Below are 54,334 nucleotides of genomic sequence, written 5' to 3'. Positions count from 1 at the left end.
CGTCCTGCCAGCGCTCCACCGCCACGAAGAAAGCCTCATGCAAGGCTTCCTCGGCCAGGTCGAAATCCCCCAGCAGGCGGATCAGGGTAGCGAGGATGCGCCGCGACTGCTCGCGATAGACCTGCTCCACCAGCGCCGTCACCGCCGCTCCGGCCTGGCCCGGCATCAGTCGGGCATGCCCTGGGTGACCAGGGTCACCAGGCGCTCCAGGCTCTGTCCCCAGCCCTCATGGAAGCCCATGGCTTCATGGGCCTGGCGATCGGCCTCGCTCCAGTGCATGGCGCGAGCGGTGTAGAGGGTCTGGTCGCCCCGCTCCTCGAAGGCCACCTCGGCGGTCATGAACGCCTTGCCCGAGGGAATCCAGCCCGGCAGGAACGCATCGGTGAACACCAGCCGCGACGGTGCGTCGATCTCCAGGAACACCCCCATGGTCGGATACTCGCTGCCATCGGGAGCGCGCATCAGGGTCCGAAACTGACCGCCGACCCACAGGTCCATCTCGCATTCGGGAGTGGTCATGCCGTGGGGCCCCCACCATTGCGCCAGCAACGCCGGTTCGGTCCAGGCACGGAACAGCTTGCTGCGCGGGGCATCGATCAAGCGGCTGATCGACAGTTCATGTTCGGCGGGCACGCGGCCCGCAGTCTGCAAAGTCATCGCGACGCTCCTCTGGCTGGTTGCCATCAGGGATTGAGTTCACGTACCGGGCGCACTTCCACGCTGCCGACCCGGGCCGCCGGAATCTGCCCGGCGACCTGGATCGCTTCGTTGAGATCCCGGGCCTCCACCAGGTAGAACCCGGCCAACTGCTCCTTGGTTTCGGCGAACGGGCCATCGGTAATCGACAGCTTGCCACCGCGCATGCGCACCGTGGTGGCGGTCTGCACCGATTGCAGGGCCTCGGCGGCGAGCATCCGCCCGCTGTCGCGCACCGCCTCGGCATAGGCCAGGCATTCGGCATCCTGCGGGCTATCGGGCAGGCTGTGCAGCAGTCGTTCGTCGCTGTACACCAGGCATAGGTATTTCATGGGCACCTCCATGATCGGGCTGATCAACTATGGTCGCTGTTCGTGGCTTTGGCGAACCCGCCGACGCTCAGGGCTCGAGGTCGAACAAGGTGGTGCCGGTCTGCATATCGAAGGGCGCCGACCAATGCTCGTGCACCACCTGCCACTGGCCGCCCAGGCACTGGTAAGCCGCGCTGACCCGCATCCAGCAGGCCTTGCTCACACCGTCGGCATCGGTGCCGCCACAATGGGCCAGCCAGTGGGCGAACGCCAGTTTGTCGCTGGCCCGCACCTGCAATTGATGGAACTCGAAGATCCCGGGGCCGGGGCACATCTGCATGCAAGCCTGCCAGTGCGCACGGTAGGCCTCCTTGCCTTTGAATTGCAGGGCGCCGACCGCATCGAAGGAGACGATGTCATCGGCGTAGAAGCTGACGATCTGCTCGATATCCCTGGCCATTACCGCCTGCCGCCAATGGTCGATCAGGCTGCGTACGCGGGCTTCACTGGATGGATTGGACATGGCGAAATTCCTCGGAAGGTGAATGGGTATCACCGAGCTAACTGCTCGATTCATCCCTAGTCGCCTGGGCTTTCGCACAATCGACACTGCAGGTGAAAAAAAACCGCGACATAGCGTAATGCCGATCAGTCAAGGAAATGGCAGGAGCGAGCCGGGTCCGCGATGGACGCCAGAACGTTGCGTTTATCCAGTCAATACGCGCTACCGTTGACGAGCATCGCGAGCAAGCTTCGCTCCTACAGAGCCCGCACCATCTCATGCCAGGCCATGCCGCCGTGGTCCGAAGCCGATGCCTTGAGGTAGATGAAACCGAAACGCTCGTAGAGCGGTACATGGCGCTCCTTGCACATCAGGTGGATACGCGCCTTGCCAGCGCCAGCCATGCGCGCGATGAACGCCTCCAGCAACTGCCGGGACAGGCCCAGGCCCTGGAAGTCCGGATGCACCACCACCGACATGATCACCACCTCGGGGCCCGCCGGATCGTGTCCGACCAGTTCCTTGAAGGCCTCGTCGGCCATCTGCACCTGGTAAGTGGCGCCGGAGTTGATGAAACCGGCCACCACACCCTCGACCTCGGCGACGATGAAACCCTCGGGCCAGGTGGCGATACGCGTGGCGATCTTGTCCCGGGTCGCGGCTTCGTCGCCTTCGTAGGCCAGGGTCTCGATGGCGAAGCAGCGGCCCAGGTCGGCAGGCAGGACGGTGCGGATCAAAGGGGTCGGAGCGGTCATGGGACATCAGCCTGAAGTCAGTTGAGGGGGGCCGATTCTAGCAAGGACCCGGCGTTGTGTATGACCGGCATAGCGTTCGCTGGCCGCCCCGTAAAGCTTTCATATAAGCCCTGGCCAGGCTCGCGCCGAGGGACTATCTATCAGCTCCCCGACGCTTCGCGAACGGCCCCGGGTCGCCTCGCCGCGTCTTGCCAAGGACCTAGACCATGAGCTCTGCCCAGATCGGTTTTTTCATCTTGCTCGCCATCGCCATCTTCGGCGGTATCACCTTCTACCTCGACTTCTTGCATGAACGCCGTCGCGACAAGCGCGGATCAGACGCTAGCCATGCCCGGGCTCAGAGCCCCACCAGGCGATAACCCACCTGCAACTCGGTGAGCAGATGCTGGGGCTGGGCCGGATCGGCCTCCAGCTTCTGCCGCAGATGGGCCATGTGCACCCGCAGGTAATGGGCCCGGTCCACATAGTCCAGGCCCCAGACCTCCAGCAGCAGCTGGCGATGGGTGAGGACCCGGCTCTGGCCACGGATCAAGGCGCAGAGCAAGCGGTACTCGATCGGCGTCAGGTGCACCGGCTGCCCTTCGCGGCGCACTTCATGGGTCGCCAGGTCCACCTCGATGGCGCCGAAGTTCACCTTGCTGGTGGCCGCGGCCGCCCCGCTCTGGCCATGGCGGCGCAGCTGCGCGCGAATCCGCGCCAGCAACTCCGGTACGCCGAACGGCTTGACCAGGTAGTCGTCGGCCCCGGCGTCCAGGGCGGCGACCTTCTCCGCCTCCCGATCCCGCGCCGAAAGCACCAGGATCGGCACCGCCAGCCAGCCCCGCAGCTCGCTGATCAGTTGCTTGCCATCGCCATCGGGCAGGCCCAGGTCGACGATCACCAGGTCCGGCTGGCGGCTGGCCGCATGGATCAGCGCGCGCTTGACACTGTCGGCCTCGAACACCTGGAAACCTTCGTCCTCCAGGGCGATGCCGATGAATCGGCGGATATTGGCTTCGTCCTCGACGATCAGGATGCGTGGGCTGCTGTTCATAGGGTTTCCATCGAAGGCGGGTGCCCCGCCGGCAAGGTGATGACAAAACTCAGCCCGGCGTCGGCGTGAGGCTGGGCCTCGATCCGTCCGCCATGGGCCTCGACGATACGCTTGGCCAGGGCCAGGCCCAGGCCGATCCCGGCCACGGCCGATTCCTGCTGGCCACGGCTGAAGGCTTCGAACAGGCTGGCCGGGGAACTGCCCTTGGGGCAACCGGGGCCGCTGTCGCTGACCTGCAGGACGATCTGCTGGTCGACCTGGCGCGCGCTGACCTGCACCAGGGTCCCGGCCGGGGTGTACTTGGCGGCGTTGTCCAGCAGGTTGACCAGCACCCGCTCCAGCAACAGCGCGTCCACCTCCACCAGCGGCAGCTGCGGCGCCATGGCGACCCGCACCTGATGCCCGGCCAGGGGCTCGCGCAACTGGCGCAGGGCACTGCCGACGATCTCTTCCAGGGAGTTCCACTGGCGGTTCAGGCGCACCCCACGCTCCTGCATGCGGGCCATGTCCAGCAGGTTCTCGATCAGCCGCTGCATGGAGCCGGCCTGGTCATGGATACCCCGCAGCAACTGCGCCAGGACGCCGTCGGGGGCATGGGGCAAGGCGGCATCGGCGGCGCCGATGATGGTGGTCAGGGGGGTGCGCAAGTCATGGGAGATCGCCGCCAGCAGGGTGTTGCGCATGCGCTCGCCCTCCATCTGCACCACGGTACTCTGGGCCACCTCGACGTAATGCACTCGTTCCAGGGCGATCGCCAGCTGGCTCATGCAGGCTTGCAACAAGCGTTGTTCTTCCGGCTCACGCAGGCGTTCGGGGTCCGCCAGTTCCAGCACCAGCACGCCACGCACGCGCATCGGCGCCTTGAGCGGCAGGTAGCGCCCGCGGGCCGCCGCCAGGGTAGCGGTGCCGCTACCGGCCGGCTGGCCATGATCGTAGGCCCACTGGGCAATGCTTTCGTCCAGTTCCAGGCCATTGGCGCTCAAGGCCCGCATGCGATCGCCGGCATCCGGCAGCGCCAGCCCGACCCGGGCCGCGAACACCCCGCTAAAGGTGCGCAGGGCCACGGCGCAGATCTGCTCCTCGGTGAGCGCCGCCGACAGCTCCCGGGCCAACCCGGCCAGGGAGGTGGCCCGGCGCTCGCCCTCGGCGGCGGTACGCGCCTGGTGGCGCAGGCGCGCGGTGAGCTGGCCGGTGATCAGGGCGATGCCGAGCATCAGGGCGAAGGTGAAGAAGTATTGGGTGTCGTTGACCGTGAACGACCACACCGGCTGGACGAAGAAGAAGTCGAAGCACAACACCGCCAGCATCGCCGCCCAGACCCCGGGCCCGCGCCCCAGGCGCAGGGCCACCAGGACCACGGTAAGCAGGAACAGCATCACCACGTTGGCCGGGTCGAAGACCTTCAACAACAGCGCAGCCACTGCCGTGGCGGCAAAGCACGCCAGGCTGGCCCACAGGTAGGCCGGTGCACGACTGGGCGCCAGGCCGGCCTCGGGCTTGGGCACCACGCTGCGCTGGCGGTCCGCTGGCCCGTTGGCAATCACGATCTGGTCGATTTCCGGATGCTGGCGACTGATGCGATCGCTCACCGACTGGTGCCAGACCTGCCACACCCGGCGCGGGTAATGGCCCAGCACCAGGCGATTGGCGTTGTGCTCGCGGGCACAGGCCACCAGGGCCTCGGCCACGTCCATGCCGGGCAGGGTCGCGGTCTCGGCACCGAACTCGGCGGCCAGCGCCAGGGTCTTCATGGCAGCCGCATACCGACTGGCGCCGATGCCCCGGCGCTGGGCCGGCGCCACGTGCACCACCATCCAGTCGGCCTCGAGTTTCTGCGCCAGGCGCGCCGCCTCGCGCACCAGGCGCTCGTCCGCCGGGTCCCCGGCGATCCCTACCAGCAACCGCTCCCGGGCTGGCCACAGGGCGTTGATCGAGCGCTCGCGGCGGTAGTCGCGCATCTGCGCGTCGACCCGGTCGGCGGTGCGCCGCAGGGTCAGTTCGCGCAGGGCCAGCAGGTTGCCCTTGCGAAAGAAATTGCGCGAGGCCCGCTCGGCCTGGGGCGCCAGGTACACCTTGCCGTCCTTGAGCCGGCGCAGCAGATCGTCCGGCGGCAGGTCGATCACCAGCACTTCGTGGGCTTCGTCGAACAGATGGTCGGGCACCGTCTCGCGCACGCGGATGCCGATGATCCCGCTGACGATGTCGTTGAGGCTTTCCAGGTGCTGGACATTGAGGGTGGTCCAGACGTCGATGCCGGCCCGCAGCAGTTCTTCGACGTCTTGCCAGCGCTTGGGATGCCGGGAACCCTGGACATTGCTGTGAGCCAGCTCGTCCACCAGCAGTACCGCCGGCTGGCGGGCCAGGGCAGCGTCCAGGTCGAATTCGGACAAGGCATGTTCACGGTGCATCAACTGGTGCCGGGGCAGCACCTCGATGCCTTGCAGCAGCTCGGCGGTGTCGCGCCGGCCATGGGTCTCGACGATCCCGGCCACCACGTCGCGGCCCTGGGCCAGTTCCTGGCGCGCCGCGGTGAGCATGGCGCAAGTCTTGCCGACCCCGGCATTGGAGCCGAAGTAGATCCGCAGCTTGCCGCACCGGGCGGCCTGCTCGTCCTGCTGCAGTTTTTCCAGCAACGCATCGGGATCGGGGCGCCCGTCGCGGGGGGTGCTACCAGTGTCGAGAACAGCCATGTGCATCCTTGAATGAACAAGGCGGCGCTCCGTAGAGCGCCGCCTTGCAAGTCCTGTCAGACCAGGCCGAGCCCGGCCAGTAGCATGTCGATCAGCTTGATCCCGGCAAAGGGTACCAGCACCCCGCCCAGGCCGTAGATCAGCAGGTTGCGGTTGAGCAACGCCGCCGCCCCGATGGAGCGGTACTTCACGCCCTTGAGCGCCAGGGGGATGAGGAACACGATGATCAGGGCATTGAAGATCACCGCGCTCAAGATCGCCGAGTTCGGGCTGTTCAAGTGCATCACGTTCAACGCGGCCAACTGCGGGTAAGTGGCGACGAACGCGGCCGGTACGATAGCAAAATACTTGGCCACATCGTTGGCCACGCTGAAGGTGGTCAGCGCGCCACGGGTCATGAGCATCTGCTTGCCCACCTCCACCACCTCGATCAGCTTGGTCGGGTTGCTGTCCAGATCGACCATGTTGCCGGCTTCCTTCGCCGCCTGGGTGCCGCTGTTCATCGCCACGGCGACATCGGCCTGGGCCAGGGCCGGGGCGTCGTTGGTGCCGTCGCCGGTCATGGCCACCAGCTTGCCCTTGGCCTGGTAGTCGCGGATCAGTTGCAGCTTGTCCTCGGGCCGGGCCTCGGCGAGAAAATCGTCGACCCCGGCCTCCACGGCAATGGCGGCGGCGGTCAGGCGGTTGTCGCCGGTGATCATCACGGTCTTGATGCCCATGCGCCGCAGCTCGGCGAAGCGTTCCTTGATCCCGCCCTTGACCACGTCCTTGAGCTCCACCACGCCCAGGGCCTGGGCTCCGTCGCTGACCACCAGCGGCGTGCTGCCACGGCGCGAGACTTCATCGACCTTGGCTTGCAGGGCCGGCGCAAAGCTGCCGCCCAGGGCCTCGATGTGGCGGCGGATGGCATCGGCGGCACCCTTGCGGATGCAGCGGCCCTGGGGCAGGTCGACGCCGCTCATGCGGGTCTGGGCGGTAAAGGGCACGGCACTCGCGCCCAGGGCCGCCAGGTCGCGTCCCCCGATGTCGAACTGTTGCCGGGCCAGGACCACGATGCTCCGCCCTTCGGGGGTCTCATCGGCCAGGGACGCCAGTTGCGCGGCGTCCGCCAGTTCGCTGTCGCGGATCCCCGGGGCCGGCAGGAAGGCGCTGGCCTGGCGATTGCCCAGGGTGATGGTACCGGTCTTGTCCAACAGCAGCACGTCCACGTCACCCGCCGCTTCCACCGCGCGACCGGAGGTGGCTATGACGTTGGCCGACATCATCCGGCTCATGCCCGCCACGCCGATGGCCGACAGCAGGCCGCCAATGGTGGTGGGAATCAGGCAGACCAGCAGCGCCACCAGCACCGTGGCGCTGACCACGCTGCCGGTGCCGCTCATGGCCACGGCGAACAGCGAGTACGGGCTCAGGGTGACGATCACCAACAGGAACAGCAGGGTCAGGCCCACCAGGAGGATGGTCAGGGCCACCTCGTTGGGGGTCTTCTGCCGCCGCGCCGATTCCACCATGGAGATCATGCGGTCCAGGAAGGATTCGCCGGGGTTGACGCTGATGCGCACCACCAACCAATCGGACAGCACCTTGGTGCCGCCGGTGACCGAGGAGAAATCGCCGCCGGCCTCGCGGATCACCGGTGCCGATTCACCGGTGATGGCGCTCTCGTCCACCGTGGCCACGCCTTCGATGACCTCGCCGTCCAGGGGCACCAGGTCGCCGGCCTCGATCAGCACCACCATGTCCTTGCGCAATTCGCTGGCGGCCATGGGCAGCCAGGCCGCGCCGTGCCGTGGCTGTTGCAGCAACTTGGCCAGGGTCTGGCGCTTCATGCCCTTGAGGCTCGCCGCCTGGGCCCGGCTGCGGCCCTCGGCCAGGGCCTCGGCGAAGTTGGCGAACAACACGGTGAACCACAACCACAGGGCAATGCTCAGGATGAAGCCGCTGGGGGCCTCGCCCTGCCCGCCCAGGGACTGCAGCCACAGCAAGGTGGTGAGCAGGCTGCCCAGGTAGACCACGAACATCACCGGGTTCTTCCACTGCGCCTGGGGCAGCAACTTCTTCACGGCATCCTGGCACGCCGTGAGCAGCAACCCACGGTCGAACAAAGCAATACGAGCGTTCTTACTCATGGTCTCTTACTCACTGGCTGCGAGGGGCGAGGCAGGCATGGGCGCCAGGGCGTCCAGCGCGAGGTTCAGTTGCAGCACATTGACCCGGGGCTCGCCCAGCAGGCCGAAGGTGCGGCCTTCGCTGTGTGCTTGCAGCAGGGCTTGCAGCTCGCCCGGGGGCAGGTGCCGCGCGCGCGCCACTCGCTCCAGCTGCAGCCGGGCGTTGGCCAGGGAAATGTGCGGGTCCAGGCCGGACGCCGAAGCCGTCACCGCGTCCACCGGCACCAGGCTGTCGGCGCCCAGGCCATTGAGCTGGCGGTAGAGGCGGGCCCGCTCGGCGACGCTGTCCAGCAGCTTCTGGCTGGTGGGGCCCAGGTTGCTGGCACCACTGGCCCCGGCGTTGTAGGGCTGCGGCACGCTCTTGCTCGGGTCCAGCGGGTCGCTGCCCAGGGTCATGCTCGGCCGGCCCTGGAAATACTCCGGCCGCTGGAAGGCCTGGCCGATCAGGCTGGAGCCCACCACCATGCCGTTGCGCTGCAGCAGGCTGCCCTGGGCCTGGAACGGGAACAACAGGTTGGCCAGCAGCGTGGTCGCCAGCGGATAGGCCAGGCCGGTCAGCGCCAGGCACAGCAACGCCGCCACCAGCACCGGGCGCAGCAGGCCCTTGAACAGCACCACAGTGGTGCCCTGGGTTTGCATTTGCGTAGTCATCACAACCCCTTACTTGTAGGTCTGGCCGGCCAGCAACTGCAGTTGCTCCACCAGCGGGCCGAGCGCGAGCGCCGGCAGGAAGGTCAGGCCACCGACCACCAGCACCACGAACACCACCAGGAACATGAACAACGGGGTCGCGGTGGGAATGGTGCCGGCGCCGGCCGGGATGTTCTTTTTCGCCGCCAGGGAGCCGGCCACGGCCAGCATCGGCAGCATGGTGAAGAAGCGCCCCATGAGCATCGCCAGGCCGATGGTGGTGTTGAAGAACGGCGTGTTGGCATTCAGCCCGGCGAACGCCGAACCGTTGTTCGCGGTGCCCGAGGCGTAGGCGTAGAGCACCTCGCTGAAACCATGGGGCCCCAGGTTGTTGAGGCTGTTGAGGGTGTCTGGCCAGAGCGCCGCCAGGGCGGTGAACCCGAGGATGCAGATGGGGTGCGCCAGCACCGAGAGCATCACCAGCTTGATCTCTCGGGCCTCGATCTTCTTGCCGAGGAACTCCGGGCTGCGGCCGATCATCATGCCCACCAGGAATACCGTCAGCAGGGCGTACTGGATCAGGTTGATGAAGCCCACGCCGTCGCCACCGAACACGCAGTTGAGCATCATCTGCGCCAGGGGCACGAAACCGCCCATGGGGGTCAGCGAGTCATGCATGGCGTTCACCGAGCCGGTAGTAGCACCGGTGGTGGTGGTGACGAACAGCGCAGTGTCGGCGATGCCGAAGCGCAGCTCCTTGCCTTCCATGTTGCCGCCGCTCTGGGTCGCCGACAGTTGCTGGTCGGCGCCGGCCAGGGTCAGCAGCGGGTTGCCGCTCTGCTCGGCAGTGAACACGATGGCCAAAAAGCCCGCGAACATCACCAGGAAGGTGCCGAAGAACACCCAGCCCTGGCGCCGGCGCAGCAGCATGCTGCCGAAGGTGTAGGTCAGCGCCGAGGGAATCAGCAGCATGCTGAGGATATGCAGGACGTTGGTCAGCGGCGTCGGGTTCTCGAACGGGTGCGCGGCGTTCATGCTGAAGAAACCGCCGCCGTTGGTGCCGATGTGCTTGATCGACTCGAAGCTGGCCACGGCGCCGACGATCAACTGCTGGCGGCCGCCTTCCAGGGTGGTGGCCAGGGCCTCGGAATCCAGGGTCTGGGGCATGCCCTGCCAGACGTAGACCAGGGCCATCAGCAGGCACAGGGGCAGCATCACCCGGTACAGCACGCGGATGAAATCCACCCAGTAGTTGCCGATGTCCGCCGAGCTGGAGCGGCTCAAGCCGCGGATGAAGCCGGCGGCGGCCACCACTCCGGCGGTGGCGCCGACGAACATCAGGAAGGTGATGGCCGCCATCTGGCTGAAGTTCGACAGGCTGCTCTCGCCGGAGTACGCCTGCCAGTTGGTATTGGTGATGAACGAGGCGGCGGTGTTGAACGCCAGGTCCGGACTCTGCGCCGCCAGCCCCAGCGGGTTCAGGGGCGTCAGCCCTTGCAGGCGCAGCACCAGGTAGCCCAGCAGCATCATCGCCGCGTTGGACAGCAGCAAGGCCGAACCGTAGCGGGCCCAGCCCATGGCCTCGCCAGGATCGATCCCCAGCAGGCGGTAAGTGGCGCGCTCCGGCAAGGCATGGCCACGGCCACTGAAGACCCGGGCCAGCCACTTGCCCATGAGCACGGCGAGCCCGGTCATCAGACCGAGGATCACCGCGTATTCCAGCACAGTACTCAACATGTCGATGCTCCGCTCAAATCTTGCCCATGGCGACGATGCCCAGGGCCGTCAGTACAAAGAACCCCAGGGACAGGCCCACGAAGATCAGGTCGTACATGGCTGGTTTCCTTTCTCGAAAGCGCCCGGCCGGGCGCATGCCAATGCATGGCGAATGCTGGGAACGTGCATCAGAACTTCTCGGCGCGGATCAGCGCGTACCCCAGGTAGGCAAACAGCAGCACAGCGCAAAAGCCGCTGGCGCCGTAGATCAATGGCAGTGTCAGCAAGACAGTTCCCCTCGATGGCGTGTGGGACAGCGCCCGGCCTCATCAGCGGCTCGCGGCGCTACCGTTGGCGGTGCCCGGTCATGGGCGCCGGCAGGGAGGCGGGAACAGCTGGTCGACCGCCCTCTTCTGCGCCACGCAGGTTAGGCGAGGGCGTATCAAGGTCAGGCACTGATTGCGGGGGGCGGTATCAAGACCGCATAAAGATTGCCGCCCCGTGCAGGCGAGGCAGGGGCGCCGACGCGCCCCCGAGAGTTCAGGCGGTCTTCAGGGGCAGCCAGATTTCCAGGCTGCCATGCCCGGTATTGGGGTTGAAATCGGCGCTATAGCGTTCGAAACAGGGGGCATCGGCGGCTTGCTGGCCCGATTGCGGTAGCCAGGTCTGCCAGATGTAGTCGAAGGTGCAGGGCAACTGCTGCAATGATCCGTGGTGCTCGAACACTGCGTACTGCTGGGGTTGCAACTCGATCCAGCGATAGTGCTCGGGCAAGTCGTCGAGCTTGCTGATCTCGACCCCGGCGATGTACTCGAAGCCGCCCTGTGCATCAGGGTTGCAGCACACGCCGTAGGTGACGTCATCCACCTGCCCCGGCACCTTGCCGATATGGGGAATGAAACGCTGCCACAGCTGGCCGATCACTTGAGTGTCGGCGGGGGTGAAGTGCTGGCTGAAACCGGCGACCAGCAGGAAATGCCATCTTTCGAAGCGCGGTTGCGGGCCGCTGCCCTGGTTTTGCTCATCCATGAATGCCACTCCTGCCACTGAAAAAAAGGGTTCGCGGGCAAGTATAGAAGCCTGTGGCCAAGGCCTGGATCAGAGCGCCGGAAGGTCGAGCGGTCGGGCACCGACGATGAACTCCTGGTAACCGGATAGGATCACGTAAACCGCGAAATAGCAGAAGATCGCCGCAGATGCCAGGTAGGAATAGCGCAACAGCTTGTCGCCCAGCAATTTGCCACCCTGGGTCGCCGCCAGGCACAGGCCCATTGTCCAGGCCAGCCCGGCGCAGAAGAAACCGGCCAGGAACAGCGCCGAATCAGCGGTGCTGCCACCCCCGGAGCGAGCGATCAAAGTGCCTCCCACGGCGGCGAACCAGAGGATCGCGCTGGGCGAGGACATGGCCAGGAAGATCCCCCGCAAGAACTCCTTGCGCGGCGAGCCCCGCTCCACCTCGCCACGGGTGTCGAGCAGCGCGTCGTGATGGATCGCGGCGTAGATCATCTTCGCCGCGAAGTACACCAGCAGCGCCGAACCGCCAAGCCACAGCACCCAGCGCACCGTCTCGTACTGCAGCAAGACGGTCATTCCGGCCAGGGCCAGCAGCGCATAGACCAGGTCACCGACACAGGTACCCAGGCCCAGGCAAAAGCCCTGGAAGTAACCACGTTGCATGGCCAGGGTGATCATCGCGATATTGGCCACGCCGATATCCAGGCACAACGAAAGGCTGAGCAAGAAGCCGCTGGTGAATTCCATCATCCATCCCATGTACTGCTGTTGTTCGAAGGCTCGCCGGGGAGCTGGTGCCCGGGAAAACCGGCCTGGCCCGCCCCTTTCCCGGCCAGGGGCCAGCAAGAAGCGTGCACGTTATAGCGGCAAAGCCTGCGCCCTCGCAAATGCCCGCCAGCCCGAAAAAATAGTTTTCCGCGCCTCTGGACAAGCCGCCGCCAGCGCCCTTATCGTCTGCCCCGCAGGCCACCGCAGTGGCCAACGTCGCTCGGACGGTTCCGGGCGCTTACGTCTTCTCGAGGCAACCATGGCCGAACAAGTTTCGCCGCGCCGCTTTGCGCGTATCGATCGACTCCCCCCCTACGTTTTCAATATCACTGCCGAGCTGAAGATGGCTGCGCGTCGGCGCGGCGAAGACATCATCGACTTGAGCATGGGTAACCCCGACGGCGCGACTCCGCCGCATATCGTCGAGAAGCTGGTGCAGGTCGCCCAGCGCGAAGACACCCATGGCTATTCCACCTCCAAGGGCATCCCACGGCTGCGCCGGGCGATTTCCCGCTGGTACCAGGAGCGCTACCAGGTCGACATCGACCCGGAAAGCGAAGCCATCGTCACCATCGGCTCCAAGGAAGGCCTGGCGCACCTGATGCTCGCCACCCTGGACCACGGCGACACGGTGCTGGTGCCCAACCCCAGCTATCCGATCCATATCTACGGCGCGGTGATCGCCGGTGCCCAGGTGCGCTCGGTGCCGCTGGTGCCCGGCGTGGACTTCTTCGCCGAGCTGGAACAGGCCATCCGTGGCTCGATCCCCAAGCCGAAGATGATGATCCTCGGCTTCCCGTCCAACCCCACCTCGCAGTGCGTGGAGCTGGACTTCTTCGAGCGGGTGATCGCCCTGGCCAAGCAGTACGACGTGCTGGTGATCCACGACCTGGCCTACGCCGATATCGTCTACGACGGCTGGAAAGCCCCGTCGATCATGCAGGTACCAGGAGCCAAGGACATCGCGGTGGAGTTCTTCACCCTGTCCAAGAGCTACAACATGGCCGGCTGGCGCATCGGCTTCATGGTCGGCAACCCGGAGCTGGTCAGTGCCCTGGCGCGGATCAAGAGCTACCACGACTACGGCACCTTCACCCCGCTGCAGGTGGCCGCCATCGCCGCCCTGGAAGGCGACCAGCAGTGCGTGCGCGATATCGCCGAGCAGTACCGGCAGCGGCGCAACGTGCTGGTCAAGGGCCTGCATGAACTGGGCTGGATGGTGGAGAACCCCAAGGCCTCGATGTACGTCTGGGCCAAGATCCCCGAAGCCTATGCCCACCTGGGCTCGCTGGAGTTCGCCAAGAAGCTGCTGGCCGAGGCCAAGGTCTGCGTCTCGCCGGGCGTAGGGTTCGGCGAGTACGGTGACGATCACGTGCGCTTTGCCCTGATCGAGAACCAGGACCGTATCCGCCAGGCCGTGCGTGGCATCCGCGGCATGTTCCGCGCCGACGGCCTGGTGCACAAAGGCGCGTGATCCGGCCGCAGTGGCGCGGCTTCCGTAGGAGCGAAGCTTGCTCGCGATGAACACGCGGTGAGCCAGCCGGACCGCGGCGTCTCTATCGCGGGCAATCGAGCGTCGACCGGCCGCTCCCACAATCGAACAGGCACAAAAAAACCGCAGCGCTGCGGTTTTTTTGTGGGTGGCGTAGCCCAGGAAGTCAGACCACCAGCGACAGCAACAGGATGAAGATCAGGCCCACCACCGACAGGATGGTCTCCATGGCCGTCCAGGTCTTGAAGGTCTCGGCCACGGTCATGTTGAAGTACTGCTTGACCAGCCAGAAGCCGGCATCGTTGACGTGGGACAGGATCAGCGACCCGGCGCCGGTGGCCAGTACCAGCAGCTCGCGGTTGACCCCGGGAATCATCCCCACCACCGGGACCACGATCCCGGCGCCCGTGATGGTGGCCACGGTGGCCGAACCGGTGGCGATGCGGATCACCGCCGCCACCAGCCAGGCCAGCAGGATCGGCGAGATCTGCGCATTGACCGCCATGTGGCCGATCACATCCCCCACGCCACTGGTCACCAGCATCTGCTTGAAGCCGCCGCCGGCACCGATGATCAGGATGATCGCCGCGGTCGGCGCCAGGCTGGCGTCCAGGAGCTTGAGCATGCGCTTGGAGTCGATGTTCTGCTTGTAGCCGAAGGTGTACAGCGACAGCAGCAACGCCAGGAGCAAAGCGGTGATCGGGTGGCCGATCATGTCCATCCAGATGCGGAAGAAGTGCCCGTCGGCCAGGGCCACGTCGGCGAAGGTCTTGAGCAGCATCAGGAACACCGGCAGCAGCACGGTCACCAGGGTCACGCTGAAGCTGGGCAGCTCGCTGCTCTGGGGTTCGCGGGCCAGCTGGTCCACCAGCTCCTGGGAGGGATTGCCGGGGATGTACTTGGCAATGAAGGTGCCGTAGATCGGGCCGGCGATGATCGCCGTGGGCAGCGCCACGATCAGGCCGTAGAGGATGGTCTTGCCGATATCGGCGCCGAACACGCCGATGGCCAGCAGCGGCCCCGGGTGCGGCGGCACCAGGCCGTGGACCGCGGACAGGCCGGCCAGCAGCGGGATACCGATCTTGATCAGCGAGACCCCGGTACGCCGAGCGACGATGAACACCAGCGGGATCAGCAGCACGAAGCCGATCTCGAAGAACAGCGGGATGCCCACCAGGAAGGCGGCGAACATCATCGCCCACTGCACCCGCTCCTTGCCGAACGAGCGGATCAGGGTCTGGGCGATCTGATCGGCGCCGCCGGACTCGGCCATCATCTTGCCGAGCATGGTGCCCAGCGCCAGGATGATGCCGACGAAGCCGAGCACGCCACCGAAGCCGTCCTGGAAGGCCTTGATGATCTTGTCCACCGGCATGCCCGAGGTCAGGCCCAGGAAGCCGGCCGCGATGATCAGGGCGATGAAGGGATGCAGCTTGAAGCGGGTGATCAAGACGATCAGCCCGATGATGGTGACCACTGCATCAACCAGCAGATAGGTCTCTTGGGACATGCCAAACATGAGTTTGCCTCCGGTTTGTTGTTTTTATTAAAGCGTTAAAAACAAGGGCCGAGTGGATAGCGCTACCTTTTTCGAGGCGACACTTAGCGTGAAGTTTCGAGGCCGTTTGCCAGCCACCATTGGTGGGCCAGCTCGGCCAGGCGCAGGACGCTCAGGTTGCTGGCATCCAGGACCAGGGTGAGCGGTTCCCCGACCGGGGACTCGAGGGTGGCGAACTGGCTGTCGATCAGGGTCGATGGCATGAAATGCCCTGGCCGGTGCGCCACGCGGTCGGCGGCGACTTGCGGAGTCAGTTCGAGGAAGACGAAGCCCAGGCCAGGGGTCGCGGCGCGCAGGCGCTGGCGATATTTGTGCTTGAGGGCCGAGCAGGTCAGCACCGGCTGCTGGCCGGCGGCCAGGGCGCGACGCAACTCCTCGCACAAGCTGTCGAGCCAGCCGGCGCGATCGTCGTCGTCGAGGGGGATTCCGGCACTCATCTTGGCGATGTTCGCGGCAGGGTGGAACGTATCGCCTTCAATGGCCGTGGCACCGCTGCGCTGGCACAGGGCCTGGCTGACGCTGGATTTGCCACAGCCGGCAACGCCCATGATGACCAGGGCGGTAATAGGTTGACTCATATAAGACCTCAGCGCGCAGACAGCGCTACCTTCGCTAGTTCTAGTACAAAAACAGTGTCTGCCGACGCCTTCTTGTCATTTTTGTGGGTTGCCGCGTATATAGTCCGCCAAAACCAAAGAGCGAGGCGTCAGGCACACCTCGCTCACGCATTGCAGCTGTTTTAGGACAGCGCTACCTTAGTGACTTGAATTTTGTTTGGCAAGCCGTCTGATGACCACCCAGAAGAACGATAAAAATTCCCGTACCACGGGCCGCCCAACCCTCAACGAAGTCGCACGCCTGGCTGGCGTCAGCCCGATCACCGCTTCCAGGGCGCTGCGCGGCGTCAGCAGCGTGGCCACCGAACTGGTGGAAAAAGTGCAGAAGGCGGCACTGGAGCTCAACTACGTGGTCAACTCCGCCGCCCGCGCCCTGGCCTCGGCCCAGAGCCAGTCGGTAGTGGTACTGGTGCCGTCGCTGTCGAACCTGCTGTTCATCGAAACCCTGGAAGCCATCCACCAGGTCCTGCGGCCAAAGGGCTTCGAAGTGCTGATCGGCAACTACCACTATTCGCGCGATGAAGAAGAGAACCTGCTGCGCAACTACATGACCTACCAGCCCCGGGGTTTGCTGCTGACCGGTTTCGACCGCACCGAAAGCGCCCGGCGGATGATCGAGGCCAACAACATTCCCTGCGTCTACATGATGGACCTGGACACAGCCTCCGGGATCAACTGCGTGGGCTTCTCGCAGCTCAGCGCCGGGGAGACCGCCGCCCAGCACCTGATCTCCCGCGGGCGCCGGCACCTGGCCTACATCGGCGCACAACTGGACCAGCGCACCCTGCTGCGCGGCGAAGGCTTCCGCCGGGCCCTGCAGGCTGCCGGGTTGTACAACCCGGACCTGGAACTGCTGACCCCACGCCCCTCCTCCGTGGGCCTGGGTGGCGAGCTGTTCCTGCAACTGATGCAGAGCCAACCCCAGGTGGACGCGATCTTCTTCGGCAACGACGACCTGGCCCAGGGCGCCCTGCTGGAAGCCATGCGCTGCGGCATCAAGGTTCCCGAACAGGTGGCGGTGCTGGGCTTCAACGACCTGCCGTCCTCGGAATACATGGTGCCGCGCCTGAGCAGCATCAGCACCCCACGGGAAGCCATTGGCCGGCGCGCCGCCGAGCAGATGCTGACCCTCCTGGCCGGCAACAGCGTGGCCGAACCGGTGGTGGACATGGGCTTCGAGCTCAGGGTCCGCGAAAGTACCTGAGGCGCCTCAAGCGCGCACGCTCAAGACACCCAGCAACAGGCCGAAACCCACCAGCACCGCGCCGAACAGTTGATCGATCCGGCGCTTGCAGGCCAGCAGCCGGCCAGCGATGGCCGGCGCCGAGAAAAACAGCGCCACCGCCACGAACCACAGCACATGGGCCAGGACGATGATCGCGCCGTAGCCCAACTGCACCGGCAAGCGGGTTCCCGGCTCGATCACCTGCATGAACAGGCTGAGGACGAAGATCATCGTCTTCGGGTTCAGCGCATTGGTCAGCAGGCCACTGCCCAGGGCCGCCCAACCGGACATGGCCTGGCCCTGCATTGGCGCCCCCTGCCCAGTCGACGCCGGGCTGCGCAGCAGCTTGTATCCCAGGTAGATGAGGTACAGCGCCCCGGCGACCTTCAGCACCGTGAACCACAGCAGCGACTGCTGCAGCAGCATTCCCACCCCCAGCAAGCTGTAGCCGATATGCAGCATGACCCCGAGCCCGATGCCCAAGGCAGTGAGCACGCCGTGGCGCCGCGAAAGCATCAGGCTATTGCGGGTGACCAGGGCAAAATCGGCTCCGGGGCTGAGCACCGCGAGCATGGTAATGGTGAGTACGACTAACAGTTCGGTCACGATAGCTACGCCTTGGTTATAGAATCAGGCGCTACTGTATGGGGACCGCCACGGAAACAGCCAACGATGAAAACTGACATTCACGGTGATAAAAACTCACAATCATTACGTCGCCGCCTGCCGCCCCTGGGAGCCCTGCGCTGCTTCGAGGCCGCGGCGCGCCTGGAGAGCTTCACTCGCGCCGGTGCCGCCCTGCACCTGACCCATGGCGCCATCAGCCGCGCCGTACGAGCCCTGGAAGATGACCTGGGCACGCCGCTGTTCGAGCGGCGCAGCCACCGGGTATTCCTCACCCCTGCTGGCCATGAACTGTTGCACAGCGTGAGCCAGGCCCTGGACCTGATCGAAGGCACCACCAGCCGCTTGCGCGCATCCGAACCCAAGGCGCCGCTGGTGCTGTCCTGCGAGCCAACCTTGTTGATGCGCTGGCTGATCCCGCGACTGCCGCAGTTCCAGGCCCAGTACCCTGAGGTGTCGATCCAGTTGCTGGCCGGCGGCGGGCCTTTCTCTTTCGATGCCGGGATCGACCTGGCGATTCGCCGCAACGATTTCACCTGGAGCAACCCAACCCAGGCCCACTGGCTATTCGACGAGAGCATCGGCCCAGTCTGCCGCCCCGAACGCCAGGCCGATTGGGCGCCCCTGGACCAGGGGCTGGCGCGCCTGAGCGAACACGCACCACGACTGCACAGCGCCACCCGCCCCGAAGCCTGGCAGCAGTGGTTGCAGCTACAGCGACAACCAGGCCAGGCGACGCCCCAGGAACAGGTCTTCGAGCATTTCTATTTCAGCCTGCAAGCAGCGGTGGCAGGCCTGGGAGTGGCCATGGCGCCCTGGCAACTGGTGCGCGACGACCTGGCCAGCGGGCTGCTATGCGCGCCTTTCGGCTTCATCGCCGATGACAGTGCCTATTACCTGCTGGCGCCACAGCCCATCGACGAAGACTCGGCGGCCGGGCAGTTGCTGCGCTGGCTGCGCCAGCAAGCCCTACCCACTGCCTAAGCCCCTGGCATCAGCGGCTGATCCAGGGCCGGGTCCTGGCCGCTGAGCAACTGCACCAGGGCCAGGGCACCCTTCTGCAACGGCTGGTTCTTGAGCCATACCGCATGCACCGGCAAGGTCAGGCCGTTGTCGATGTTCTTGAAACGCAGGCGCTGCAGACGCCCGGCCGCGAACAGCGGGCGCAACACCGACAGCGGGAAGTTGCCCCAGCCGATCCCCGCTTCCACCATGTGCAGGGCCATGGCCAGGCTGTCGGTACGCCAGCGGGATTCGCCCACCAGGGGCCGGGTATCGCTGATGGGCAAGTCGCGGCTGGCCACCACCACCTGGCGCACCTGGATCAGATCCTCCAGGTACAGGCTGCCGTCGCTGGCCTGGAACAGCGGATGGCGGGCGGAAATACAAGCCGTCATGCGCTCGCTGCCCACGTACTGGAAATACTCCAGGGCGTTGACGCTCAAGCCGGCGAATGCCACCGCGACACTGGCCCGCCCGCTGTGCAGCAACTGCAGCACATCGTCCTGGGGCGCACTGAGCACTTCCACCTCCAGCAACGGGTAACGTTCGGCAATCAGCTTGATCGCCGCCAGCACTCGCTGCTTGTCGATATCGTCCACCACCGCTACCGCCAGCTTGCTTTCCAGGCCCAGGGACAACTCGACGGCATGCACCTGCAACTGTCGCAACTGGTCGGCGATCAAGCGCGCATGGGGCGCCAGGGACAAGGCCAGGGGAGTGGGTACTGGCTCGCGATGGCTGCGATCGAACAAGGCATAACCCAGCTCGGCCTCGAGGTTGGCGATCCCCATGCTCACCGCCGAGGGCACCTTGCCCAGGGACCGGGCAGCCGCGGAAAAAGACCCGCGCTCGAGCACGGCAAGAAACAACTGGATGCTGTCGCTGGAAAAATTCATGGCACCAACCTATCAGAAATACTGAAAGCTTCCGACTTTTTCTGTCACTCCAACTGAAGCTATCGTTCAGACCCTTGCCAGCCCGGCCCTGGCCACTCCATTCAAGACAAAGGAACCCCCATGCAAGGCGTGAAACGCAAACTGGTCTACGTCTCCCTGTTCGAAGTGTTCGGCATGACCTTCTCGGCCCTGGGCCTGGCCCTGCTGTCCGGCACCTCGCCCACCAGCACCGGCCCGCTGGCCGTGATCATCACCAGCATCGCGGTGACCTGGAACTTCATCTACACCAGCCTGTTCGAGCGCTGGGAAAGCCGCCAGGCCTCGCGCACCCGGACCGTCAAGCGGCGCATCGCCCATGCCGTGGGCTTCCAATTGACGCTGATCGTGTTCCTTATCCCGCTAATCGCCTGGTGGATGAACATCAGCCTGGTACAGGCCTTCCTGCTGGACCTGGCGCTGATCCTGTTCATCCCGTGCTACACCTTCGCCTTCAACTGGCTGTTCGACCGAGTCTTCGGCCTGCCCGCCTCGGCGCTGCCCGACCCGGCCTGAAAGCCGCCAGCGCTGCGCCGGGTAAATTGCCCGTCGCGCAGCCCGCGCGACGCTGATAGATTCCCATGACCTGCCAGAACCAAGTACAAGGAAGCGTCATGGGAACCCCCTGCAGAATTCTCGGTAAAGCCTCGTCCATCAACGTCAGGAAAGTCTTGTGGACCTGCGAGGAACTTGGCTTGCCCTATCAACAGGAAGACTGGGGCAGCGGCTTTCGCTCCACCCATACCCCTGAGTTCCTGGCCCTCAACCCCAATGCCCAGGTGCCCGTGCTGATCGACGACGCCGGCGTCCTGTGGGAGTCCAACAGCATCTGTCGCTACCTGGCCAATCTGCATCCAGGCAGCGGCCTGTTGCCGATCGCTCCACGGGCCAAAGCCCTGGTTGAGCAGTGGATGGACTGGCAGGCCACGGAGCTCAATCCGTCCTGGAGCTATGCATTCATGGGCCTGGTGCGCCAGCATCCCGATTGCCAGGACAGCCGGCGCCTGGGGGCCAGCCTGCTGGCCTGGAATGCCAAGATGCAGATCCTCGAACAGCAATTGGCCCGCACCCAGGCCTATGCAGCCGGCGATGAGTTCAGCCTGGCGGATATCGTCCTCGGGCTCTCGGTCAATCGCTGGCGAATGACCCCCATGGAGCACCCGGACTTGCCCGCCGTGGCGGCCTACTACGAACGCCTGAGCCAACGCCCGGGCTTCCTCCTGCATGGACGCAACGGCACGCCTTGATCCGGCTCACTCAATCGCTGGAAGTACGACATGGACAGGCTCAACGTACTGCTGGCCGGGATCGCAAATCATCGCAAACGTCCTCCAGCCAGACTTCGGCATCGCCATCACCTATTGAGCCTGTCCCCGCCCCTGGCAAGCCGGTTTGCCAGGAAGCGGCAAGAACTGTCCGCTTTCTGCCTCCACAGGCCTAATACCGGCCTCAACCCATTGATTTGCAAGGGCCTGATGATAGGCATGGAACTTGCTAAACCCTTGGCCTGGTTCCCTTACACAGGTTCTCGATCATGTTCGTTAACGCCCAGACCTCCGTTTCAGTGCAGCCTACCGCGCGCACCGACATGGACCCGACCACGGCCGCCGCCAGTGCGTTGTACAGCGGCATGCTGCAACAAGCGCAACAATCGGTGACCGTCCCGGCAACCCAGTCCAACCAGCAACAGGCCAATAACGTCGACGACAACGTCAACGCCGCTTTCGCCAAGACCCGCGTCCTGCTGCAACAAGCCACGCCGCCAGCCGCCAATACGCCACAGGCCAACAACGCGACCCAGAGCGATGCCCTGTCCGACTTCAAGGACTACATGAGCAAAAGCCCCGAGCAGCGCCTGCGCGACAGCATCCTCAAGGAGCTGGGACTGACCGAGGAAGACCTGAAGAACCTGCCGCCGGAGCGCCAGATGGCGATCAACCAGGAAATCACCCAGCGCATGCAAGACAAGGTGAAACTGGCCAAGGAAGAACAGCAGCAGTCCAAGGACAGCGTGAAGCCGCTGGAAGAGAAGTTCCTCGCTTCTCTGTAAAGACTGGCGGTGTAAAGCCGGATAATGAACAAGGGTTCCCATCGGGAACCCTTTTTCGTACCTGGCCGGCTACTGCAATTGCAGGGATGAATTGAATTGGCTGATGGCATCCACCACATGCCGCGAGCCTTGCTGGATCTCCAGGATCACCTCCCCCGCCTCGTTCGCCAGCTCGACGCCCAGCCCGGTGCGGCTCAGGCTCGATTGCATGCTGGTAACCGCGCTCTTGGACAGGTCGTGGTTCTTGCGCACCACCTCGACGATCTCCACCGTCGCCTGGCTGGTACGAGCCGCCAGGCTGCGCACCTCGTCCGCCACCACCGCGAAACCTCGCCCATGCTCTCCAGCCCGGGCAGCCTCGATGGCGGCATTGAGCGCCAGCAGGTTGGTCTGGTCGGCGATCCCGCGGATGGTCTGGACGATGGTGCCGATGATCTCCGACTGTTTGCTCACCGCGTCGATGCTGAGCGCCGCTTCGTTCAGGTCGCGGGAAATCTGCTGGATGATGCCCACCGTCTGCTGCACCACCTCCGAGCCCTTCTGCGCGCAGGCGTCGTTCTGCACCGAGGTGCTATGGGCCGATTCAGCGGCGGACTGCAAGGTGGTCATCTGCTGGGTGATGTCGCTGGCGAACTTGACCACCTTGTACAGCCGCCCCTTGGCATCGAACAGCGGGTTGTAGGAGGCCTCGAGGAACACCGTCTGGCCATACTTGTTCTCCCGCTCGAAGCGATGGGAGTGGTACTCGCCACGGTTCAGCGAGGCCCAGAACTGCTTGTACTCGGCCGACTCGTATTCGGCCCGGTGGCAGAACATGCTGTGGTGCTGGCCGACGATCTCGGCGAGGGAGTACTGCATGGTCTTGAGGAAGTTGTCGTTGGCCGTGATGATCCGGCCGTCCGGGCTGAACTCGATGATTGCCATGGAGCGTCCGATGGCGTTGAGCAGGCTCTGGTTCTCATGCTCCAGGTGAATCCGGTCGGAAATGTCCGAGGCGACCTTGATCACGCTCCTGACCTGGCGATTGGCGTCGAACACCGGCATGTAGCTGGCTTCGAGCCAGATCTCCTCGCCTTTCTTGTTCAGCCGCACGAAGGTGTCGCTGATCGGCTCGCCCCGGGCCAGGTCACGCCAGAGCTTGTTGTAGTCCTCGCTGCGGTAGAACTCTTCTTCGCAGAAAATCCGGTGATGCTTGCCGCGTATTTCCTCGATGGAATAACCCATGATCTGGCAGAAGTTGTCATTGGCGTCGAGGATGACTCCGTCGGGGGAAAACTCGATCATCGCCATGGAACGACTGATGGCCGCCAACTTGCCGTTGGCTTCACTCAGGGCGCAGTTGAAACGCTCGATTTCCAGCAGGTCAGCCTTGTGATGTAGGTTAAACATGGTTGTATCACCTTCAACGCGGTCTTTTGATTGACGGAAGTTCCTAGTCTTTCAACTGATCCACCACAACGTTCATAAAACATGGCAAGCGCTCCCTGCATATGTGCAAGGAAGTGTCAGGTGATAAATGATGTTTAATCGGAGAGTCCATGTTGCAACACTCTTATCAAGCCATCCTTTTCTCGATGACCCATTGCCGGGCCGAACCTAACAGGACATCAGGCTCCCTCCGAGCGAACCCTACTGAGCCGGCGGCGCATCTGGCCAAGCACTCTTGCGGTGACTGACAACTCCGGCGCAGCGTTCTGGAAAGAGTCGAACAAACATCGTCTACATGGACATGAACATCGCGAAGCAGATATTCAAAGGCCGACGGATACGAATTTTCACGCTTGAGCATAGACAGCCGGCGACTCTATGCAAGTCCACTAGTCAGGCTGTTCGCGCAACTTTCCAGGCATTGCAGTTGATTAGCGATCATGTAACAGACAAGACAAGAACATTGCCTGTTTACTGCTCTTGAAGAGCCTGCCGTCAACGCTCGTCGAGAATGTCGAGGAAGGCTCGCACCAACGCATTGGGCTCGCTGCCAGTGGCCGGCACCAGGGCGAACTCACGTTCCAGGGCAATGGTCAAGGGCAGTACCCGCAGCCCCTGGCGCTGCTCGGGCAAGGTGCTGCGGGGCACCAGGGTCACCCCCAGCCGCTCGCGCACCAGGCTGAAGGCGCTGTTCCACTCGCGCACCTCGACCCGTACATCCGCCAGCGTCATCCCAGCAGCTGCAGCCAGGCTGCGGGCGTTCACCGAACAACCACCGGTGGCCAGGATGAAAGGCTGCTCCAGAAGGCTCACCAAGTCGATGCTCGACTCAGGCCAGGGATGATCCTCAGGCAATACCGCCACCCAGGAATCGCGGCCCAGCAACCACGAACGACGTTCAGGTCCCGGGTTGAGCACCACGCCCAGGTCCACCAGTTGCGCGTCGAGCAAGGCATGCACTTCGTCGTCGCTGACCTCCAGCTGCACTACCTCGATCCCCGGGTAGAGCTGGTTGAAGCGTTGCAGCAATGACGGCATGAAGGTCGCCATCACCACCGGAAACCCTGCCAGGCGCAGGCTGCCCCTGGGAATGCCACGGGCGGTGTCCACCAACTGGCGAATCTGCGCCAGGGCGCCGAGCATCACTCGTGCCTGTTCCAGCACTTGCAGACCGATCGCCGTGGGCAGGACCCGGCGGTGGTCACGGACGAACAAGCGAACGCCGAGCATCTCCTCCATCTGCGCCAGGGCCTGGCTGGCGCCGGATTGCGTCATGCCCACTTGCCCGGCGGCGCGGGTGATGGTGCCGTACTCGGCAATGGCCACCAACAACCGCCAGTGCATCAAGTTCATCATGACAGTAGCTATCCTTATGGAGTATTTCTGAAAGAGTAATTTTACCCATGTTGCCGGTGTACTCCACACTGGCTCTACCTTCACCTCAAAGGGAATTGCCCATGAAACTCTACTACGCTCCCCAAGCCTGCTCGCTGGCCTCCCATATCATCCTGCGGGAACTGCAATTGCCGTTCGAACTGGTCCGCGTCGACGTCCACACCAAACGCACCGCGGACGGCCAGGACTTCTACAGCATCAACCCCAAGGGCTATGTGGTGGCCCTGCAACTGGACAACGGCGAGCTGCTGACCGAGGGGCCGGCGGTCCTGCAATACCTCGCCGATCTCAAGCCCGAGGCCGGCCTCGCCGCGCCCAACGGCACCTGGCAGCGGGTCCGCCTGCAAGAGACCCTGAATTTCATCACCACCGAAGTCCATGGCATCCTCAACTGGCTGTTCAACCCTGATTTCGGGGACAAGGCCCGGGAAATATTCCGCCAGAAATTGGCCAAGCGCCTGGCCGTCGTAGAAAAGCAACTGGAACGCCAGGATTACCTGCAAGGCGCCCAGTTCGGAGTCGCCGATGCCTACCTGTTCACCGTGCTGCGCTGGACTGCGCTGTTCGATATCGACTTGGCGGCCTGGCCGGCCCTGGTGAAATTCCAGGCCCGCGTGGAGCAGCGCCCGGCCGTGCGCGCGGCGCTGGAAGTCGAACTGGACTGAACCGACCGCTGACACCAGACCGGTATCGGCCTGGTGCCGCTTCCCGGATCGATCAAGGGGGTGCGAGCCGCCTGCGATCGACCCGGGATTTCCTTATAATCCGCGCTCCTCAACCTCCCGCCATGCCCATGCCCAGCTACCGCATCAGCCAGCTTGCCGAGACCTCGCGGCCCTTGCTGAACAAGTTCTATCGCCAGCACCGATCATCCATGCGCGCCTCGACGGACGGTCAGTTGTGGGTGTTGCGCGATGGCGAGATTCTCGCGGGAATGAGCCTGAGTCCAGTGGCCCAGGGATACTGGTTGACGGGGCTGTTCGTCGCCCCGCCTCACCGCGGCCAGGGTTTGGCCGGGCGTTTGCTGGACGGCGCGCTAGGCTCGCTCCAAGGCCCGGTCTGGCTGTTCTGCCACCCGGACCTCGCCCCCTGGTACCAACGCCTGGGATTTGTCGCCGCCCCTCGACTGCCGCAACCCCTGGCCGAACGGCTGGTCCGTTACCAGCGCAGCAAACCGCTGCTGGCCATGGCCCGGCCTTGAACCCCGCAGTCAGTCGTCGGCCTGGGGATCGAGGTCGGGAAACAGCACCTCGGTGAACCCGAACTTGCGAAAATCGCTGATACGCGACGGGTACAAGCGGCCGATCACGTGGTCGCACTCATGCTGCACCACCCGGGCATGGAACCCCGAGGCCACGCGGACGATGGGCTCACCCTTGGGATCGAAGCCTTCATAGCGGATATGCCGATGACGCTGCACCACGCCACGCATGCCAGGTACCGACAGGCAACCCTCCCAGCCCTCTTCCAGCTCCGGGTTCAGGGGGGTGATCAAAGGATTGATGAGGATGGTCTGCGGCACCGCCTCGGCGTCCGGGTAACGCTCGCTGTGCTCGAAACCGAAGATCACCAACTGCAGGTCGACGCCGATCTGCGGCGCTGCCAGCCCCACGCCACCGACGCTTTCCATGGTCTGGAACATATCGTCGATCAGTTCCCAGAGTGACGGGCTGTCGAACATCTCGGGCGGTACCGGGGGGGCGACGCGCAGCAGGCGCTCATCGCCCATCTTGAGGATTTCACGGATCATGTTCAGGCTTCGTCAGTGCTCGGCTGGAGCGAGTGATCGCGGCCCAGTCCCGAAACGTGTTGTTTGTCGCCGGGCCCGTCAAAGTCCTTTGCACCAGGATCCTTGCCTTCGGCCGACATGTGTTCGATCACCGCATTCATTTCCGCGCCCAGCAACAACACCGCCGAAGAGATGTAGAAGTACAGCAGCAGGACGATGATCGCGCCGATACTGCCATACATCGCGTTGTAGTTAGCGAAGGTTTTCACATAGTAGGCGAACCCCAGGGAAGCAATGATCCACACCACCACAGCCAGTACCGAACCTGGAGTGATGAAGCGGAACTTCTGCTTCACATCGGGCATCACGTAGTACATCAAGGCCACCGCTACCATCATCAGCAGCACGATCACCGGCCAGCGCAGGATGGTCCACAGGGTGACGATGAAATCCTCCAGGCCCACCTGCCCCGCCAGCCAGGCCATCACCTGCGGCCCCAGGACCATCAGCGCCGCAGCCGCCAGGAGCATGCCGGCGATGCCCACGGTGTAGAAGATCGACAGCGGGAAACGCTTCCAGATCGGCCGCCCCTCCACCACGTCGTAGGCGGCATTCATCGCGCTCATCATCAGCCGCACACCCGCCGAGGCGGTCCACAGGGCGATGACGATACCCACCGACAACAAGCCGCCCTTGGACTGCTGCAATTGGTCGATCACCGGGTTCACCTGCTCCAGGGCTTCCCGGGGCAACACCAGCTCGGCCTGCAAGCGCAGCCAGGAGAAGAAGTCCGGCAGGTGCAGGAAACCGATCAGGGCGATGAGGAAGAGGATGAAGGGAAACAGCGAGAACAGCATCTGGTAGGCCAGGGCCGAGGCATAGGTGGACATCTCGTCCGCGATGAATTCGTTGACCGTGCGGATCAGCACCCGATGCAAGGGCAGGCCTTTGAGGTCCGGAAAAATCATAGCGTCTCCTTTCGCCGCAAAAAGGTTGAAGTCGCTGGCGACTCAGGGGGCGTTTTCTACAACAAATTAGCCTAGTTGGCGAACCACAACCATGACCGACGCTGGTTCTTCAGGGCTGCGGACATGAAAACGGCCATCCGAGGATGGCCGCCGGGACAACGCTCGCGCACATATAGTCAGGCTTTGTCGACGGTGCTCTTCACCGCATCCTTGGCCTTGCCGAGGGCCTGCTGGGCCTCGCCCTTCTTCTCCTGCAACTTGCCTTCGGCCTGCAAGCGGGTGTTGTCGGTGGCTTTGCCTACCCCTTGCTTGACGTTGCCGATGGCTTCGTTGACCAGACCCTTTGCCTTATCCGCTGTGCTACCCATGGTATTTCTCCGTGAGACGATGGTGGTTCGAACAAAAAGGGAAATGCGTTGCTACCCTGGGTTGACCTACGGCCGTTGCGCAGAGTTTCAATTATTTTGCTCCAGCCTTCGATCGCCGATCCGCGGTTGCGCTTTATGTTTGCCAGGCAACCCTGGAGAATGCGCGGCCGTTCAGGCCAAGCCCTGAAGATCCCATTTGCGTAGGAAGCTTATGAAATTCGATAAAAAGCAGGCCATCGCCCGTAGAAACCAGGAATTGGGCCGCGCGGTGCTGGACGTCGACAATTGCCAGTTCGCGGAACTCAACCGCAACCGCAATATCTGGTGGTTCGACATCCTGCTCGCCCGCCTGGCGGTCGGCCAGCAAGAATGGCTGCACCTGCTGCTGTACACCCCGAGCACCGACCAGTTGATCCACCTGAAGGTGCCGACCAGCTTCCTGCGCAAGAAGCGCGAAGGCCTGGAGGTGCGCAACGAAGGCAAGCGCAAGGCGGCACTGAGCCTGGAGCTGAGCGCCGACAAGGACTCCTTCCTCAAGGATGTACGCCCGGCCGGCACCGGCGTGGGTTTTGCCCAGTTCCAGCAGTAATTGGCCAGCATGAAAAAGCCCCGCACTGGCGGGGCTTTTTCATGGGCGCTACGGCTTACTTCTTCACGCCGAGCTTCTTCAGTTCTTCGTCACGCAGTTCGCGGCGCAGGATCTTGCCGACGTTGGTGGTCGGCAGGGCATCGCGGAACTCCACGGCCTTGGGCACCTTGTAGCCGGTGACATTGGCGCGCATGTGGGTCATTACCTGCTCCTTGGTCAGGGTGACCCCCGGCTTGGCGACAATGAAGATCTTGATGGTCTCGCCGGACTTCTCGTCCGGCACGCCGATCGCCGCACACTGCAGGACGCCCGGCAACGAGGCCAGCACATCTTCCAGTTCGTTGGGATACACGTTGAAACCCGAGACCAGGATCATGTCCTTCTTGCGGTCGACGATACGGATGTAGCCGTCGGGCTGGATCAAGGCGATGTCACCGGTCTTCAGCCAGCCTTCGCTGTTGAGGACTTCGTCGGTGGCATCCTGGCGCTGCCAGTAGCCCTTCATCACTTGCGGGCCCTTCACGCACAGCTCGCCGACTTCACCCAGGGGCAGTTCCTCGCCAGCATCGTTGACCACGCGGCACAGGGTCGACGGCACCGGGATGCCGATGGTGCCGATCTGGATGTTCTGGATCGGGTTGACCGTGGCCACCGGGCTGGTTTCGGTCATCCCGTAGCCTTCGCAGATCGGGCAGTTGGTCACCGACTTCCAGCGCTCGGCCGCGGCCAATTGCAGGGCCATGCCGCCGGATAGGGTGACCTTCAGCGCGGAGAAATCCAGCTTGCGGAACGCCTCGCTGTTGCACAGGGCGACGAACAAGGTGTTGAGGCCGACGAAACCGCTGAACTTCCACTTCGACAGTTCCTTGACCATCGCCGGCAGGTCGCGCGGGTTGGTGATCAGGATGTTGTGGTTGCCCATCAGCATGATGGCCATGCAATGGAAGGTGAACGCATAGATGTGGTACAGCGGCAGTGGCGTGATGAGGATCTCGCAACCTTCGTTGAGGTTCGAGCCCATCAGGGCCTTGCACTGCAGCATGTTGGCCACCAGGTTGCGGTGGGTCAGCATCGCGCCCTTGGCCACGCCGGTGGTACCACCGGTGTACTGCAATACCGCCACGTCGGAGCTGGCCGGGTTGGCCTCGCGAACCGGCTGGCCGTGGCCCTTGCGCAGCACGTCGTTGAACTTGATGGCCTGGGGCAGGTGGTAGGCCGGCACCATCTTCTTCACGTACTTGACGACGCTGTTGATCACCAGGCGCTTGAGCGGCGGCAGCAGGTCGGCCACCTCGGTGATGATCACGTGCTTGACCCCGGTCTTGGGCACCACGCTCTCTGCCAGGTGGGCCATGTTGGCCAGGCAGACCAGGGCCTTGGCCCCGGAGTCATTGAACTGGTGTTCCATTTCCCGTGCGGTATACAGCGGGTTGGTGTTGACCACCACCAGGCCAGCGCGGATCGCACCGAATACCGCGATCGGGTACTGCAGCAGGTTGGGCAGTTGCAAGGCGATTCGATCGCCAGGCTGCAAATCGGTATGCTGTTGCAGGTACGCGGCAAAAGCCCCGGACAGCTCGTACAGCTCACCGTAGGTGATTGTCCTGCCGAGGTTGCTAAAGGCCGGTTTGTCAGCGAAACGTTGGCAGGATTGCTTCAACACCGCCTGAATATTCGGATACTCGTCTGGATTGATATCGGCAGCAATTCCAGCTGGGTACTTATCCTTCCAAAAGTCTTCGATCATGGAAGCCCACTCCTCAGCAACGCGAATTCATCACCGCATTCGATGCGATTTTTATTGGGTGTGTGTTTTTATTGGTGTCTTTTTTGTGGTGAGTCTGGCTTTTTACTAGGCCGAGAAGTCACAAAGCGCGCCGAGAGTAGCAGCTTTGGAAAAGGCCGCCTAGAGCCAAAGAAGCCCTGAATAGTCACAAAAATGACTCAAGACCATTAAATGGTCATTTTTAGAGTAAAAATCCTACAATCACCGATTCCGCTCTGGCCCGCGGCTTTGCGCCCGACCACAGCAGCGCGGGCAAGCCCTGCACCCACCGGCTTGCCCGCGCAAGGTCAACGGACGGGACTCAGGCGATATCGCGCAGCTCGCGGCGCAGGATCTTGCCCACCGGGGTCATCGGCAGCGACTCGCGCAGGACGATGTGCTTGGGCACCTTGTAGCCGGTGAAATTCTCCTTGCAGTAGGCCTTGAGCTCTTCGAGGCTGACCCCCGTTTCCCGGGGCACGACGAATAGCTTCACGGCCTCGCCGGAGCGTTCGTCCGGCACCCCGATCACCGCGCAGTTGGCTACCTTCGGGTGGGCCATGAGTACATCCTCGATTTCGTTCGGGTACACGTTGAAGCCCGAGACGATGATCATGTCCTTCTTGCGGTCGACGATACGCACGAAACCATCCGGATCGATCACCGCGATGTCCCCTGAGCGGAACCAGCCCTCGGCGTCCAGCACCTCTGCCGTGGCCTCGGGGTTCTGCCAGTAGCCCTTCATGATCTGCGGCCCCTTGATGCACAGCTCGCCACGCTCGCCCAGCGGCAACTCGACGCCCTGGTCATCGATGACCTTGACCAGGGTGCCCGGTACCGGAAGGCCGACGGTACCCAGCCGTGAGCTGTCGCCATAGGGATTGGTGCAGGCCACCGGCGACGTCTCGGTCAAGCCATAGCCTTCGGTAATGCGGCAGCCGGTGAGTTTCTGCCAGCGCTCGGCCGTGGCCTTGACCAGCGCCGTGCCACCGGAGTTGGTCAGCTTGAGATTGGAGAAATCCAGGTGCTTGAATTCCGGGTGATCCATAAGCGCCACGAACAATGTGTTGAGGCCCAGGAATGCCGAGAACCGCCAGTTCTTCAGCTCCTTGACGAAGCCACCGATATCCCGCGGGTTGGTGATCAGCACGTTGTGGTTGCCGGTGACCATCATGCACATGCAGTTAGCGGTGAAGGCATAGATGTGGTACAGCGGCAGCGGCGCCACCATCACCTCCTGGCCCTCACGCCACTGGGTGTTGCCATCGGGGCCGTGCTGGCCGAGACAGGCACGGGCTTGCTGCATGTTGGCCACCAGGTTGCCATGGGTCAGCATCGCGCCCTTGGCCAGGCCGGTGGTGCCGCCGGTGTATTGCAGCACGGCGATATCGTCGAGCCCTATCGCCAGCGGCTTGATGCCCTGGCCGCGTCCCAGGCGCAGGGCGCTCTTGAAGGAGATGGCCTGGGGCAGGTGGTAGGCCGGCACCATCTTTTTGACCTTGTCCACCACGGTATTGACCAGCCAGCCCTTGGCGATGGGCATCAGGTCGCCCATCCGGGCCTCGATCAAGTACTGCAGGTCGGTGTCGCCCAGCACTTCCTGGACCTTCTGCCCGAACATGTTCAGGTACACCAGGGCCCGGGCTCCGGAGTCCTTGAACTGGTGGCGCATCTCGCGCGCGGTGTACAGCGGGTTGGTGTTGACCACCACCAGGCCGGCGCGCAGGGCGCCGAACACGGCGATCGGGTATTGCAGGACGTTGGGCATCTGCACCGCGATGCGATCCCCGGGCGCCAGGTCGGTCTGGCTCTGCAGGTAGGCGGCGAACGCCGCGCTGTGGCGCTCCAGTTCGGCGTAGGTCAGGGTCACTCCCATGTTGCTGAAGGCCGGGCGGTCGGCAAATTTCTTGCAGGAACGCTCAAACACCTCGATCACCGACTTGTAGGCCCCCTGGTCGATGTCGTTGGGGACGCCGGCCGGGCGCTTATCATTCCAGAAATCAGGTTGCATTATTCTTGTCCTCTTATTTTGCCTGAACGATCCTGGCCGCCTCTGCAACGCTGCCAGGGCGGGGCTCTTCGGACGTTAGCAGCTATGGCGATTCAGGCAAATATGGGCAAGTGTGTCATTAATTGTGTGAATCTTGCTTCCAACAGGTGCCCGAATCGGACGCGCCAGCAACGATGGGCTATATAGTGCAGCGTCTTCGAGCAAAGGAATCGCCATGACCCACGACATGTTCTGGTTGACCACCAGTGACCACCACCGGCTGTTCGTCAACCAGTGGATGCCCACCAGCCCGCCCAGGGCGATTGTCCTGCTGTCCCATGGCATGGCCGAGCACAGTGGTCGCTATGCCCGCCTGGCCCAGGCCCTGTGCGACGCAGGTTATGGCGTGTGCGCCCCGGACCAGCGTGGCCACGGCCGTACCGCCGAGCAGGGGGTACTCGGCCATTACGCGGATCACGGCGGCTGGAGCAAGGTGGTGGGCGACCTGGCCAGTCTCAACCAGCACATCGGCCAACAATACCCCGGCACGCCCATCGTGTTGCTGGGACACAGCATGGGCAGCTACATCGCCCAGGCCTACCTGCTGCACCACAGCGCCAGCCTGCATGGGGCGATCCTCAGCGGCTCGAATTTCCAGCCGGTGGCCCTGTACCGCGCCGCCAGCCTCATTGCTCGTTTCGAGCGCTGGCGCCAGGGCGGCCAGGGCCGCAGCGCCCTGATCGAATGGCTGTCCTTCGGCTCGTTCAACAAAGCCTTCAAGCCCAACCGCACGGCCTTCGACTGGCTCAGCCGGGACCCGGCGGAAGTCGACAAGTACGTCAACGACCCCCTGTGCGGCTATCGCTGCACCAACCAGCTGTGGATCGACCTGCTCGGCGGACTGCAGCAAATCAGCAAGATAGCCAACCTGGCACAGATCGATCCGGGCCTGCCGCTGCTGGTCATGGGCGGCGAATGTGATCCGGTGAGCGATGGCAAGCGTCTCAAGGATCTGGCCGGCGCCTTGCGCGAGGCCGGCAGCCAGTGCCTGCAACTGAATATCTACCCGCAGGCGCGCCATGAACTGTTCAACGAAAGCAATCGCGACCAAGTGACCGAGGACGTACTGGCCTGGCTGGAACAGGCATTGCAACACCGCAGGCCGGCACGTTCGGAATAGGTCGCCGGCCAGTACGCTCAATTATCTGCCATAGGATTTGCACAACATGACCCAGGTTACCAACACCCCATACGACGCCCTGGAAGTCGGCCAGACCGCCCAGTACAGCAAGACCGTCGAGGAGCGTGATATCCAGCTGTTCGCCGCCATGTCCGGCGACCACAACCCGGTGCACCTGGACCCCGAGTTCGCCGCCGCCACCATGTTCAAGGAGCGCATCGCCCATGGCATGTTCAGCGGCGCGTTGATCAGTGCGGCAGTGGCCTGCGAGCTGCCTGGCCCGGGCACTATCTACATCGGCCAGCAGATGAGCTTCCAGAAGCCAGTGAAGATCGGCGACACCCTGACCGTGCGCCTGGAAATCCTGGAAAAGCTGCCCAAATTCCGCGTGCGCATCGCCACCCGCGTGTTCAACCAACGTGATGAGCTGGTGGTCGACGGCGAAGCCGAGATCCTCGCGCCGCGCAAGCAACAGACCGTGACCCTGCCAACCCTGCCAGCCATCGCCATCGGCTGACCCCGGGCCGATACGCCGGCCCCGTTACTTGCGCCCCTCTTCGACCTGAACGCTGGCGGTCATGCCGGCGCTCAGGTTGATGCCTTGCGGCACCTTGTCGAGCTTGATCCGCACCGGAATCCGCTGGGCCAGGCGCACCCAGTTGAAGGTCGGCTCCACCTCGGCCAGCAGTTGCCCGTCAGGCGTGGCGTTGCGGTCGGTGATCCCTCGACTGATGCTTTCGACATGCCCCTGCAAGGCCTCCCCGGCGCTCATCAGCCAGACCTTGACCGGATCACCGACCTTGATCCGCGGCAGCTTGGTTTCCTCGAAGTAGGCCTGGACATAAAAGGTCGAGTCATCCACCAAAGCCATCACCGACTGCCCGGCGTTGACGTAGTTGCCTTCGGCCAGGCGCAGGTTGGTGATGTGCCCATCCCGTGGCGCGCGAACCTGGCTGCGGGCCAGGTTCAGTTCGGCGACCTTGGCTTCGGCCTGGGCCTGGCGCAGTTCGCCACGGGCAACCCCGGCGTTGATCTGGGCATTCTCCCGCAGCTCGGCGCTGATGGCCTGGGGTCCCAGGGCCGCACGCCGACTGGCCTCGTGCTCGCGCAGATTGAGTTGCTGCTGGCGGGTCTGTACCACGGCCTGGGCCTTTTCCAGGGCCGCCTCGAAACGCTCGCGATCGATGCTCAGCAACAGCTCGCCGGCCTTGACCTGCTGGTTGTCCGCCACCTTGAGCTCGCGCACCCAGCCGGAGACGTCGGGGGCGACGATCACCACATCGGCGCGGATTCGCGCGTCGCGGGTCCAGGGGGTGAGCATGTAGTACTGCCACAGGTGATAACCGGCGAAGACCGCCAACGCCACCAGGCACAGGGTAAACAGGACACGTACCGGTGTACGCATGGACAACTCCTTATAAAGGTCCGAGGACGAACGTGACCGCCGCCAGCACACAGACATACAACGCACAATCGAACAACGCTTCGTGCCAGATCCAGCGCCCCACCCCGCAGGCCCGTAGCAACAGGCGCAGCGCACCGGTGAGCGCCAGCGCCAGCACCACGTAGGTCAGGAACGGACTGAGCAGCACCCCGCCCAGCGACCACTCACGCAGCCCCATGACTTTCCTCCTGCTGCCGGCACCAACTGCGCCAGCTGTTTTGCAATTGCAGCACCGCGCCCTTGGCCAGCTTCAGTGCATCGCTGGGTGGCTGCTGTTCCAGGGCTGCGAGCAAGGCGGCACTGGGCGCCACCAGGGCGTCCTGGCGGCTACCCGCCGGGCCTTGCTCCAGGGTGCGCTGCAGATCTTCGAAATACCTGTGCTGGGCGACGCCTGCCGGCACTTGGGCCACCGCCAGGCTCAGGCGCAAGTGCATCAGCTCATCACCGATATCCAGGCCCAGCAGGCCGTCATCCCAGCGACTGCGGGCCGGCTCGGGCAACTCCGGGTAATGCCGGGCCAGCTGCAACAGGCGGTCGGCCATGCGTCCGCCAAACCAGCTTTCGGCCCCCCGCAGGTTGCGCCGGGTCAGGCGCACCAGGTCACTCAGGGTCGCCGCCAGCAGGCGCCGGCCATGCCAGGCCGGATTTCGCAGGATCAGCAGACGGAAGGCCAGCACCGCCGCCCCGACCCCCAGCACCATGGCCTGGGCGCTGTTGAGGAAGTTGGCCACGTCGAAGGTCATGTGGTTCATCGGCGAGATCAATACGATGAAGTGCAGGCAGAACGAGGTGGCGGTGGCGCCGATCTGCGGCTTGGCCATGCCCAGGGCCCCGAGGAACAACGGCACGCCCATGGCCATCGCCAGCATCGGGAAACCGCTCCACTGGGGCAGTAGGATCTGCCCGACGAAGAAGGCCGCAGGCAGCGCCAGGAAGATCCCGCGCATGAAGCTCATGCCGATCTGCGCACCGTTCTCGCGGCTGGCGAACAAGCCGCAGACCACACAGGTCAGCAACATCGCCCCGGAAGCCGCGGGCCAGGCGGTAGCCAGCCAAAAACTGGCCACCGTGAGGAAGGCCAGGGCACTACGAGCGCCGAAGACCAGGGCCAACGACAGGTCACGGTGGGGCGTCAGGTTCGCCGGCTGCTCCACCGGCCCTCGTCCCCGTTGCACCGCATCCAGGGCCTGGCTCGCGGCCAGGGCAGTGTCGAGCAACAGGGCGAAACGCGCCAGGCAGAAGCCCTGGGCCGGGCTCAGGTGCTGATCATGGGAAGCATCCAGCAGGCGCGGACGCAACACCTGCAAATCGGCCTTGTCCGTCGTGGCCAGGGCCTGCTGCACCTGGTCCAGCCAGGGTTGCAACTGCCGGGCCTCATCGGCGTCCAGTTGCTTCCACTGGCGCCGCACCGAACGCGAGATGCGCAACAGCTTCAGCAGCTTCTGGCTCAAGCCGCTGATGGCCCTGGCCCGCTGGCGCCCCGACGGCCCCTCGAACCAGGCATGTTCGCGCTGGGCATCCACGGCGACGATCCGTCCGAGGATCTCCAGCAAACCCTTGCGCGCCTGGGCATCGCCGGCCAGGGTGGCACGGGCCGCCTGCATCCCGCTCTGCCAGGCGGCATGGGCTTGTTCCGCCAGTTGGCGCTCGACCCGCAGGGGCCAGATCAGGGCGCTGCTGGCGGTGGCGCAGATGATTCCCAGGGAAATTTCCGTACAACGCGCCACCGCCTGGTCGAAGATGCTCAACGGATGGTTGATGGCCGGCAAGGCGATGATCGCCACGGTGTAGCCGGCCAGCACGAAGGAATAGGACCAGGCGCTGCGCAACAAGGTGGAACTGGCGGTGCACAGCCCCAGCCACAGCGCCAGGGCCAGCAGGAACAACCAGGGAGTCTGGGCGAACAGGCCCATGAACAGCACCGACATGAAGGTGCCGACCAGGGTCCCCAACAGCCGCGCCAGGCCCTTCTGCAAGACCATGCCGGACAGTGGCTGGGCGACGATGAACGCAGTCATCAAGGCCCAGGAGGGCTGCTCCAGGCCCCAGCGCAGCGCTAGCCACAGCGCCAGCCCGCCACCCAGCAGGGTCTTGATCGCGAACTGCAGCGCGGGAAGGCTCGGGGCAAGCAGGGCCTGCAAGGTAATGGGCACGGACAAGGACTCTTGGAGGTACGAATTAAACATAGCCGGGAACGCCCAGGACGGGCGCAGGCCAATTATTAGCAAGCTAACTAAACTCCGTCCAGCGCTAAATCCAAGGCACAAAAAAACGCCAGACTGGCTGGCGTTTTTGACAGCTTTTAACCTTAGGAGCGGGCGCGAGCCTGGTTGCGCAGGGCCTTGACCTGGTCATGGTTGCGTTGCGCGCCGTGGTACTGGCGCTCCACCACGTCACGAATGCCCACCAGGTTGTGCTTGGAGATTTTCTCCAGGGCTTCCTTGTAGGCTTTCAGGGCATGGTTCTCACCCCGCTCGGCCTCGTTGAGCACGGCTTCCTCGTCCTTGCCGGTCACCATGGACTTGAGGTCGACCCAACGCCGGTGCAAGTCGCCGCTGACGCTGGTGGAGGTCTCCGGATCGCCGCCCATGGAACGCACCACCGATTGCAATTCAGCCGCGGCGGCGGCGCAGTCGGTGGAACGCTTGATGAACAGGGCCTTGAGCTCCGGATGCTGGATGTCCTCGGCACAGGTCTTGAAGCCCTCCTGGCCATCCTTGCTGGTCTCGATCAGGCTGTTGAGTACCGAAATCGCTTCTTTGTTCAAGTCAGTCATTTTCAGGTTCCTTGCAGGTTACGAGAATGGGATCGACCGTGGCCGACCTTCCTGCCGTTTACCATTGCAGCGCCCATGCCAGACTCACCAATAAAATATTTTTCTTTATATTCAAGAAGTTAATAGAAACAGGAAAATCTGTATCCGCGTTATTTGCATGATCTGTCATTTGGCCTGCATGCAGAATGCCTGTATTTTCCAAGACTCTCGTAGCACACCACGGTGGCGGCCATGACCCCTGAAACACTCGAACTGCTGGTCACCCGGGAAATGCCCTTCGGCAAGTACAAGGGACGCATCCTCGCCGACCTGCCCGGCCCTTATCTCAACTGGTTCGCCCGCGAAGGCTTTCCCAAGGGCGAACTCGGCGGCCTGCTGGCGCTGATGCAGGAAATCGACCACAACGGCCTGTCCGACCTGCTCGATCCGCTACGCGCCAAGCACGGCAAGCCCAAGCCCCGCCATTGACCACTGCCCTTCCCTGAACCTCCATCACCGATAAAGAGCCCAGCATGCCAAGGACTGCCACCACGCTGGCCCGCGACGAAGAGCATTGGCGGGGCATTGCCCGGCAGTTCGACCTCGAGTCCGGACCGATCAACCTCGAGAACGGCTATTTCGGGCGCATGACCCGCAAGGTGGCCGAGGACTACCAACGCAATATCCTGTGGGTCAACAGCAGCAATTCGGTGCATGTGCGCCAGCGCTTCGAGCAGGTCGAGGCCTTGCAGATCCGCCACCAGCTGGCGCGTTTGCTGGCAGTCCCGGATAACGCCGTGGCCCTGACCCGCTGTGCCTCCGACGCCTTGCAATCACTGATCCGCAACTACAATCGCCTGCAACCCGGAGACCAGGTGCTGCTCAGCGACCTGGAGTACGACACGGTGAAAAGCGCCATGCGCTGGCTGGCCCGCCATCGTGGCGTGGAAGTGATAGAAATCCAGCACCAGCACCCTGCCAGTTTTGACAGCCTTTTGGCGACCTACAAGGATGCATTCGAGCGCTATCCGCGCCTCAAGTTGCTCCCCCTGACCCACGTCACCCACCGCAGCGGCCTGGTGATGCCGGTCCAGGCCATTGCCGCGCTGGCCAAGGAATACGAGGTCGATATCATCCTCGACGGCGCCCATGCCCTGGGCCAGATCGATTTCGACCTGCAACAGCTGGGCATCGCCTTTGCCGGTTTCAACCTGCACAAGTGGATCGGCGCGCCATTGAGCCTGGGCTTTCTCTACATCGATCCCGAGCGCCTGGACGCCATCGACCCCGACATGGACGAATTCCACTTTCCGGCGGACGACATCCGCGCCCGCACGCCCTACAGCACACCCAACATCCCGGCCTTGATGACCTTGCCGCTGGTGTTCGAGGAACACCGGGCCATGGGCGGCGCGGCAGCCAAGGGCGCTCGCCTGAACTACCTGCGCGAAACCTGGACCGAAGCCGTGCGCCAGTTGCCGGGCATCGAGGTGATGACGCCGGCGGACCCGCGCCTGTGCTGCGCCATCAGCGCCCTGCGCTTCACTGGCCACCAGGATCAGCAAGCCCTGGTGGACCGGCTGCTGCGCGACTACGACCTGTTCACGGTGATCCGCAAGGGTGCAGGCTTCGGCCCCTGTATCCGCATCACCCCGGGCCTGGTGACGCCGCTGGAGCATATCCAGCGCCTGGTCGTCGCCCTTGAAGAACTGGCCACCAGCTGAAACCTTCCGGAACCGCTGCCCCGGGCCGCCACCAGCCCATTGCGCCAGCGGTTACGGGGAGTTCAGGTCGGCACTTTTTTCCGGGCAAAAAAAAGGTGCGCCGACCAAGCGCACCATAAAGCCGTAGAACACACCAACGAATAGGATTGGAGCTTCAGTCCAGCAGGGCCAGGGCCTGCGCCGTGCACTCCTGGATACGGGCCCAGTCGCCGTCCTTGATCCACTGTGGATCGAGCATCCAGCTACCGCCCACGCACATCACGTTCTTCAACGCCATGTAGCTCTTGATATTGGCCGGGCCGACACCGCCGGTAGGGCAGAACTTGACCTCGCCGAACGGGCCACCCAAAGCCTTGATCGCCGCCACGCCACCGCTGACCTCAGCCGGGAACAGCTTGAAGCGGCGATAACCCAGGGCATACCCCTCCATGATCCCGGAGGCGTTGCTGATTCCCGGCAACAGCGGGATTGGGCTGGCGACGCTGGCTTGCAGCAGCTCGCGGGTGATGCCCGGGGTGACGATGAACTGCGAACCCGCCGCCTCCGCCGCCGCCAGCATCTGCGGGTCGAGCACGGTGCCGGCGCCGGTCACCAGCTCCGGGCGCTGCTCACGCAGGATCTGGATGGCCTTGAGACCGAACTGCGAACGCAGGGTGACTTCCAGGGCCGTCAGGCCGCCCGCGGCCAGGGCATCGGCCAGCGGCAGCACGTCCTGCTCACGGGCGATGGTGATCACCGGCAGGATCCGCGCCTTGGCGCAGAGGCTGTCGAGCAGGGCTACTTTGTCCGCCATGGAAACGGTCGGAGGGAGGTTTGTCATCGCGGCTGATCCTTGGCTCATGGGCACCAGTAAATCTCTAACGGGGTTTGCAGGAAGGCGCGAATCGGCATGTCGGCGACCACGTCGCCAGCCAGTGCGGCACCCAGGGTGGTCAGCTTGGACTGACCGGAAATCGACAGCAGGCTGCTACGGGCCGACGCCAGCAGGGCCCGGCTCATGCTCAGGCGCTGACGGGGCACGGTAGGCGCCAGCATCGGCCAGCACCGGCGGCTGCCAGCGGGTTCGAGCGCCTCGGCCAGGTTCGGGCTGCCAGGGAACAGCGAGGCCGTATGCCCGTCATCGCCCATGCCCAGCACCAGCACATCGATTCCGGGCAACTGCGCCAGGGCCTCGTCGGCTTGCCGGGCGGCTTCTTCCAGGCTGGCCGCGGCGCTATAGAGACCAAGGAAACGCGCCTTGGCCACCGGCCCCACCAGCAAGTGCTGCTTGAGCAGGCCGGCGTTGCTATCGGCATGCTCCACCGGAACCCAGCGCTCGTCGGCCAGGCTGATCAGCACCTTGGACCAGTCCAGCTCCTGCTTGACCAGGGCCTGGAAGAACGCCACAGGGCTGCGGCCACCGGAAACCACCAGGCTTGCCTGGCCCCGGGCGGCAATGGCCTCGCGCAGTTGTTCGGCGACCTTCAGGGCCAGGCCCGCAGCCAGCAGGGTCGAGCTGCGAAATTCGTGGGCGCGCACGCCCGCCGGCAATTGCAAATCAGATATCGCCATACCACGACCTCCCATCCCGCGTGATCAGTGCAATGGAACTCATTGGCCCCCAGGACCCGGCCGCATAGGGCTTGGGTGCATCACCGGACTTCTTCCAGCCGGCGATCAACTGGTCGCACCACTTCCACGCGGCTTCGATTTCATCTTTGCGCACAAACAGGTTCTGGTTGCCGCGCATCACTTCCAGCAACAAGCGCTCGTAGGCGTCGGGAATCCGCGCGCTGCGATAGGTATCGGAAAAATTCAGCTGCAACGGACCGCTGCGCAGTTGCATGCCCTTGTCCAGGCCCTGCTCCTTGGTCATCACCCGCAACGAGATGCCTTCGTCCGGTTGCAGGCGGATGATCAGCTTGTTGCTGATCTGCAGGCGCTGCTCGGGGGCGAAGATGTAGTGCGAGGGTTCCTTGAAGTGGATGACGATCTGCGACAGTTTCTGCGGCATGCGCTTGCCGGTGCGCAGGTAGAACGGCACCCCGGCCCAGCGCCAGTTGCGGATATCCACACGCAGCGCGACGAAGGTCTCGGTATCGCTCTGGGTGTTGGAGTTTTCTTCCTCCAGGTAGCCAGGTACCGATTGGCCCTCGCTGTGGCCGGCGATGTACTGGCCACGTACCACCTGGGTGGTCAGGCCTTCTGGGCTGATGGGCGCCAGGGCCTTGAGCACCTTGACCTTCTCATCGCGGATGCTGTCGGCCGAGAGGTCGGCCGGCGGGTCCATGGCGATCAGGCAGAGCAATTGCAGCAAGTGGTTCTGGATCATGTCCCGCAGCTGGCCGGCCTTGTCGAAATAGCCCCAGCGGCCTTCGATGCCGACCTTCTCGGCCACGGTGATTTCCACGTGGGAGATGTAGTTCTGGTTCCACTGGGTTTCGAACAGGCTGTTGGCGAAACGCAGGGCGATCAGGTTCTGTACCGTTTCCTTGCCCAGGTAGTGGTCGATCCGGTAGATGCGGTTCTCCGGAAAGAACTGCGCCACGGCATCGTTGACCTTGCGCGAGGAATCCAGGTCCGAGCCGATGGGTTTTTCCAGGACCACCCGGGTGTGCTGGTTGAGCCCGACCCGCGACAGGTTCTCGCAGATCGCCCCGTACACCGCCGCCGGCGTGGCGAAATAGGCGATCAGGCGCTGCTCGCTGCCGACCCGCTCGGCCAGGGCCACGTAGTCCTCGGCCTTGAGGAAATCCACATGCAGGTAGCTCAGGCGGGCCAGGAATCCCTTCAACACGGCGGCGTCGATGTCATGGGCGCCGACGTACCTGTGCAACTCAGCCTCGATATTGGCCAGGTGTTCCTGCTCGCTGCCCGGCTCGCGGGCCAGGGCCAGGATCCGTGTGTCCTCATGCAAGAGGCCGGCGGCATCGAGCTGGTACAAGGCAGGAAACAGCTTACGCAGCGCCAGATCGCCCAGCGCGCCGAACAAGGCAAAGGTGCAGGGTTCAACCGTTATCGAAGGCATGATGTTTGTTCTTTTATCAAGTTAAGCTACAAATACCTTTTTTCAAGGCATCACTCAAGGAAAAATGTAGTAATAAACATAACATTTTCACAAAATATCGATTCCAGGTGGTCCTCATTCCGGGCCACCAGTACGATAGGCCACCTTTCAACTTCGCATTGCAGGCGCGGCGAGCCCGGCACGCAGCGTAATCCCGGGACCCCGGCGGCATCACGATCGCCAACGCCCTTCCCGGATTGACCGCCTCCCGGCTTCCCCGTTTCACCTGTCTAGCCGATCTAGGAAACCTGAATGGACCGAGTGCGAAATCTACTGGAGCAGATCCAGAACCGCCTTGAAGAATTGAACAAGGCGGAACGCAAAGTCGCCGAAGTCATCCTGCTCAACCCGCAGCAGGCCACCCGCTTCAGCATCGCCGCCCTGGCCCAGGCCGCGTCGGTCAGCGAACCGACGGTCAACCGCTTCTGCCGTTCGTTCGGCGTCAGCGGCTACCCGGAACTCAAGCTGCAACTGGCCCAGAGCCTGGCCAGCGGCGCTGCGTACGTCAGCCGTGCGGTGGAAGCCGACGATGACCCGGCAGCCTACACCCAGAAGATCTTCGCCAGCGCCATCGCCTCGCTGGACAGCGCCTGCCAGCAGATCGACCCGCAGCAGGTCAGCCGCGCCGTGGACATGATGATCCAGGCCCGGCAGATCCACTTCTTCGGCCTCGGCGCCTCGGCTCCGGTGGCCATGGACGCCCAGCACAAGTTCTTCCGCTTCAACCTGGCGGTGTCGGCCCACCCCGACGTACTGATGCAGCGCATGCTCGCCTCGGTGGCGCACACCGGCGACCTGTTCGTGATCATCTCCTACACCGGCCGCACCCGCGAATTGGTGGAGGTCGCGCGCCAGGCTCGGGAGAACGGCGCCTCGGTGCTGGGCATCACCGCCGCCGGCTCGCCGCTGGCCAAGGCATGCAGCCTGAGCGTGCACCTGCCACTGCCGGAAGACACCGATATCTACATGCCCATGACCTCGCGGATCATCCAGCTCACGGTGCTCGATGTCCTGGCCACCGGCATGACCCTGCGCCGTGGCGTGGACTTCCAGCCGCACCTGCGCAAGATCAAGGAAAGCCTCAACGCCAGCCGCTACCCGGCAGGCGACGAGCTCGACTGAAGCCACAGGCTCCCGCGACCCGCGGGAGCCTCTTTGCCCTACCCCGCCGCGCGCGCCTGCAGGCTCAGGTGGGCCCGCTCCCCCGGTGCCAGCCGCAGGCTGTCGGTGCCGCCGGCAGCCGCCTCGACACAGACGAAACGCGACACCTCGCTCCAACTCACCCCCAGCAGTGGCCGGGTACCAGGATGCCAGACCACGGTGTCGGCGTCCTCGCCGGTATCGATGCGCAGTGCGCGTTGCCAGGCGCGGTCCTCGATTTGCAACTCGCCCTCGTGCTGGAACACCCGCTGGCAGCCACCGTCGACCCGCAATTCGCCCTGTTGCCGGCAGGCCTGGCGATTCAAATGATCGTAGCCCTCGGCGCCATCGAGCCCAGACAGCGCTACCTCACCAACGTCGCCAATACGCCAGTAGGCGTGCAAGGCCTGGCTCAACTGGCAGGGTTCGCTGTCCTGGTGCTCGGTGCTCAAGCGCAGATCCATGCCCCGGCCCAGGTGCGCATGCAGCTCGACCTTCCAGTCGCACAGCTGCAATTGCCAATGCAGGCGCACACCGTCGTCATCGCTGTCGCTGTCCAGCAGCTTCCAGTCCAGCAAGCGCGCCCAGCCATGGGACGGCCAGGCATTCTCGCTCGGATGACGGCCATACCAGGGCCAGCACACCGGCACCCCACCCCGGATCGCCCCCACCTGCGGCCACTTCGCCGCGCACCAGAGCCAGGGTTTTTCCCCGGCGGGCTGGAAGTGCAGGAGCTGCGCGCCCTGGCGGCTGAATACCGCCTGGCACAGCGGATGGTCGATCACCAGCACATCGCGCATCTGGTAGCGCTCCCAGGCAAACACCGGGCGCTCGCGCAGGGTCTTGAAAAAACGTTGCAGGGGATGCTCATGCATGTGCCGCGGTCCTGAAAATCATGGTGGTGGTCGTACAGCTGGCGGCTGTCGCGAGAGCGCCTGGCAAAAAAAAGCGGATAGCCAAGGCCATCCGCAATATGCGCACAGAGAAAGGAGCTTATCGCAACAGCGTCAGAACACCGACTGAATTTTCAGGCCGGCCACCAGGGCGTTGTCGACCTGGTCCACACCGCCCGGATGGGTGATGTATTGCAGGTTCGGCCGCACGGTCAGCCAGTCGGTCACATGGAAACCGTAGTTGAGCTCGTAGTTGTACTCGGTCTCGCGCAGGGGCGAGTACAGCGGATTGTCGTAGTCGCTCACACCGATGGCGGCGTTGGCCAGCTGGGCGTTCTTCTTCACGTCGTCGTTGACATGAATGCGGGCGAAACCGATGCCCACGTCATCCTTTGGCCGGGCATCGAACGGCCCCTTGTAGACGAACATCAGCGACTGGTAGTTGTCGACGACGTTGGTGTCCTTGTCATGAAAAGTAGCGTTGGCGGCGATGTTCAGGCCACGCGAGGCGTCGCCGTTATGGCTGGTGAGCTGCTGCTGGGCGACGAACCAGTAGCCGTGCTTGCTGTTGTGCACGCGGTAGGCGCTACCGGTGCTGGCGGCATCCTGGCCATTGACGTCCTCGCGTACGTCATTGGCCTTGGCGGTGCTCTTGTAGTAACCCACCCGGTACTCGCCTGGCAGGTTGTTGACCTTCGGCGACCACACCAGTTCTACCGGCAGCACGGTGCCCTTGGTGCCACTGCCGCTGAGCTTGAAGCCGTTGCCGTGCTCGGTTTGCGACGGGTTCTGGTTGTAGGCGCCGATCTGCGCATAGAACTCGGGGGTGATGTGGTACTTGATGCGCAACGCCGCCTGGCTGACCGGCCAGTTGTACCAGATGTTGGTCGCCCAGTTGCCCACCTGGGAACCACAGAAGGCCAGGTTCTGGAACTCGCAGGGGAAGGTGTTGAAGTCCTCGCCCTCGCCGAAATAACCGGCCTTGACGTCCAGCTTGCCGTCCAGGAATTGGTGTTGGATCCACAGTTGGGTCAAGCGCACCATGTGCCCGCGGCCGTAGACCTCCTGGGAGGAACTCAAGGTGCCGGCCCGGGGATCGCCGACGCGATCGTTGGAGATGTTCTGGCCATTACGGTTGGTCAGCTGGATCTTGGCCTGGGTGTTGTCCCAGCCCAAAAGCTTCTGCAGGTCGAACGCCACGCCCAGGCCGAACTGGTCGCTGTAGCGCCCGGTCTTGTCGTCGTTGTAGCCACCGTGGAGGTTGGCGCCCATCTCCGCGACGTAGTCGGCCTTGATGTCGATCCCCTGCTCCAGCAGCTTGGTGCGGGTCCCGCCCCAATCGCCGGTCATCCACTTGGAGTTGGCGCCGAACGCTTCGTCGGCCATGGCCTGGCCGGAGAGGACCAGCGCCGCCATCGCCGACAGCTGGCAGAGCAGGCGGGTATTGCCATGTTGCTTCTTCATCCCTACATCCTCGTCTTTATTGTTATTAACGGTTTATCCAACGCGGTTTACAGTTCCTGCGACGGATGACAGGCCATCCGCCCCGAATTCATCGCCCCTTGAATTGCGCCACATTGCCGCCGTGGCCCTGGGCCATGGCAGGGCCGGCCGCGCCCAGGCGCTCGCCGCTCTGGGCATCGAACAACAGGACCCGGGCCGGGTCGAACTGCAAGGTCAGGTTCTGCCCGGCCGCGGGCGCCTGGTCCGGGGCCAGGCGGCAGCAGACCTTGGTGCCATTGAGGGTGACGAATACCAGGGTATCGGGCCCGGTGGGCTCCACCACCTCGACCTCGGCGCGGATGCTCGGCAGGCCGTTGGCCTCGGCGGGCGCCAGGGCAATCTGCTCCGGACGAATGCCCAGGATCACCTCGCGCTCCTCGAGCCCGGCGTCACGCGGCCCCAACGGCAGCTCGCAGCGGGCCTGGCCACTGTCCAGCAAGGCCAGCAACCGTCCCTCCTGGCGTTGCAGGCGCAGGGGAATGAAGTTCATCGGCGGCGAGCCGATGAAGCTTGCCACGAACAGGTTGGCCGGATCGTTGTAGATCTGCTGCGGCGTCCCGAATTGCTGGATGATCCCGTCCTTCATCACCGCCACCTTGTCCCCCAAAGTCATGGCCTCGATCTGGTCGTGGGTGACATACACCGTGGTGGTCTTCAGGCGCTGGTGCATCAACTTCATTTCGGTACGCATCTCGACCCGCAGCTTGGCGTCGAGGTTGGACAGCGGCTCGTCGAACAGATAGATCTTCGGCCGCCGCGCCAGGGCCCGGCCCATGGCCACCCGCTGCTGCTGGCCACCGGAGAGCTGGCCCGGCTTGCGCGCCAGCAGGTGCTCGATCTGCAGCAGCTTGGCCACCCGCGCCACCTCGGTATCGATCTCGGCGGCGGGCATCTTGCGGATCTTCAGGCCGAAGGCGATGTTGTCGCGCACGCTCATGGTCGGGTACAGCGCGTAGGACTGGAACACCATGGCGATGTCCCGGTCCTTGGGGCTCATGCCGCTGATGTCGGCATCATCCACCAGGATCGCCCCACCGCTGATGGTCTCCAGGCCAGCGATGCAGTTCATCAGGGTCGACTTGCCGCACCCCGAGGGGCCGACGAGGATCAGGAACTCGCCGTCGTCGATCTTCAGCTCGATGTTCTTCAAGGTGTCCGGCAGGCCGGCACCGTAGGTCTTGTTGACGTTGCGTAATTCGAGAGTTGCCATGCCTTACCCCTTGACCGCGCCGGACGTCAGCCCGCGCAGGAAATACTTGCCGGCGAAGATGTACACCAGCAGTGTCGGCAGCCCCGCGATCATCGCCGCCGCCATATCAACGTTGTATTCCTTGGCCCCGGTACTGGTGTTGACCAGGTTGTTCAGGGCCACGGTGATCGGTTGCGCGTCGCCACTGGCGAACACCACGCCGAACAGGAAGTCGTTCCAGATCTGGGTGAACTGCCAGATCAGGCAGACCATGATGATCGGCACCGACATCGGCAGCAGGATCTTGCCGAAGATGGTGAAGAACCCCGCGCCATCCAGGCGCGCAGCCTTGACCAGGGCATCCGGCACGCTGACGTAGTAGTTGCGAAAGAACAGCGTGGTGAAGGCCAGGCCGTAGACCACGTGCACCAGCACGAGGCCGGTGGTGGTGTTGGCCAGGCCGAACCGGCCAAGGGTGAACGAGGCCGGCAGCAGCACCGTCTGGAACGGCAGGAAGCAGCCGAACAGCAACAGGCCGAAGAACAGCTGCGAACCGCGAAAGCGCCACATCGACAGCACATAGCCGTTCAGCGCGCCGATCAGGGTGGAGATCAGTACCGCCGGCACGGTGATCTTCACCGAGTTCCAGAAATAGCCACCCACGGTGTCCCAGGCCTTGATCCAGCCGATGCCATCGACCACCTGGGGCCAGCTCAAAAGGTTGCCGGTACGGATGTCCTCGGGGGTCTTGAAGCTGGTGAGCAGCATCACCACCAGCGGCACCAGGTACACCGCCGCCGCCAGCAGCAGCGTGGCGTAGATGGCGATCCGGCTGAAATTCAGGCGCGGCCTGGCGAGCGAATCAGTCATGGCGCTTGCCTCGCAGTTCGGAATACAGGTACGGCACCAGGATGGTCAGCACCGCGCCCAGCATCAGCATGGCGCTGGCCGAACCGATGCCCATCTGGCCACGGCTGAAGGTGAAGGAGTACATGAACATCGCCGGCAGGTCGGAAGAGTAGCCAGGGCCGCCGGCGGTCATCGCCGCCACCAGGTCGAAGCTCTTGATCGCGATATGGGCCAGGATCATGAAGGCACTGAAGAACACCGGGCGCAGGCTCGGCAGAACGATCTTCAGGTAGATGGTCGGCAGGCTGGCGCCGTCCACCTGGGCCGCGCGGATGATCGACTGGTCGACACCCCGCAGGCCGGCCAGGAACATCGCCATGACGAAACCCGAGGCCTGCCATACGGCGGCGATCACCAGGCAGTAGACCACGCGATCCTGGTCCACCAGCCAGTCCAGGCGAAAGCCTTCCCAGCCCCAGTCGCGCAGCATCTTGTCCAGGCCCAGGCCGGGATTGAGCAGCCATTTCCAGGCGGTGCCGGTGACGATCATCGACAACGCCATGGGGTACAGGTAGACGGTGCGGATGAAGCCCTCGCGGCGGATGCGCTGGTCCAGCAACACCGCCAGGAACACCCCCAGCACCAGGCTGATGCCGATGAACAAGCCGCCGAACACGGCCAGGTTCTTGCTCGCCACCCACCAGCGGTCGTTGTCCATCAGCCGCAGGTATTGCTGCAGGCCGACCCACTTGTAGCTCGGCATGAAGCTGGAATTGGTGAAGGACAGAATGAAGGTCCAGAGGATGTAGCCATAGAAACCCACCAGCACGATCACCATGCTCGGCGCCAGCACGAGCTTGGGCAACCAGCGCTGCAAGGCATCCAACGGCGAGGCTTTGCTGAAAACCGCCACAGAGCTCATCGGAGAAATCCAGTTGAAGAAGTGAGTGTCCGCAGGAGCGAGGCTCGCCGGCGGATGGACATCGACAGGTAAATCGATGCCCACCGACGCACCGCCTTCGCGGGCCAGCCTCGCTCCTGCGAGGGAGAGCGTTTCGGGAATGGCCGCAGGCATGCCTGCGGCCCGGACCTTACTGCGCGGCCTTGACCGCCGACGCCAGTTGCGCACTGGCCTTGGCCGGGTCCGCATCCTTGTCGTTCATGAAGTTGGTCACCACATCGAAGATCGCGCCCTGCACCGCCAGGGACGTGGCCATGTTGTGCGCCATGCTCGGCTGCAGCCCACCGGTCTTCTCATCCGCCAGGAAGTCCTTGGCGGCGGCCTGGGCGCAGGAGTCGAAACCTTCGGCGTCCATGGCGTTGAGCATGTCGGTGCGCACCGGGATCGAGCCCTTGTTGATGCTGAAGACCTTCTGGAAGTCCTTGCCCAGGGCGACCTTGGCCAGGTCCTGCTGGGCGGCGATATCGCCCTTGCGATCGGCCTTGAGCTTGAACACGGCCAGGGAGTCGATGTTGTAGGTGAAAGCCTTGTCGGTGCCCGGGAACGGCACGCACTGGTAATCCTTGCCGGCGACTTTCTTGGCCGCGGTCCATTCGCTCTTGGCCCAGTCGCCCATCATCTGCATCCCGGCCTTGCCGTTGATCACGTCGGCGGCGGCGATGTTCCAGTCACGCCCGGCACGGTTGGGGTCCATGTAGCCGGAGAGCTTCTTCAGCTCGGCGAAGGCCTTGGTCATCTCCGGGCCTGCCAGGGTCTTCTGGTCCAGGTCCACCAGGGCCTTCTTGTAGCCTTCGGCGCCCATCACCGAGAGCACCACGTCTTCGAATACAGTGCTGTCCTGCCAGGGCTGGCCACCGTGGGCCAGGGCGATGAAGCCGGCGGCCTTGAGCTTGTCGCCGGCGGCATAGAATTCTTCGAGGGTGGTGGGCGCCTTGGCGATCCCGGCCTTCTTGAACACCTCGGGGTTGATCCACAGCCAGTTGACCCGGTGGATGTTCACCGGCACGGCGACGTAGTCCCCTTCGTACTTGACGGTATTGGCCACCTTGGGCGAAAGCAGGCCGTCCCAATTCTCGCTCTTGGCCACGTCCTTGAGGGTATCGGTGCTGAGCAGGCCGGTGCTGCCCCATTCCTGGATGTCCGGGCCCTTGATCTGTGCCACACCGGGTGGGTTGCCGGCCACGGCGCGGCTCTTGAGCACGGTCATCGCGGTGGAACCGCCACCGCCGGCCACGGCGCCGTCCTTCCAGGTGAAACCGTCTTTCTCCACCTGGGCCTTGAGCACATCGACCGCAGCCTTTTCACCACCGGACGTCCACCAATGGACCACTTCCACGGAACCTTTGGAGTCGGCGGCCAGGGCACTCAGGGGAAACAGGGAGGCAAGGGAAATGACAGTGGCGAGGCGAGAAATCGCATTCATCTGAAGTACCTTTCTTGTTGTTATGCATGCAAGTCTGGTGCTTGCGCTGCAAACGAGTCTAAACAGACTAGCCCAGCGCCCGAGTAACGAAGCGATGGGGAAATGTCACCGCATGGTTACACAGCCCCCGGGGCAGACATGTCGGCCAGGGCCGTGGCCATGCTCGGCGCCAGGGGCAGGCGCGGAATCAGCACGGCCTGCCAGGCGTGATAAAGGTCCGGCTTGCCGCCCCAGATTTCTGCCGCAGGGCGGTTGTCCAGGCCCAGTTCGTGGTGCCAGCTGCCGAACTCGCGGTCGATGAAATGCGCTTGGCAGAACTCCCAGAAAACCCGGTACCAGGTTTCATAGCGCTCCTCTGCGGTACGCCTGAGCAAGGCACTGGCGGCGGCGCTGGCTTCGGCGTGGGTCCAGTGCAGGCGCTGGCGCACCACGGGGCGGTTGCCCCAGTCCAGGGTGTAGACGATGCCCGGGGCGCCATCCACGTTCCAGCCGTGACGGCAGTTGCTGTCGAACAGGCGCTGGGCATCCAGCACCAGCCAGCCAGGGGTCAGCATTCCGGCCTGGCCCCGCGCGGCTTCCAGGTGCAGCAACAGCCGCGCCCACTCGAATCCGTGGCCCGGCGTGGTACCGAAGGGGCGAAAACCATCGGCGGGACACTCCCGGTTGTAATCGCGCAAGGGCTGCCAATCCAGGTCGAAGTGCTCGACCACCATGAAGTCGTTGGCCGCCGCATGGACGTGGATCAAGCGCTCGGCGATGCGCAGGGCGCGACTGAGCCAGCGCGGGTCCTGGGTGACGTCGGCCAGGGCGAGAAAGGCCTCGGTGGCGTGCATGTTGCTATTGGCCCCGCGATAGGCCTCCTGTTCGCTCCAGTCGCGGCTGAAGGACTCGATCATCGCGCCCTCCTGCTCGCTCCAGAAATGCTCCTCGATCACGCCGACCGCCTGCTCCAGCAAGGCCTCGGCCCCCGGGCGCCGGGCCACCACCGCGGAACTGGCGGCCAGGGCGACGAAGGCATGCAGGTAGGCTGCCTTGCCGCCATTGCCGTCGGCCTGCCCGGCCACCGCGAACCAGCCGCCATGCTCGGCATCACGCAGCGGACCTGAGAGCGCCGCGACGCCGTGGTCCACCAATTCGGCAAAGCCAGGCAGCCCCTGGATATGGGCCATGGCGAAGCTGTGGGTCATGCGCGCGGTATTCATGGTTTCGGCCCGGGCGCCGGCAGGCAGGCAGCCCCGGGCATCCAGGTTGCCGAAGCCCTCGGCAAGCCGCGAGGCCTTGGCGAAATCCAGCAGCCGCAAGCCCTCGGCGGCCAGCCAGCTGTGGTGTGCGGGAGCGTTCAGCCAACTGCTGAACGGCAGGGAAAGAGGTTCCATGGACGACCTGTTGTTGTTCTTGTCGAAGGCTTGAGTCTAATCAAGCCAAGGTTGGCCCCAGGTAACGAAGGACACGGCAAATGTCACCAGGTCGTGACAAACCAGCGGACGCCGGTAGGCGCTAAGTTTGCTCGCGATGCACGATAACGCGCCGTGTCAGGCAGGACGCTTCGTCGCTGCTAAGAGGAGAGTTGTTCAGTCCGCGAAACGCGGCAGGTACAAGGTCACCCGCAGGCCGCCCTCGCGCAGGTTCTGCAAGCTGACTTCCCCGCCATGGCTATGGGCGATGTTGCGTGCGATGCCCAGCCCCAGGCCGTAACCCTGCTGCTGGCCGGCCAGGCGAAAGTGCGGCTCGAAGACCTGCTCCAGCCGCTGCTGGGGCACGCCGGGGCCCTCGTCGTCCACGTGCAGGATGAAGGCGTCGGCGTCATCCTCGATATGCAGGTGGGCGTTCTGCCCATATTTCAGGGCGTTGTCGATCAGGTTGCCCATGCAGCGCTTGAGCGCCAGGGGCTTGCCCGGGTAGCTGGCCAGGGCCCGTCCCTGCTGGGTCACCCGGCCATTGCCGGCGGGCGCCAGGTAAGGCTCCACCAGGCAGTCGAGCACCTGGTTCAAGTCCACCGGCTCGATGTTCTCGTGGATGTCGGTGTCCTTGACGCATTGCAATGCGCCCTTGACCAGCAGCTCCAGCTCATCGAGGTCGCGGCCGAACTTGGCTTGCAGTTGTTCATCCTCCAGCAGTTCCACCCGCAACCGCAGGCGGGTGATGGGAGTGCGCAAGTCATGGGAGATGGCGCTGAACAACTGGCTGCGCTCGGTCAGGTAGCGGCTGATGCGCTCGCGCATGCTGTTGAAGGCCCTCGCCACTTCCACCACCTCACTGCCGCCGCCCGGCGCCACCGGCTGCACATCGGCGCCCAGGGACAACTCGCGAGCGGCCCGGGCCAGGCGCTTGAGGGGCCGGCTCTGCCAGTGCACCAGCAGGCCGATGAACAACAACAGGAAGCAGCTGGTCAGCAGGATGAACCACACCTGCTGTGCCGGCAGGCCCTGCTCTTCGAGGCTGGTGTAGGGCTCGGGCAACAATGAAGCGATGTACAGCCACTCGCCCGGGGCCATCTGGATCTGGGTCACCAGCACTGGCGGGTTCACCGGTTCCAGGGTCAGGGCGTAGTGGGCCCAGGACCGTGGCAACTCGTCGAGCTTCAAGCCACCGTTGAAGATCCGCAGGTCGTCGGGCCGTACGAAGGTCACGGAGATGTCCGCATCGTTGCCCAGGGACTGGCGCAACACCTGCTCCACCGCCCGCAGTACCGCCTCCTTGCGCGGCGTGGCCGGCAATACCTGCATGTCCAGCGGCTTGTCGTTGAGGGTCACGACAAAACGCGTACCGCCCATGCTGCGCAACTGGTCGAGTACCAGCGGCCGATAGGCCACCGGCAGCGAACGCAGGTAACTGACGCTGGCGGTCATCGAATGGGCCAGGCTGCGGGCGCTGGTCACCAGGCCCTCGAGCTGGGTGGCACGCAACTGCGAGACCCAGATCACGCTGGACAGGGCCTGGGCCAGCAGCACCACCAGCAGGGTCAGCAACAGCATCCGGCCCAGCAGCGAACGCGGCATGGGCACCCGTTGCAGGCAGCCCTTGAGGGTTTCAGCGAGCACTGCCAGCTACCACATTGGCCGCCAACTGGTAGCCACTGCCGCGCACGGTGCGAATCAGCCGCGGTGGTTTTTCCGTGTCCCGCAGGCGTTGGCGCAAGCGGCTGACCGCCATGTCGACGATGCGATCCAGGGGCATCAGGTCGCGACCACGGGTGGCATTGCCGATGGTGTCGCGATCGAGGATTTCCTGGGGATGATCGAGGAACAGCTTGAGCAGGGCGAAGTCGGCGCCGGAAAGGATCACTTCCTCGCCGTCGTTGTGGAACAGCCGGTGGCTGATCACATCCAGGCGCCACTCGTCGAAGCACAACACCTCGCCTCCGGCCCGCTCCTGGGCGAACTGCGCCCGGCGCAGCAGGGCCTTGATCCGCGCCTGCAGCTCACGGGGGCTGAACGGCTTGCCCAGGTAGTCATCGGCCCCCAGTTCCAGGCCGATGACCCGGTCGGCCTCGTCGGAACTGGCGGTGAGCATGATGATCGGCACCTGGCCGCGCTTGGGGTGCTGGCGAATCCAGCGGCACAGGCTGAAGCCGTCCTCGTCGGGCAGCATCACGTCGAGGATCACCAGGTCGCTGGGCGCCTCGTTCAGGGCCTGGCGAAAACCTGCGCCATCGGCGGTGCTGCGCACCTGGAAACCGCAGCGGCTGAGGTAGGTCTCCAGCAGCTCGCGGATTTCCTGATCGTCGTCGACCAACAAGATCGACCTACTGGCTGATATCACCCATGCCGTCCTTTGTCGTTGTCATGAATGGAGGGCGATTATGCCTGTTCCAGGGCCACCCCGGCGCCGGTCAGTCCGGAATAGGGCGCGGTCACCAGCCACACCGGGATGCCCTTGAAGTAGTCGCTCATGCAGCCCTTGTCGGCAAAGCTCTTGGCGAAGCCGCTCTGGATGAAAAAGTCGGCAAAACGCGGGATCACCCCGCCGACGATGTACACCCCGCCCCGGCCGCCGGTGGTCAGCACGTTATTGCCCGCCACCCGGCCCAGCCAGCAACTGAACTGCTCCAGCACCTCGCGGGCGATGGGGTCGCCGGCCAACCCCGCGGCGGTGATCGCCTCGGGGGTATCCAGCCGTGGCTGGTGGCCGTCCACTGCGCAGATGGCCCGGTAGACCCGGGGCAGGCCGCCGCCGCTGAGGGCGGTCTCGGCGCTGACATGGCCGATCCCG

56 protein-coding genes and 2 pseudogenes (1 of these 58 cut by a window edge) are annotated in these 54,334 nt (G+C 64.1%); 15 read left to right on the top strand and 43 right to left on the bottom strand.

Features of this window, described 5'->3' with window-relative positions:
- The 5 genes from ACK6AU_RS07300 to ACK6AU_RS07280 form a co-directional block, all read right to left on the bottom strand.
- Positions 1-166: the 5' end (the start) of an RNA polymerase sigma factor gene (locus ACK6AU_RS07300; protein WP_185701441.1), read on the bottom strand. It extends 1,076 nt beyond the left edge of the window; only the first 166 of its 1,242 coding nucleotides appear in the window; its start codon is at positions 164-166; its stop codon lies off the left edge, out of view.
- Complete coding sequence (locus tag ACK6AU_RS07295) at positions 166-657, bottom strand: SRPBCC family protein (protein ID WP_409298490.1); 492 nt, start codon at positions 655-657, stop codon at positions 166-168. The genes ACK6AU_RS07300 and ACK6AU_RS07295 overlap by 1 nt, the downstream gene beginning before the upstream one ends.
- Before the next feature lie 26 nt (positions 658-683).
- Complete coding sequence (locus tag ACK6AU_RS07290) at positions 684-1,028, bottom strand: YciI family protein (RefSeq protein ID WP_185701439.1); 345 nt, start codon at positions 1,026-1,028, stop codon at positions 684-686.
- A gap of 67 nt (positions 1,029-1,095) precedes the next feature.
- The gene (locus tag ACK6AU_RS07285) at positions 1,096-1,530 is read right to left on the bottom strand and encodes a nuclear transport factor 2 family protein (protein WP_185701438.1); all 435 of its coding nucleotides are present in this window, start codon (positions 1,528-1,530) and stop codon (positions 1,096-1,098) included.
- 236 nt (positions 1,531-1,766) lie between these two features.
- A complete protein-coding gene (locus ACK6AU_RS07280; protein ID WP_409298487.1) occupies positions 1,767-2,264 on the bottom strand; it encodes a GNAT family N-acetyltransferase in 498 nt (165 codons plus the stop codon).
- Positions 2,265-2,470: 206 nt separating this feature from the next.
- Between ACK6AU_RS07280 and ACK6AU_RS07275 the strand changes: the two genes are divergently transcribed.
- Positions 2,471-2,623, top strand: coding sequence for a hypothetical protein (locus ACK6AU_RS07275; RefSeq protein WP_409298485.1), 153 nt, complete (start codon positions 2,471-2,473; stop codon positions 2,621-2,623).
- Here ACK6AU_RS07275 and ACK6AU_RS07270 read toward each other — a convergent pair.
- From ACK6AU_RS07270 to ACK6AU_RS07230, 9 genes are all read right to left on the bottom strand, one after another.
- Positions 2,602-3,297: a response regulator gene (locus ACK6AU_RS07270; protein ID WP_185701436.1), complete on the bottom strand. Its 696-nt coding sequence runs from the start codon at positions 3,295-3,297 to the stop codon at positions 2,602-2,604. The two genes, ACK6AU_RS07275 and ACK6AU_RS07270, sit on opposite strands and share 22 nt — an antisense overlap.
- Complete coding sequence (locus ACK6AU_RS07265) at positions 3,294-5,987, bottom strand: sensor histidine kinase KdpD (RefSeq protein WP_185701435.1); 2,694 nt, start codon at positions 5,985-5,987, stop codon at positions 3,294-3,296. Before ACK6AU_RS07265 ends, ACK6AU_RS07270 begins: the two co-directional genes overlap by 4 nt.
- A 56-nt stretch (positions 5,988-6,043) precedes the next feature.
- Complete coding sequence (gene kdpB / locus ACK6AU_RS07260; protein WP_185701434.1) at positions 6,044-8,116, bottom strand: potassium-transporting ATPase subunit KdpB; 2,073 nt, start codon at positions 8,114-8,116, stop codon at positions 6,044-6,046.
- A 6-nt stretch (positions 8,117-8,122) separates the two neighbouring features.
- Positions 8,123-8,806, bottom strand: coding sequence for a potassium-transporting ATPase subunit KdpC (gene kdpC, locus ACK6AU_RS07255; RefSeq protein ID WP_409298482.1), 684 nt, complete (start codon positions 8,804-8,806; stop codon positions 8,123-8,125).
- 9 nt (positions 8,807-8,815) lie between these two features.
- The gene (gene kdpA / locus ACK6AU_RS07250; RefSeq protein ID WP_185701432.1) at positions 8,816-10,522 is read right to left on the bottom strand and encodes a potassium-transporting ATPase subunit KdpA; all 1,707 of its coding nucleotides are present in this window, start codon (positions 10,520-10,522) and stop codon (positions 8,816-8,818) included.
- A 13-nt stretch (positions 10,523-10,535) separates the two neighbouring features.
- A complete protein-coding gene (locus ACK6AU_RS07245; protein WP_256224242.1) occupies positions 10,536-10,658 on the bottom strand; it encodes a hypothetical protein in 123 nt (40 codons plus the stop codon).
- A 31-nt stretch (positions 10,659-10,689) separates the two neighbouring features.
- Positions 10,690-10,788, bottom strand: a complete 99-nt coding sequence (gene kdpF / locus ACK6AU_RS07240) for a K(+)-transporting ATPase subunit F (protein WP_022640401.1) — start codon at positions 10,786-10,788, stop codon at positions 10,690-10,692.
- 253 nt (positions 10,789-11,041) lie between these two features.
- On the bottom strand, positions 11,042-11,530 hold the full coding sequence (locus ACK6AU_RS07235; RefSeq protein ID WP_185701431.1) for a GyrI-like domain-containing protein: 489 nt from the start codon (positions 11,528-11,530) through the stop codon (positions 11,042-11,044).
- Between the two features lie 69 nt (positions 11,531-11,599).
- Positions 11,600-12,262: a LysE family translocator gene (locus tag ACK6AU_RS07230; RefSeq protein WP_409298478.1), complete on the bottom strand. Its 663-nt coding sequence runs from the start codon at positions 12,260-12,262 to the stop codon at positions 11,600-11,602.
- A 280-nt stretch (positions 12,263-12,542) separates the two neighbouring features.
- Between ACK6AU_RS07230 and alaC the strand changes: the two genes are divergently transcribed.
- On the top strand, positions 12,543-13,757 hold the full coding sequence (gene alaC / locus ACK6AU_RS07225) for an alanine transaminase (RefSeq protein WP_185701429.1): 1,215 nt from the start codon (positions 12,543-12,545) through the stop codon (positions 13,755-13,757).
- Positions 13,758-13,941: 184 nt separating this feature from the next.
- Here alaC and ACK6AU_RS07220 read toward each other — a convergent pair whose 3' ends face one another.
- Together ACK6AU_RS07220 and ACK6AU_RS07215 are read right to left on the bottom strand one after the other, a co-directional pair.
- Complete coding sequence (locus ACK6AU_RS07220) at positions 13,942-15,294, bottom strand: GntP family permease (protein ID WP_053137179.1); 1,353 nt, start codon at positions 15,292-15,294, stop codon at positions 13,942-13,944.
- A gap of 83 nt (positions 15,295-15,377) precedes the next feature.
- Entirely contained in the window at positions 15,378-15,911 is a 534-nt protein-coding gene (locus ACK6AU_RS07215) for a gluconokinase (RefSeq protein WP_185700555.1), read from the bottom strand.
- A 211-nt stretch (positions 15,912-16,122) separates the two neighbouring features.
- On the opposite strand from ACK6AU_RS07215, the gene ACK6AU_RS07210 reads away from it, so the two are divergent.
- Positions 16,123-17,154 (top strand): LacI family DNA-binding transcriptional regulator, encoded by a 1,032-nt coding sequence (locus tag ACK6AU_RS07210; protein ID WP_185700562.1) that lies wholly within the window; start codon positions 16,123-16,125, stop codon positions 17,152-17,154.
- Positions 17,155-17,160: 6 nt separating this feature from the next.
- Here the strand turns inward: ACK6AU_RS07210 and ACK6AU_RS07205 are convergent, their stop codons facing one another.
- Positions 17,161-17,781: a LysE family transporter gene (locus ACK6AU_RS07205; RefSeq protein WP_185700554.1), complete on the bottom strand. Its 621-nt coding sequence runs from the start codon at positions 17,779-17,781 to the stop codon at positions 17,161-17,163.
- Positions 17,782-17,847: 66 nt separating this feature from the next.
- Between ACK6AU_RS07205 and ACK6AU_RS07200 the strand changes: the two genes are divergently transcribed.
- Positions 17,848-18,783 carry a LysR family transcriptional regulator gene (locus ACK6AU_RS07200; protein WP_409298474.1) on the top strand — a complete coding sequence of 312 codons (936 nt, stop codon included), beginning with the start codon at positions 17,848-17,850 and terminating at the stop codon, positions 18,781-18,783.
- Here the strand turns inward: ACK6AU_RS07200 and ACK6AU_RS07195 are convergent.
- Positions 18,780-19,697 (bottom strand): LysR family transcriptional regulator, encoded by a 918-nt coding sequence (locus ACK6AU_RS07195; protein WP_185700552.1) that lies wholly within the window; start codon positions 19,695-19,697, stop codon positions 18,780-18,782. The genes ACK6AU_RS07200 and ACK6AU_RS07195 overlap by 4 nt on opposite strands.
- 120 nt (positions 19,698-19,817) lie before the next feature.
- Between ACK6AU_RS07195 and ACK6AU_RS07190 the strand changes: the two genes are divergently transcribed.
- The 3 genes from ACK6AU_RS07190 (at position 19,818) to ACK6AU_RS07180 (ending at position 21,783) form a co-directional block, all read left to right on the top strand.
- Positions 19,818-20,249: a PACE efflux transporter gene (locus ACK6AU_RS07190; protein WP_185700551.1), complete on the top strand. Its 432-nt coding sequence runs from the start codon at positions 19,818-19,820 to the stop codon at positions 20,247-20,249.
- A 98-nt stretch (positions 20,250-20,347) separates the two neighbouring features.
- Complete coding sequence (locus tag ACK6AU_RS07185; RefSeq protein WP_185700550.1) at positions 20,348-20,980, top strand: glutathione S-transferase family protein; 633 nt, start codon at positions 20,348-20,350, stop codon at positions 20,978-20,980.
- A 287-nt stretch (positions 20,981-21,267) separates the two neighbouring features.
- Entirely contained in the window at positions 21,268-21,783 is a 516-nt protein-coding gene (locus tag ACK6AU_RS07180) for a hypothetical protein (protein ID WP_185700549.1), read from the top strand.
- Positions 21,784-21,852: 69 nt separating this feature from the next.
- Here ACK6AU_RS07180 and ACK6AU_RS07175 read toward each other — a convergent pair.
- The 3 genes and pseudogenes from ACK6AU_RS07175 to ACK6AU_RS07165 form a co-directional block, all read right to left on the bottom strand.
- Positions 21,853-22,278 (bottom strand): annotated as a pseudogene (locus ACK6AU_RS07175) (methyl-accepting chemotaxis protein); the annotation flags it as partial.
- A 120-nt stretch (positions 22,279-22,398) separates the two neighbouring features.
- Positions 22,399-23,067, bottom strand: a pseudogene (locus ACK6AU_RS07170) (PAS domain-containing protein); the annotation flags it as partial.
- 639 nt (positions 23,068-23,706) lie between these two features.
- Positions 23,707-24,567: a LysR family transcriptional regulator gene (locus tag ACK6AU_RS07165; RefSeq protein ID WP_185700547.1), complete on the bottom strand. Its 861-nt coding sequence runs from the start codon at positions 24,565-24,567 to the stop codon at positions 23,707-23,709.
- Between the two features lie 101 nt (positions 24,568-24,668).
- Here ACK6AU_RS07165 and gstA point away from each other — a divergent pair, with 101 nt between their 5' ends.
- On the top strand, positions 24,669-25,271 hold the full coding sequence (gstA, locus tag ACK6AU_RS07160; RefSeq protein WP_185700546.1) for a glutathione transferase GstA: 603 nt from the start codon (positions 24,669-24,671) through the stop codon (positions 25,269-25,271).
- Positions 25,272-25,399: 128 nt separating this feature from the next.
- Complete coding sequence (locus ACK6AU_RS07155; RefSeq protein ID WP_409298529.1) at positions 25,400-25,807, top strand: GNAT family N-acetyltransferase; 408 nt, start codon at positions 25,400-25,402, stop codon at positions 25,805-25,807.
- Positions 25,808-25,816: 9 nt separating this feature from the next.
- Here ACK6AU_RS07155 and def read toward each other — a convergent pair whose 3' ends face one another.
- From def to ACK6AU_RS07140, 3 genes are all read right to left on the bottom strand, one after another.
- The gene (def, locus tag ACK6AU_RS07150; protein ID WP_409298470.1) at positions 25,817-26,356 is read right to left on the bottom strand and encodes a peptide deformylase; all 540 of its coding nucleotides are present in this window, start codon (positions 26,354-26,356) and stop codon (positions 25,817-25,819) included.
- A 2-nt stretch (positions 26,357-26,358) separates the two neighbouring features.
- Complete coding sequence (locus ACK6AU_RS07145) at positions 26,359-27,303, bottom strand: YihY/virulence factor BrkB family protein (protein ID WP_185700544.1); 945 nt, start codon at positions 27,301-27,303, stop codon at positions 26,359-26,361.
- A 176-nt stretch (positions 27,304-27,479) separates the two neighbouring features.
- Positions 27,480-27,671 carry a CsbD family protein gene (locus ACK6AU_RS07140; RefSeq protein ID WP_185700543.1) on the bottom strand — a complete coding sequence of 64 codons (192 nt, stop codon included), beginning with the start codon at positions 27,669-27,671 and terminating at the stop codon, positions 27,480-27,482.
- Between the two features lie 211 nt (positions 27,672-27,882).
- Here ACK6AU_RS07140 and ACK6AU_RS07135 point away from each other — a divergent pair, with 211 nt between their 5' ends.
- A complete protein-coding gene (locus tag ACK6AU_RS07135; RefSeq protein ID WP_053137205.1) occupies positions 27,883-28,260 on the top strand; it encodes a hypothetical protein in 378 nt (125 codons plus the stop codon).
- A 55-nt stretch (positions 28,261-28,315) separates the two neighbouring features.
- Here ACK6AU_RS07135 and fadD1 read toward each other — a convergent pair whose 3' ends face one another.
- Positions 28,316-30,007: a long-chain-fatty-acid--CoA ligase FadD1 gene (gene fadD1, locus ACK6AU_RS07130; protein ID WP_185700542.1), complete on the bottom strand. Its 1,692-nt coding sequence runs from the start codon at positions 30,005-30,007 to the stop codon at positions 28,316-28,318.
- A 340-nt stretch (positions 30,008-30,347) separates the two neighbouring features.
- On the bottom strand, positions 30,348-32,036 hold the full coding sequence (gene fadD2, locus ACK6AU_RS07125) for a long-chain-fatty-acid--CoA ligase FadD2 (RefSeq protein ID WP_185700541.1): 1,689 nt from the start codon (positions 32,034-32,036) through the stop codon (positions 30,348-30,350).
- 214 nt (positions 32,037-32,250) lie between these two features.
- On the opposite strand from fadD2, the gene ACK6AU_RS07120 reads away from it, so the two are divergent.
- Complete coding sequence (locus tag ACK6AU_RS07120; RefSeq protein WP_185700540.1) at positions 32,251-33,195, top strand: alpha/beta hydrolase; 945 nt, start codon at positions 32,251-32,253, stop codon at positions 33,193-33,195.
- Positions 33,196-33,241: 46 nt separating this feature from the next.
- A complete protein-coding gene (locus ACK6AU_RS07115) occupies positions 33,242-33,712 on the top strand; it encodes a MaoC family dehydratase (protein WP_185700539.1) in 471 nt (156 codons plus the stop codon).
- 24 nt (positions 33,713-33,736) lie between these two features.
- Here ACK6AU_RS07115 and ACK6AU_RS07110 read toward each other — a convergent pair whose 3' ends face one another.
- The 4 genes from ACK6AU_RS07110 to ACK6AU_RS07095 all read right to left on the bottom strand — a co-directional run bounded on the left by ACK6AU_RS07110 (position 33,737) and on the right by ACK6AU_RS07095 (position 37,415).
- Complete coding sequence (locus ACK6AU_RS07110; RefSeq protein WP_409298466.1) at positions 33,737-34,600, bottom strand: efflux RND transporter periplasmic adaptor subunit; 864 nt, start codon at positions 34,598-34,600, stop codon at positions 33,737-33,739.
- A 10-nt stretch (positions 34,601-34,610) separates the two neighbouring features.
- Positions 34,611-34,817, bottom strand: a complete 207-nt coding sequence (locus tag ACK6AU_RS07105; RefSeq protein WP_185700537.1) for a DUF1656 domain-containing protein — start codon at positions 34,815-34,817, stop codon at positions 34,611-34,613.
- Positions 34,804-36,792, bottom strand: a complete 1,989-nt coding sequence (locus tag ACK6AU_RS07100) for an FUSC family protein (RefSeq protein ID WP_185700536.1) — start codon at positions 36,790-36,792, stop codon at positions 34,804-34,806. Before ACK6AU_RS07100 ends, ACK6AU_RS07105 begins: the two co-directional genes overlap by 14 nt.
- Positions 36,793-36,947: 155 nt before the next feature.
- Complete coding sequence (locus ACK6AU_RS07095) at positions 36,948-37,415, bottom strand: ferritin-like domain-containing protein (protein ID WP_409298463.1); 468 nt, start codon at positions 37,413-37,415, stop codon at positions 36,948-36,950.
- 231 nt (positions 37,416-37,646) lie between these two features.
- Here ACK6AU_RS07095 and ACK6AU_RS07090 point away from each other — a divergent pair, with 231 nt between their 5' ends.
- The gene (locus tag ACK6AU_RS07090; RefSeq protein ID WP_015636734.1) at positions 37,647-37,883 is read left to right on the top strand and encodes a DUF3820 family protein; all 237 of its coding nucleotides are present in this window, start codon (positions 37,647-37,649) and stop codon (positions 37,881-37,883) included.
- A 44-nt stretch (positions 37,884-37,927) separates the two neighbouring features.
- Positions 37,928-39,118, top strand: coding sequence for an aminotransferase class V-fold PLP-dependent enzyme (locus ACK6AU_RS07085; RefSeq protein WP_409298461.1), 1,191 nt, complete (start codon positions 37,928-37,930; stop codon positions 39,116-39,118).
- Between the two features lie 154 nt (positions 39,119-39,272).
- On the opposite strand, the gene ACK6AU_RS07080 is transcribed toward ACK6AU_RS07085, so the two are convergent.
- From ACK6AU_RS07080 to zwf, 3 genes are read right to left on the bottom strand one after another with little or no spacing between them, the layout of a single operon-like run.
- Positions 39,273-39,938 (bottom strand): bifunctional 4-hydroxy-2-oxoglutarate aldolase/2-dehydro-3-deoxy-phosphogluconate aldolase, encoded by a 666-nt coding sequence (locus ACK6AU_RS07080; protein ID WP_022640431.1) that lies wholly within the window; start codon positions 39,936-39,938, stop codon positions 39,273-39,275.
- A gap of 17 nt (positions 39,939-39,955) precedes the next feature.
- Positions 39,956-40,669, bottom strand: coding sequence for a 6-phosphogluconolactonase (gene pgl, locus ACK6AU_RS07075; RefSeq protein WP_185700532.1), 714 nt, complete (start codon positions 40,667-40,669; stop codon positions 39,956-39,958).
- The gene (gene zwf / locus ACK6AU_RS07070) at positions 40,656-42,125 is read right to left on the bottom strand and encodes a glucose-6-phosphate dehydrogenase (RefSeq protein ID WP_185700531.1); all 1,470 of its coding nucleotides are present in this window, start codon (positions 42,123-42,125) and stop codon (positions 40,656-40,658) included. The genes pgl and zwf overlap by 14 nt, the downstream gene beginning before the upstream one ends.
- 300 nt (positions 42,126-42,425) lie before the next feature.
- Here zwf and hexR point away from each other — a divergent pair, with 300 nt between their 5' ends.
- Positions 42,426-43,286, top strand: a complete 861-nt coding sequence (hexR, locus tag ACK6AU_RS07065; RefSeq protein WP_172681684.1) for a DNA-binding transcriptional regulator HexR — start codon at positions 42,426-42,428, stop codon at positions 43,284-43,286.
- A gap of 38 nt (positions 43,287-43,324) precedes the next feature.
- Here hexR and ACK6AU_RS07060 read toward each other — a convergent pair whose 3' ends face one another.
- The 10 genes from ACK6AU_RS07060 to ACK6AU_RS07015 form a co-directional block, all read right to left on the bottom strand.
- A complete protein-coding gene (locus tag ACK6AU_RS07060; protein WP_185700530.1) occupies positions 43,325-44,179 on the bottom strand; it encodes a D-hexose-6-phosphate mutarotase in 855 nt (284 codons plus the stop codon).
- Between the two features lie 132 nt (positions 44,180-44,311).
- A complete protein-coding gene (locus ACK6AU_RS07055) occupies positions 44,312-45,661 on the bottom strand; it encodes a carbohydrate porin (RefSeq protein WP_409298458.1) in 1,350 nt (449 codons plus the stop codon).
- Positions 45,662-45,749: 88 nt separating this feature from the next.
- Positions 45,750-46,910, bottom strand: a complete 1,161-nt coding sequence (locus ACK6AU_RS07050) for an ABC transporter ATP-binding protein (RefSeq protein WP_085597346.1) — start codon at positions 46,908-46,910, stop codon at positions 45,750-45,752.
- A gap of 3 nt (positions 46,911-46,913) precedes the next feature.
- Positions 46,914-47,759, bottom strand: coding sequence for a carbohydrate ABC transporter permease (locus ACK6AU_RS07045; protein WP_022640438.1), 846 nt, complete (start codon positions 47,757-47,759; stop codon positions 46,914-46,916).
- Positions 47,752-48,660 (bottom strand): carbohydrate ABC transporter permease, encoded by a 909-nt coding sequence (locus ACK6AU_RS07040; RefSeq protein ID WP_185700526.1) that lies wholly within the window; start codon positions 48,658-48,660, stop codon positions 47,752-47,754. The genes ACK6AU_RS07045 and ACK6AU_RS07040 overlap by 8 nt, the downstream gene beginning before the upstream one ends.
- Before the next feature lie 169 nt (positions 48,661-48,829).
- Positions 48,830-50,122, bottom strand: a complete 1,293-nt coding sequence (locus tag ACK6AU_RS07035) for an ABC transporter substrate-binding protein (RefSeq protein ID WP_185700525.1) — start codon at positions 50,120-50,122, stop codon at positions 48,830-48,832.
- Positions 50,123-50,238: 116 nt separating this feature from the next.
- Positions 50,239-51,498 (bottom strand): AGE family epimerase/isomerase, encoded by a 1,260-nt coding sequence (locus ACK6AU_RS07030; protein ID WP_185700524.1) that lies wholly within the window; start codon positions 51,496-51,498, stop codon positions 50,239-50,241.
- A gap of 195 nt (positions 51,499-51,693) precedes the next feature.
- On the bottom strand, positions 51,694-53,121 hold the full coding sequence (locus ACK6AU_RS07025; RefSeq protein ID WP_185700560.1) for an ATP-binding protein: 1,428 nt from the start codon (positions 53,119-53,121) through the stop codon (positions 51,694-51,696).
- A 31-nt stretch (positions 53,122-53,152) separates the two neighbouring features.
- Positions 53,153-53,881, bottom strand: a complete 729-nt coding sequence (locus tag ACK6AU_RS07020; protein ID WP_185700559.1) for a response regulator — start codon at positions 53,879-53,881, stop codon at positions 53,153-53,155.
- Positions 53,882-53,922: 41 nt separating this feature from the next.
- The coding region (locus ACK6AU_RS07015) for a glucokinase (protein WP_409298454.1) at positions 53,923-54,334 on the bottom strand (412 nt) is incomplete at its 5' end.

Source organism: Pseudomonas sp. KCJK8993 (assembly GCF_046230915.1).
Taxonomy (GTDB): Bacteria; Pseudomonadota; Gammaproteobacteria; order Pseudomonadales; family Pseudomonadaceae; genus Aquipseudomonas; species Aquipseudomonas piscis.
Note: the sequence above shows the minus strand (reverse complement) of the source record. Positions and strands in the feature narration are given on the sequence as shown.

Excerpts from the sequence above, each read along its gene's own strand:
- ACK6AU_RS07295 (WP_409298490.1), bottom strand. The coding sequence starts at position 657 with ATGACTTTGCAGACTGCGGGCCGCGTGCCCGCCGAACATGAACTGTCG.
- ACK6AU_RS07290 (WP_185701439.1), bottom strand. The coding sequence starts at position 1,028 with ATGAAATACCTATGCCTGGTGTACAGCGACGAACGACTGCTGCACAGC.
- ACK6AU_RS07285 (WP_185701438.1), bottom strand. The coding sequence starts at position 1,530 with ATGTCCAATCCATCCAGTGAAGCCCGCGTACGCAGCCTGATCGACCAT.
- ACK6AU_RS07280 (WP_409298487.1), bottom strand. The coding sequence starts at position 2,264 with ATGACCGCTCCGACCCCTTTGATCCGCACCGTCCTGCCTGCCGACCTG.
- ACK6AU_RS07275 (WP_409298485.1), top strand. The coding sequence starts at position 2,471 with ATGAGCTCTGCCCAGATCGGTTTTTTCATCTTGCTCGCCATCGCCATC.
- ACK6AU_RS07270 (WP_185701436.1), bottom strand. The coding sequence starts at position 3,297 with ATGAACAGCAGCCCACGCATCCTGATCGTCGAGGACGAAGCCAATATC.
- ACK6AU_RS07265 (WP_185701435.1), bottom strand. The coding sequence starts at position 5,987 with ATGGCTGTTCTCGACACTGGTAGCACCCCCCGCGACGGGCGCCCCGAT.
- kdpB (WP_185701434.1), bottom strand. The coding sequence starts at position 8,116 with ATGAGTAAGAACGCTCGTATTGCTTTGTTCGACCGTGGGTTGCTGCTC.
- kdpC (WP_409298482.1), bottom strand. The coding sequence starts at position 8,806 with ATGACTACGCAAATGCAAACCCAGGGCACCACTGTGGTGCTGTTCAAG.
- kdpA (WP_185701432.1), bottom strand. The coding sequence starts at position 10,522 with ATGTTGAGTACTGTGCTGGAATACGCGGTGATCCTCGGTCTGATGACC.
- ACK6AU_RS07245 (WP_256224242.1), bottom strand. The coding sequence starts at position 10,658 with ATGCGCCCGGCCGGGCGCTTTCGAGAAAGGAAACCAGCCATGTACGAC.
- ACK6AU_RS07235 (WP_185701431.1), bottom strand. The coding sequence starts at position 11,530 with ATGGATGAGCAAAACCAGGGCAGCGGCCCGCAACCGCGCTTCGAAAGA.
- ACK6AU_RS07230 (WP_409298478.1), bottom strand. The coding sequence starts at position 12,262 with ATGGAATTCACCAGCGGCTTCTTGCTCAGCCTTTCGTTGTGCCTGGAT.
- alaC (WP_185701429.1), top strand. The coding sequence starts at position 12,543 with ATGGCCGAACAAGTTTCGCCGCGCCGCTTTGCGCGTATCGATCGACTC.
- ACK6AU_RS07220 (WP_053137179.1), bottom strand. The coding sequence starts at position 15,294 with ATGTTTGGCATGTCCCAAGAGACCTATCTGCTGGTTGATGCAGTGGTC.
- ACK6AU_RS07215 (WP_185700555.1), bottom strand. The coding sequence starts at position 15,911 with ATGAGTCAACCTATTACCGCCCTGGTCATCATGGGCGTTGCCGGCTGT.
- ACK6AU_RS07210 (WP_185700562.1), top strand. The coding sequence starts at position 16,123 with ATGACCACCCAGAAGAACGATAAAAATTCCCGTACCACGGGCCGCCCA.
- ACK6AU_RS07200 (WP_409298474.1), top strand. The coding sequence starts at position 17,848 with ATGAAAACTGACATTCACGGTGATAAAAACTCACAATCATTACGTCGC.
- ACK6AU_RS07195 (WP_185700552.1), bottom strand. The coding sequence starts at position 19,697 with ATGAATTTTTCCAGCGACAGCATCCAGTTGTTTCTTGCCGTGCTCGAG.
- ACK6AU_RS07190 (WP_185700551.1), top strand. The coding sequence starts at position 19,818 with ATGCAAGGCGTGAAACGCAAACTGGTCTACGTCTCCCTGTTCGAAGTG.
- ACK6AU_RS07185 (WP_185700550.1), top strand. The coding sequence starts at position 20,348 with ATGGGAACCCCCTGCAGAATTCTCGGTAAAGCCTCGTCCATCAACGTC.
- ACK6AU_RS07180 (WP_185700549.1), top strand. The coding sequence starts at position 21,268 with ATGTTCGTTAACGCCCAGACCTCCGTTTCAGTGCAGCCTACCGCGCGC.
- ACK6AU_RS07165 (WP_185700547.1), bottom strand. The coding sequence starts at position 24,567 with ATGATGAACTTGATGCACTGGCGGTTGTTGGTGGCCATTGCCGAGTAC.
- gstA (WP_185700546.1), top strand. The coding sequence starts at position 24,669 with ATGAAACTCTACTACGCTCCCCAAGCCTGCTCGCTGGCCTCCCATATC.
- ACK6AU_RS07155 (WP_409298529.1), top strand. The coding sequence starts at position 25,400 with ATGCCCAGCTACCGCATCAGCCAGCTTGCCGAGACCTCGCGGCCCTTG.
- def (WP_409298470.1), bottom strand. The coding sequence starts at position 26,356 with ATGATCCGTGAAATCCTCAAGATGGGCGATGAGCGCCTGCTGCGCGTC.
- ACK6AU_RS07145 (WP_185700544.1), bottom strand. The coding sequence starts at position 27,303 with ATGATTTTTCCGGACCTCAAAGGCCTGCCCTTGCATCGGGTGCTGATC.
- ACK6AU_RS07140 (WP_185700543.1), bottom strand. The coding sequence starts at position 27,671 with ATGGGTAGCACAGCGGATAAGGCAAAGGGTCTGGTCAACGAAGCCATC.
- ACK6AU_RS07135 (WP_053137205.1), top strand. The coding sequence starts at position 27,883 with ATGAAATTCGATAAAAAGCAGGCCATCGCCCGTAGAAACCAGGAATTG.
- fadD1 (WP_185700542.1), bottom strand. The coding sequence starts at position 30,007 with ATGATCGAAGACTTTTGGAAGGATAAGTACCCAGCTGGAATTGCTGCC.
- fadD2 (WP_185700541.1), bottom strand. The coding sequence starts at position 32,036 with ATGCAACCTGATTTCTGGAATGATAAGCGCCCGGCCGGCGTCCCCAAC.
- ACK6AU_RS07120 (WP_185700540.1), top strand. The coding sequence starts at position 32,251 with ATGACCCACGACATGTTCTGGTTGACCACCAGTGACCACCACCGGCTG.
- ACK6AU_RS07115 (WP_185700539.1), top strand. The coding sequence starts at position 33,242 with ATGACCCAGGTTACCAACACCCCATACGACGCCCTGGAAGTCGGCCAG.
- ACK6AU_RS07110 (WP_409298466.1), bottom strand. The coding sequence starts at position 34,600 with ATGCGTACACCGGTACGTGTCCTGTTTACCCTGTGCCTGGTGGCGTTG.
- ACK6AU_RS07105 (WP_185700537.1), bottom strand. The coding sequence starts at position 34,817 with ATGGGGCTGCGTGAGTGGTCGCTGGGCGGGGTGCTGCTCAGTCCGTTC.
- ACK6AU_RS07095 (WP_409298463.1), bottom strand. The coding sequence starts at position 37,415 with ATGACTGACTTGAACAAAGAAGCGATTTCGGTACTCAACAGCCTGATC.
- ACK6AU_RS07090 (WP_015636734.1), top strand. The coding sequence starts at position 37,647 with ATGACCCCTGAAACACTCGAACTGCTGGTCACCCGGGAAATGCCCTTC.
- ACK6AU_RS07085 (WP_409298461.1), top strand. The coding sequence starts at position 37,928 with ATGCCAAGGACTGCCACCACGCTGGCCCGCGACGAAGAGCATTGGCGG.
- ACK6AU_RS07080 (WP_022640431.1), bottom strand. The coding sequence starts at position 39,938 with ATGACAAACCTCCCTCCGACCGTTTCCATGGCGGACAAAGTAGCCCTG.
- pgl (WP_185700532.1), bottom strand. The coding sequence starts at position 40,669 with ATGGCGATATCTGATTTGCAATTGCCGGCGGGCGTGCGCGCCCACGAA.
- zwf (WP_185700531.1), bottom strand. The coding sequence starts at position 42,125 with ATGCCTTCGATAACGGTTGAACCCTGCACCTTTGCCTTGTTCGGCGCG.
- ACK6AU_RS07060 (WP_185700530.1), bottom strand. The coding sequence starts at position 44,179 with ATGCATGAGCATCCCCTGCAACGTTTTTTCAAGACCCTGCGCGAGCGC.
- ACK6AU_RS07055 (WP_409298458.1), bottom strand. The coding sequence starts at position 45,661 with ATGAAGAAGCAACATGGCAATACCCGCCTGCTCTGCCAGCTGTCGGCG.
- ACK6AU_RS07050 (WP_085597346.1), bottom strand. The coding sequence starts at position 46,910 with ATGGCAACTCTCGAATTACGCAACGTCAACAAGACCTACGGTGCCGGC.
- ACK6AU_RS07045 (WP_022640438.1), bottom strand. The coding sequence starts at position 47,759 with ATGACTGATTCGCTCGCCAGGCCGCGCCTGAATTTCAGCCGGATCGCC.
- ACK6AU_RS07040 (WP_185700526.1), bottom strand. The coding sequence starts at position 48,660 with ATGAGCTCTGTGGCGGTTTTCAGCAAAGCCTCGCCGTTGGATGCCTTG.
- ACK6AU_RS07035 (WP_185700525.1), bottom strand. The coding sequence starts at position 50,122 with ATGAATGCGATTTCTCGCCTCGCCACTGTCATTTCCCTTGCCTCCCTG.
- ACK6AU_RS07030 (WP_185700524.1), bottom strand. The coding sequence starts at position 51,498 with ATGGAACCTCTTTCCCTGCCGTTCAGCAGTTGGCTGAACGCTCCCGCA.
- ACK6AU_RS07025 (WP_185700560.1), bottom strand. The coding sequence starts at position 53,121 with ATGCCGCGTTCGCTGCTGGGCCGGATGCTGTTGCTGACCCTGCTGGTG.